The sequence below is a fragment of the Pseudomonas sp. GL-B-12 genome (genome assembly GCF_019955895.1).
Taxonomy (GTDB): Bacteria; Pseudomonadota; Gammaproteobacteria; order Pseudomonadales; family Pseudomonadaceae; genus Aquipseudomonas.
Window position 1 is genome coordinate 114,327 of the sequence record NZ_JAHBCX010000055.1, and the last position, 55,560, is coordinate 169,886.

Sequence of the window (55,560 nt, forward strand, 5' to 3'; positions counted from 1 at the left end):
CGCACTTGATAGAACACGGGACGGGCGTGGTGGATGTCGCATAGGTCGCGGAACTGCCAGATCATTTCCGCCCGTTGCTGGCCCGGGCCGATCGGGTCATATAGTGCCACCAGGCTGCGGCCGCGACGGGCGTACATCAGGAACGCTTCGTCATTGGGGTGAAACAGCAGCGCCTTGTCACCGGTCAGGGCCAGGCCGCCATCCGGTTGAGCCGAAGCCATGAGGATCTTGCTGGCGCGCTCCAGTTCGTCGGGCGTCGGCAGGTGAATGACCGGACGCGCGGTGCGCAGTAGCCAGGTCAGCGATACCACCACCAGCAGCACGGCAGCCCCGAGCAGCGAACGCAGGCCGCGAGGAGCATCGGCGTCGAGGGTGAACTGCCACCAGAGTTGGTGGCTGTACGGCACGTCCTGATAGGCGAACAGCAGCAACCAGATCGACGCCCCGAGCACACACAGGCTGGCCACCAGGTACAACGGCGAGAACGGTACTTCGGTCAGGCGGCTGGGGCGATAGAACGAGCGGCGGAATACCCCGAGCAGGCTCGCCGTCAGCACCATCAGGCTGGCTTCTTCCCAGTCGAAGCCTTTGAGCAGTGAGAGTAGGGCACCGACCAGCAACAGAATGGTGGTCAGCATCCACGCGGCCGACAGCCGGCGACGCAGCCCCTGGGCCAGCAGCAGGCAAAGAACGCCGACCAGGCTGGCACCGAAGTGCGAGGCATCGACCAGTCGATGAGGGATCAGAAAACCGATGTGTTCCAGGCGGGTATCGATTTCCGGAGTGGCGCCGGAGAACAGCAGGACAACGCCGGACAGGAATACCAGCACCGCCAGTATCGGAGCCGCCAGGCCTGAGGCCGCGCGCAACGTCTGGCGTGTCTGGAACAGGCGCTGGCCTTCGTTGATCAGCAACAGCAGGCAGGCCACCAGCAAGGGCAGGACGACGTAGATCAAGCGATAGAGCAGCAGGGCGGCCGCCAGTGGCGCAGCACCCAAGGTGTCGGAAAACGCCGCCAGCAAAATGGCCTCGAACACCCCGACACCGCCCGGCACATGGCTGAGCACGCCGGCGGCCAGAGCCAGCAGGTAAACCAGAAGGAACGCGCCGAAGGGTGGCGTCTCCGGCAGCAGTAGATAGAGCACGGTCGCGGCGGCCGCTACGTCCAGGGCGGTGATGATCAATTGCAGGAACGTCAGGCGACGTCCGGGTAGACGCAAGGTGCGGCGCCCGACCTTGACCAGCAGGTTGTCCGGGTAAGGCTGTTCCGGCAGCCGACGACGGTAGATGCCGATGGTCAGTACCGAAAACAGCACGAGCACGGCGCTCGCCACCACGCCCAGCAACGTCTCTGAGAGCCCCAGGGCGGTGGACGCGGCTGGCAGGTCGCTGAGCGTCGCCAGGGCGGCCAGCGGCGGCAGGGCGCAACCCAGCGAGAGGCTGGCGAACAGCGTCATGCGGGCGACCTCAGCCGCACCCAGGCCATGACGGGCATAGAGGCGATAGCGAACCGAGCCGCCCGACAACATTGAAAGACCGATGGCGTTGCCGATGGCAAAGGCCGTGAAACCACCCAGCGCCAACGTGCGCGGTGCCAGGCTCACCCCGGCATAGCGGCTAGCCGACCATTCATAGCCGAGCAGAATGATAAAGCCCACCACGGTTGCAGCCAGTGCGCCCATCAAAGCGGGTTTCGGAACGTCGAGGATCGAGTCGTGCAGCGCGTAAAGGTCGAGTTCGCTCAACAGGTGGCGACAGGCAATCAGCGCGATCGCGAACAACAGCAGGGTGACCGCCAGGCCAATGGGTTGACGGTATTTGCTCAATCGATCAAGCAGGCGCAGGCGCTCAGCATTGATCGGTTGTGTCGCTGTGACAGTGTCTTGTGAATCAGACGAGTTGGCGCGCATCAATCACCTCTTGGATTGTGCGCGACAGGATGGGGGTATCCAGCCAAGTTACCAATCCCTGCAGAAAAAAATAATCACAAATATTAACGCCAATCACCGGGCAATGGGGACGGCGCGTCATCAGTCGTGAAGGCTTCAGCCTGCAATAGAGCATAGTCTGAACCCGGCGCATGGGTGCCCCCCCAAACGGCTTGCTTCACAGTGACAGGTCATTGTTGCGAAAGGACTTTTTCAACAGATACAAAAAAGGCCACTCTTTCGAGTAGCCTTTTTTGATGTTTGGTTGCGGGAGCCGGATTTGAACCGACGACCTTCGGGTTATGAGCCCGACGAGCTACCAGACTGCTCCATCCCGCGTCTGTGTGGCGGCATTCTATAGAGTAATGCCGGGGTGTCAACCGTTAATCCTGAACCAGGTCAAATAAACGTTGAATTGCGGCAAGCGGTCGCAGGGATGGCCAAAGTTTCGGAATCAGAACGATTTCCGGTTTCGGAATCGTTGAGCGTCCAGGCCTTGTTTCGGTGTTCGGCCCTACAAAACGAGCGCGCACAAAAAAGGCCACTCTTTCGAGTAGCCTTTTTTGATGTTTGGTTGCGGGAGCCGGATTTGAACCGACGACCTTCGGGTTATGAGCCCGACGAGCTACCAGACTGCTCCATCCCGCGTCTGTGTGGCTCATTCTATAGAGATGCGCTCGGGTGTCAACCTCCAATTCCGACAAAACCTCTTCCCGTTCAATCGGTTAGCGTTCAAAAGGGGAGGTCGACCGGTCTGTGAGGCAGGCAGGACAAGGCCTGCGCGTCTATTGAAAGTAATTTTTCGATTGAAAAAATAAATTCACAATCGACTCTTCCTACGATTGGAAAAGAACATTCAGACTACTGGTGCTATATACAGGTGTCGGTGAGATACTGTTTGTCCGGCACGCCATGACGCCTTTTCTTTGCCATGAACACGGCTTTGCTATGACTCAACGCAAGATCATCCACGTCGATTGTGACTGCTTCTATGCAGCCATCGAAATGCGCGACGACCCACGCCTCGCCGGTAAACCACTGGCGGTAGGTGGGGCGGCGGATCGGCGCGGGGTGATCGCCACCTGCAATTATGAGGCGCGAGCGTACGGGGTGCGTTCGGCGATGTCCTCCGGGCATGCCTTGAAGCTGTGCCCGGACCTGACCATCGTCAAGCCACGCATGGATGCCTATAGAGAAGCGTCCAGGGAAATTCACACGATCTTTCGCGATTACACCGAGATCATCGAGCCGCTCTCGCTCGATGAGGCGTACCTCGATGTGTCGGACAGTGCGCATTTCGGTGGCAGTGCAACGCGAATTGCCCAGGACATCCGGCGCCGGGTCTCCAACCAGTTGCATATCACTGTGTCGGCGGGCGTGGCGCCGAACAAGTTTCTGGCCAAGATCGCCAGTGACTGGAAAAAGCCCAACGGCCTGTTCGTCATCACTCCGGACCAGGTCGAAGACTTTGTCAGTGGCTTGCCGGTGAGCAAATTGCACGGGGTTGGCAAAGTCACTGCCGACAAACTCGGCAAGCTGGGGATCATCGATTGCCTGCAATTGCGCGAGTGGGACAAGTTGGCGCTGGTGCGTGAATTCGGCAGCTTTGGCGAGCGACTCTGGAGCCTGGCCCGTGGGATCGATGAGCGTGAGGTGCACAACGACAGTCGTCGTCAGTCGATCAGTGTTGAAAATACCTACGACGTTGACCTGCCGGACCTGAAGAGCTGCCTGGATAAATTGCCCGAGCTGCTGGAGACCCTGGCGGGTCGTATGGCACGAATCGACAGCAGTTATCGTCCGGGCAAGCCATTCGTCAAAGTGAAATTCCATGACTTCACCCAGACTACATTGGAGCAGGCCGGGGCAGGGCGGGATCTGGGGAGTTATCAGTTGATGCTGGCCCAGGCTTTCAATCGCGGCGGAAAACCGGTGCGGTTATTGGGCGTCGGCGTGCGGCTGGAGGACTTGCGGGGCGGGTTCGAGCAGATGGAGTTGTTTGAGCGGTAGTCGGGTGATGAATGTGAGGGCGCCATCGCGAGCAAGCTCGCGATGCCTTTAGCCGTTAATTCAGTCCCGGATTCGCCACCAGTCGCTCGCCATTCTGAGCCAGCGACTTCAGAAACTCAGTCTGCAACTCGGGATCATTGCGTGTCAGTTCGATCAGGCTCTGTTCCAGTTCGCTGGCTTCTTCTTCAAGACCCAACTCCGACAGGCGTTTGACCCGGTGGACCCACTGATTGACTTCGTCACCTTCGAGATCGTCATAAATCAACCCGTGGGCCTCATAGAGCTTGCTGCGCAAGTTGCTGCTGATGACCAGGGTGGAATCGTTGTGCACGTTGCCCTGGACATCCTCTACACGGATCAGCAACCGGCTCAGATGATTGATGTCATGTTCGGCGAACGGGCTGTCCAACAGATTCAGGCGCAATATGCCGTTTTTGTCGGTGGTAAGTTCGAAGGTTTCCTTGCCGGCCTTGACCTCGACCGGACGCTCGCTCCAAGGCAGGCTTGAGTACTCCGTGCGTTTGTCGCGCTGGACTTCACCAATACCGGCCAGGTTTTGCTGCGCGCGGCCGTGGGACTGCACGTTCATGAACGGGTTGAGCCCGGCGAAACCGTAGCTCAGCCAGTCCTTGGTCACGCTGTCCGGTAGATTGCCGAGGGCGAGCACGTTGACCACATTGGCACCGATACCCGCCACCACGGCCACCGCGCCCAGCGGAATTTCGTAAATCTCCCGCCAGGGTTGGTACGGCGTATAGCGATCGTAATGACGCGTGACTTCGTACTCGGTGACTTCGAAAGTCTTCTGCTCGTGGATTTTCACCCGCCGTTGAGGCAGCTCAAGCACCTTGGGCTCACCTACATCGATCTGCAGGCTGTGATCGAGCAATTTGCGCTCGACCCGTTCCTCTTGCTCGCTGCGTTGCGACATGTGGTTGGCACAGCCGCTGACCAGTAGTGCGCCGCACAAGGCGGCACCACCGAGGCCTAAGGTGTTTCGCTTGAACATGACGTCTCTATATCTGCTATCAGCGGCGGATGCGGGCCTGAAGGAACGACAGCACGTCGGCGACCGGCAGCGCTTGGGCGTCGGCCTCGGTACGGCTCTTGTATTCCAGGTTACCTTCGGCCAGGCCGCGGTCGCTGACCACGATCCGGTGTGGAATGCCGATCAGCTCCATGTCCGCGAACTTGATGCCCGGGCTGGTTTTCTTGTCGCGGTCGTCCAGCAGCACTTCGAAGCCGGCAGCGGTGAGTTCCGCGTACAGCTTGTCGGTGGCTTCGCGAACCTGTTCGGTTTCGTAGCGCAGTGGCACCAGGGCAATCTGGAACGGCGCGAGGGTGTCGCTCCAGATGATCCCGTTTTCGTCGTTGTTCTGCTCAATGGCAGCCGCCACTACGCGGGACACGCCGATGCCGTAGCAACCCATTTCCAGGGTGACCGGCTTGCCGTTCTCGCCCAGCACTTCGCACTTCATCGCTTTGCTGTACTTGTTGCCCAGCTGGAAGATGTGCCCGACTTCGATGCCGCGCTTGATCTCCAGGGTGCCTTTGCCGTCCGGGCTCGGGTCGCCGGCCACGACGTTGCGCAGGTCGGCAACGGTCGGAACAGGCAGGTCGCGCTCCCAGTTCACACCGAAGTAGTGTTTGTCATCGATGTTGGCACCGATGCCGAAGTCGCTCATCAGCTCGACCGAACGGTCGATGATGATCGGCAGCGGCAGGTTCAACGGGCCGAGGGAACCGGCACCGGCGCCAATGGCCTCGCGCAGTTCGCTTTCCGAGGCCATGACCAGCGGGCTGGCAACGCCTGGCTGGTTGGCGGCCTTGATTTCGTTCAGCTCGTGGTCGCCACGGATGATCAGGGCGATCAGCTTGCCTTTCTCTTCTGCGTGCACCACGAGGGTCTTGATGGTTTTCTCGATCGGCAGGTTGAAGCCTTCAACCAGTTGCGCAATGGTCTTGGCGTTCGGCGTGTCGACCAGGCGCAGTTCTTCAGTCGCAGCGGCACGCGAGGTTTCGCGCGGCACGGCTTCGGCTTTTTCGATGTTGGCGGCGTAGTCGGAGCCGTTGCTGAAAACGATATCGTCTTCACCGGACTCGGCCAGCACGTGGAACTCGTGGGAACCGGCGCCGCCGATGGATCCGTTGTCGGCATCAACAGGGCGGAACTTCAGGCCCAGACGGGTGAATACGTTGCAGTAAGCCTGGTGCATGCGGTCGTAGGTGACCTGCAGCGAAGGCTGGTCAGCGTGGAACGAGTAGGCGTCCTTCATGATGAATTCGCGGCCGCGCATCAAGCCGAAACGTGGGCGGATTTCGTCACGGAATTTGGTCTGGATCTGGTACAGGTTGATTGGCAGCTGCTTGTAGCTGCTCAATTCGTTGCGCATCAGATCGGTGATGACTTCTTCGTGGGTCGGGCCTGCGCAGAAGTCGCGACCGTGGCGATCCTTGAAGCGCAGCAATTCAGGGCCGTACTCTTCCCAACGCCCGGATTCCTGCCACAGCTCAGCCGGTTGCGTGCTCGGCATCAACACTTCGAGAGAGCCGGCGGCGTTCATTTCTTCACGAACGACGGCTTCGACCTTGCGCATTACCCGCAAGCCCATCGGCAGCCAGGTGTACAGGCCCGAGGCGAGTTTGCGGATCATGCCGGCGCGCAGCATCAGCTGGTGGCTGATCACGACCGCGTCGGAAGGCGTTTCTTTTTGTGTGGCGAGCAAAAATTGACTGGTGCGCATGGTTGGCCGTTATCGATTGCTGATGACGAGAAATGACGGAGCATTGTACGGGCGAGTTCCGCTGGCGTACAGGCGTGCGGTCGGTAGTGTGGCAGGAGGGCGCGATTCACTCGGCCCTCCGCGATTCTTCCTGCGTAAAGAGCCTACGATTCTTCGGCTACCGGGGTCTGCACTGGTTCCGGTGTCGGTGTCGGGCCTGCGCGGCGGTTCTCCTGGAACCAGTGCAAGGCGATCAACAGCAGGGTCGGGATGCCCAGCAGGGCGGTAATCAGGAAGAAGTCGTGGTAACCGAATTTTTCCACCATGACCCCGGAGTAGCCGCCAATCAGGCGTGGCAGCAACAGCATGATCGAGCTGAGCAGGGCGTATTGGGTGGCGGAGAACTTGAGGTTGGTCAGGCTCGACAGGTAGGCCACGAAGGCCGAGGTCGCCAGGCCTGAGCTGAAGTTGTCCAGGGAGATGGTCAGCACCAGCATGTTCAGGTTGGGGCCCATGTCGGCGAGCATCAGGAACAGGATGTTGGTCGCCGCGGATGCGACACCGCCGATGAACAGGATCGGCAGGATGCCGAAACGCACGATCAGCAGGCCGCCCATGCCAGCGCCGACCAAGGTCATGATCAGGCCGAAGATTTTACTGACGCTGGCGATCTGGTCCTTGGTGAAGCCCTGGTCGATGTAGAACACGTTGGCCATCACGCCCATGACCGTATCGGACATCCGATAAGTGGCGATCAAGCCAAGCAGCAGCAGCGCTTGCCAGCGGTATCGCAGGATGAAGTCGTTGACCGGTGTCAGCACTGGCGCCAGGCCTCGACGGCCCATGGCCGAGAGGCACAGGGCGGTGAGGGTGGTGTAGAGAATCGCGCGCAGGAAGGCGCGGTCCTCCAGCAACAGGTCAAGCAGGCTCACGCCCTGGAACAGTACGCTGGCGAAGTCGGTGTTGTAGAGCTGGGTGAACATGGCCGGCACGGACACCAGCAATATGATCAGCACGAACACCGAGGCCAGTTGATGCACGAAGCTGTAGCGCCCGGCCTGCAGTTGCGTGCGCAACGGCACGGGTGGTTCGCGCATGAACATGGAGGTCAGCAGTGCCGGGACCATCAGCACTCCGAACAGGATGTAAGTGCCGGCCCAGGCCGAATGCTTGTAGTTGAAGCCGGTGGAGCCAAAGCCTTCGGCGAAGTACAGCGCGCCTGCAGTGGCCAGCAGCGCAGCGACCCGGTAACCGGACATGTAGCTGGCGGCCAGTGCGGCCTGACGATTGTCTTCGGCGATTTCAAGGCGGTAGGCGTCTACCGCAATGTCCTGCGTCGCTGATGCGAAAGCGACGACGACGGCAATGGCAATCAGCCAGGACAAATGCTTTTGCGGGTCGCAGAAACCCATCCCGATCAGGCCAAGGATGACCAGTGCCTGGGACAGCACGAGCCAGGATCGTCGTCGACCGAGTTTGCCGAGCAATGGCAGTCGCCATTGGTCGAGCAAGGGTGACCAGACCCATTTGAAGGCGTATGCCAGGCCAATCAGGCTTGCATAGCCAATGGTTTCACGCGCCACGCCGGCTTCACGCAGCCAGACCGAAAGCGTCGAAAACACCAGCATGTAGGGCAGGCCGGCGGCGAAACCAAGCAGCAACAGCACGAGTGTCGAAGGGCTGGCATAAGCGGCGAGCGCGGCGCGCCAGGTTTTACGGGGCATGGGCTGGAGTCTGCCTCAAGAAATACGGAAACAAAGCGCGCACTCTAACCGCTGTGCTCTACCGGACGCCAGCCATGGCGCTGAATATCAACACGATTATTCAGGATACTGATGCCCTCCATGCGTAATCGTGCGCGCTGCTCATCACCCGAAGGGCTGCCCACCGGCAGGCTGATACGCCCGTTTGCGCCCAGAACACGGTGCCAGGGCAATTTGCTGTCGCTCGGCAATTGGCTGAGGGTGCGGCCGACCCAGCGAGCGGCGCGACCCAGTCCTGCAAGCTCGGCCAGTTGGCCGTAGCTGACGACTTTGCCCTCCGGTACTTGGGCAAGTGTCAAATACAGCGCCGTGCGTCGGATTTGCGCTGCACTCTCGGATTCATCGGTTGGATCGGTCACGTCCGTCAGTCCTGAAGAAGTTTGCTTTACGTCTGTAGAGTAATTCCTGCACAGGAAGTTGAGAAATGAACTCAACAGAAATAGTCGGGTCAGTCCTTGTCAGGGCCTTGTTCCTACGGATAATGCCGACTTTTCTCGCAAGCCTGAGCCCGTATTTTGCTTATGTTGTCCAGATCCCTGCTGTGTCTCGCTGCCCTTGGTGCTTCCACTCCCTTGCTTGCCGATACCGTGTGGTTGAAGAACGGAGACAAGCTGAGCGGCAAAATCACGCTGTTCGATGGCGGCAAGCTGCTGATCCAGACCGAGTACGCCGGTGCGGTGACGATCGACTGGAAACAGGTCAAGACCCTGGACAGCGATCAGGAGTTGCTGGTCAAACAGGATGCCTACAGTGGCGAGAAAGCCAAGTCACTGAAAGCGGCGGACGCCGGCAAGGTCACGCTGGCCAACGGCGAGGCACCGAAGACGGTCGAGCTGGCAAGCATTCAGCAGATTCTCAAGCCAAAACCGGTGGTCGAGGATCTGGTGTGGAAAGGCAATGTCGATATCGCGCTGGATTATCAGCGGGCGGAAAACGACACCGATGACTACGACATCGATTTCAAGACCAGTGCGCGACACGGTCGCTGGCGGCACACCGCTGAAGGTGAATACAACCGTGAGTTCCAGGACGACGTGGTGACCACGGACAACTGGCGGGCGGAGTATTCCATCGACCGATTCCTGACCGAGCAATGGTTCTGGCAGGGGCGCCTGGTCTACAAGCGCGACAAGGTCGAAGACCTTTCCCGGCAACGCACGGTCGGTACCGGTCCCGGCTATCAGTTCTGGGATAACGAACTCGGGGCGTTCTCCCTGGGCTCGCTGATCAACCGCACGGACTATGAATTTTCCGATGGCAGCAAGGACAATTTCTACGCCCTGGCCATGAAGTGGGACTACAACCGCTACCTGGTCGGCAAGCGTGTCGAGTTCTTCACCAATGGTGAGGTCGGCAAGCCGCTGTCGGATGTGGCCGACTACGCGCTCGATGCCGAGATGGGGTTGCGCTACAAGGTGACTGACTGGGCTTCGCTGAACCTGAAGGCGGAGCGCGATATCATCAGCGGCACCGAAGATGCGGATCTGGACAAGACACGCTACACCGCAGGGTTTGGCGTGACCTGGTAAGCAAATCGGAAAATCGCCGCCTTCGACAGCTCCTGCAGGGGCAACCCGGGAGCTGTCGAAGGCGGCGATCTTTTTTTGCGTGGACAAAACACTCGCCCACAAAAAAGCCCCGCTGTTGAGGGCGGGGCTTTTTACTAAAGCAAGTACAAGTTAGATAACTTGAACTTCTTCAGCTTGCATGCCTTTCTGACCGCGGGTAGCGATGAAAGAAACCTGTTGGCCTTCTTTCAGGCTTTTGAAGCCGTCGGACTGGATAGCTTTGAAGTGAACGAACAGGTCGTCACCGGATTGTGGAGTGATGAAGCCGAAGCCTTTTTCATCGTTGAACCACTTAACGGTACCGGTTTGGCGATTAGACATGGTGTAACTCCTTGAACAAAGATAACTGCGACTCAGGAAGAACCCTGGCCGAGACTGAGTGCAAAGAGCAGGAAAAATTCTTGTAGATGGTTGGATCGAAATTCAACATATCGTGTAGAGATTCTCAGTGACACAAGCAGCACAGTGACGCCACCTTAACCCTTTTTCCGGAACGTGCCAATGCTTCTTGCACAGGTTTCTCTGTTTTAAGGATCGGCGGTGTGACGGTTCGTCGCCAGCGCAGGTAATTCCTGCCTGTTCGGCGAGAATTGCACCGCGGACTTTGAACCCGGCGGCGCGCCCGGTAAGATGCCGGACAGAATTTTTCGACCTCGCTATTCAGGACACCCGCCATGAGCATCAAATCGGACAAGTGGATTCGCCGCATGGCGCAGGAACACGGCATGATCGAGCCTTTCGTCGAGCGCCAGATGCGCGGCAGTGACGATAGCCGTGTGATCTCCTACGGGGTGTCGAGCTATGGCTACGATGTTCGTTGCACCAATCATTTCAAGGTGTTCACCAACATCAATTCGGCCATCGTCGATCCGAAGAACTTCGATGCCGGCAGCTTCGTCGACATCCACAGCGACGTGTGCATCATTCCGCCGAACTCCTTCGCCCTGGCCAGCACCGTCGAATACTTCCGCATTCCGCGCAATGTATTGACCATTTGCCTGGGTAAAAGCACCTACGCGCGCTGCGGCATCATCGTCAACGTCACGCCGCTCGAGCCTGAGTGGGAGGGTCACGTGACCCTGGAGTTCTCCAACACCACCAATCTGCCGGCGAAAATCTACGCGAACGAAGGCGTGGCGCAGATGCTGTTCCTTGAGTCTGACGAAGAATGTGAAGTGTCCTACAAGGACCGAGGCGGCAAGTATCAGGGCCAGCGTGGCGTGACCCTGCCTCGCACCTGAGTCAACCGTCCGACAAATGCCGGGAATTCCTGAGCGGGCGTACACTCTATGGGGTGTACTGTTCCGATCCGCGCAAGGCGGGTCGGGCCATCGCTCAGGAGTGCCGAATGAAGATCGATCCGCGAATCAGTGCCGAACTGGCAAGGCTTGAACCCAACCAGGTGGGTGTTCTGGCCTGGTCCTTGTTGGCACATCCGCCCGTCAGCATGGCAGGGGGTATCCCCGGCCAGCCTGATCCTGATACCCCGAATGAACAGCCTAACGAGCCAGGCGAGCCTACTCTGCCGGACGAGTCGCCTCCTGCGCCTGTTGCCTGATTTTCGATTTCCGCCATTCATGGCTGTTGAGCTGCGCTTGTTGTCTTCAGCAAGCAGGCCTGTGCCTGTTGTTGCTATAGACGAACGTAGCGTCTGAATCGGCCTGCACATATTCGGAAGTAACTATGTCTGTCGGGGAAACCAATCGATAGACATGGCCGTGGTTCTATCTGGGAGCTGCGTGCCCTGGGGCCTTTAACAGGGGCATCAGACAGTTAACTTCGAATATGAAAAGGAACATTCAGATGAGTGTGAGTGCAAATCGATCGGGGCATTTGAGTGCCGACGTAATCACGACAGTCGGCTCCATGCAGTTTCGCGTAACGGATGGGCTCGATTTCTATCAGCGGTCAGACATTCATTGCATTGAGGCGGATAACGGTCAGGGGACAGCGTTTTACGTGTACTTACCGATGGGCATCCAGAGTGGCAGTTTCAGCCTGGGACTCAACGAGGGATCTCCCATGGTCATCCATGTGATCGGCAACTCGGAGGCAGAGCTTTATCCAGGAACGCTCGAGTTGACGGTGGGAGGTGACGCGCAGTTTGCCGGGCGCTTCAGTGGGACGGACGCTAATGGTCTGCAAGTGAAAAATGGCAGTTTCAGGCTGGAAAACGAAGCGGGGGCATAACGGTTGACTGATGTTGGAAGCCGGCAACCCGGCTTCCACTTCTCCTCCCAGCGGTTATTTCAGGTTGCCACTCAGGAACTGCTTCAACCGCTCGCTTTTCGGATTGCCCAGCACGTCTTCCGGCGCGCCTTCTTCCTCAACCAGGCCCTGGTGCAGAAACAGCACCTGGCTCGACACTTTGCGGGCGAAGCTCATTTCGTGGGTCACCATGATCATGGTCCGGCCTTCTTCGGCCAGGCCATGGATCACCTTGAGCACTTCACCCACCAGTTCCGGGTCCAGCGCCGAGGTCGGTTCGTCGAACAACATGACTTCCGGCTCCATGGCCAGTGCACGGGCAATCGCTACCCGCTGTTGCTGACCGCCGGACAGAAATGCCGGGTATTGGTCCGCCACACGGGACGCCAGCCCCACCTTGTCGAGGTAGCGCCGGGCGCGGTCCTCGGCTTCTTTCCTGTCGCAGCCCAGCACCCGGCGCGGGGCCATGGTGATGTTTTCCAGCACCGTCATGTGGCTCCACAGGTTGAAGTGCTGGAACACCATGGCCAGGCGGGTGCGAATCCGCTGCAGTTCATCGGCGTCGGCCACGTGCATGCCGTGACGATCCTTGATCATGCGGATGTTTTGCCCGTCGAGGCTCATGGCGCCGTCGTTGGGTTGTTCCAGGAAGTTGATGCAGCGCAGAAAGGTACTTTTACCCGAGCCGCTGGCGCCGATCAGGCTGATAACGTCGCCGGTCTTGGCCTTGAGCGAAACACCTTTGAGGACTTCATGGTCGCCATAGCTTTTATGCAGGCCTTCGATGGTCAATTTGTACATGGGGCGTGCATCCTCAAGGCGAAAGTAGATAGCCGCTGCGATAGGCTTCGGTGCCCGCGACGTGGGCGATCACCATGCCGGCAGTGGCCATGCGACGCAGCGAACGGGCGTACATCAGCCCGGCGGCGGAGCAGTGAACAGGAGTGACGCGATCGTTGATCGGATCAATGATCTCGGCGATCAGTTGCCCGGCTTCCAGGTACTGGCCCGGCAGCGCGGTGAACACCAGCAGGCCGCCGACGGGCGTGGCCACTGGTTCTACACCGGCCAGCGGTGTCGCCGGATAGGGCAGGTCGGGCAAGGGCGCGGGTTCGCCGGCAATCGCGCCGAAATGGATCAGGTAGTCGATCAGCGCCTGGCAGTCGAGGCAAGCCAGCGGGTGATTGACGTCGCCCTGACCGCGCAATTCGACGGTCACCGAAAAACTGCCCGGCGGAATGTCGAAGTGCTCGCCGAAGCGCTCCTTCAACTGCCACCAGAGCAGGGTGAAGCATTCGTCGAACGACTGACCGCCGGAATCGGTTGCCAGCAGGCTGGCTTCGGCGCCGATGTAGCGGGCCAGCGGCTCGACCTGCGGCCAGGCATCCGGCGTGGTGTAGAGGTGAGCGACCGCTTCGAAATCGCAATGCAGGTCGAGCACCATATCGGCGTCGCAGGCCAATCGTTGCAGGGTCAGGCGCTGGGATTGCAATTGGGTGGCGGCGGTCTGCCGGGCCAGCGCATCGCGCAGGTTGCTGCGGATCAGTTGCAGGTTGTGCTGCGGATCGTCACCGAGCTTGTCTTCGATCGCGTTGCCGACTTCCTCACTGAGGTCGACGAACCAGCGGTTGAAGTTCTGGCCGCTTTCCAGCTCGTAGCGGCCCAGTGGCACATCCATCAGCACCTGTTCCAGGCCCACCGGGTTGGCGATGGGTACCAGCACGATTTCGCTGCGCAGGCGCCCGGCGGCTTCCAGCTCCGCCAGGCGTTGCTTGAGGTGCCAGGCCACCAGCATGCCGGGCATTTCGTCGGCGTGCAGGGAGGCCTGGATGTAGATCTTGCCGTTGGCCGGTTGGGGGCCGAAGTGAAAACTGTGGATCTGTCTCGCGGTCCCGGGCAGCGGGGCCAGCAGGTCATGTTTCTGGTGGCGCATCTGTTGTTTCCTGAAGCTGGTTGAGTCCTAGTGGGTCGGCCCAAGGAAGGCCAGCCATCGGCGTTCGGCAAGGCGGAACAGGCCGACCAGCGCAAAAGTGACGGTCAGGTAGATCAGCGCGGCGATGCCGAACGACTGGAAGGTCAGGAAGGTCGCCGAGTTGGCATCCCGAGCGACTTTCAGGATGTCCGGGATGGTCGCGGTGAAGGCCACGGTGGTCGAGTGCAGCATCAGAATCACTTCGTTGCTGTAATACGGCAACGAACGACGCAGGGCCGACGGCATGATCACGTAGGCGTACAGCTTCCAGCCTGTCAGGCCGTAAGCCTTGGCCGCTTCCACTTCACCGTGGGCCATGCTGCGGATTGCTCCGGCGAAAATCTCCGTGGTGTAGGCGCAGGTGTTCAGGGCGAAGGCCAGGATGGTGCAGTTCATCGCATCGCGAAAGAATGCGTCCAGTACTGGCTGAGCTCGAATGGCGGCCAGGCTGTAGATCCCGGTGTAACAGATCAATAACTGAATATAGAGCGGCGTGCCACGGAACAGGTAGGTATAGAACTGCACCGGCCAACGGATGTAGAAGTGCGGCGATACACGGGCGATGGACAGCGGGATCGACACGATAAAACCGAAGAAGATCGAAGCGCTGAGCAGCCACATGGTCATGGCCAGGCCGGTGATGTTGTTGCCGTCGCTATAGAGGAAGGGTTTCCAGTATTCCTGCAGAAGTTCGATCATCGTACGGCCTCCCGGGTACCGGCGGAGTAACGACGTTCAAGCCAGCGCAGAATGAAGTTGGACGCGCTGGTGATCATCAGGTAGATCAGCGCGGCAAGTACCAGGAAGTAAAACAGCTGATAGCTGCTTTTGCCGGCGTCCTGGGCAGCCTTGACCAGGTCGGCGAGGCCGATGATCGACACCAGGGCGGTGGCCTTGAGCATCACCATCCAGTTGTTACCGATACCCGGCAGGGCATAACGCATCATCTGCGGGAACACCACGATCCAGAAACGCTGGCCGCGCTTGAGGCCATAGGCAGTGGCCGCTTCGACCTGACCCCTTGGGACGGCGAGAATCGCGCCACGGAAGGTTTCAGTGAAATACGCACCGTAGATGAAGCCCAAGGTGATGACCCCGGCACTGAACGGGTTGATCTCGATGTATTCCCATTCCATGTAATCGGTAAAAGAGGTCAGCCAGGTTTGCAGGCTGTAGAAGATCAACAGCATCAGGACCAGGTCCGGAACGCCACGAATGAGTGTGGTGTAGAGCTGGGCAGGCACGCGCATCAGTTTGACTTTTGACAGCTTGGCACTGGCGCCGAGCAGCCCGAGCAACACGGCCACCAACAGCGACAACGCCGACAACTTGATCGTCATCCAGGTGCCTTGCATCAGCAGCGGACCGAAGCCCTTGAGGCTGAAGGCAGAGAGCCCCAGATTTTCCAGTAGGTTTTCGAACATAAATCAGCAACCTGATCGGATGAAAAAAGCGCCCATCGAGAGATGGGCGCCGGGCATTATTTGCCGCTGTACAGATTCAGATCGCCAAAGTGTTTCTTCTGAATGGTGGCGTAGGTGCCATCATCGTGTAACGCTTTGATACCTTTATCCAAAAGTGCTTTCAGCTCGGTGTTACCTTTCTTAATGCCGATGGCTGTTTTGGCTGGCAGCAAAGCATTGTCGACCGGCTTGCTGACATTGTACTCGGCACCCTGTGGCGACTTCAGGAAGCCCATTTCGGCTTGCAGCATGTCCTGAATCCCTGCATCGAGACGACCGGAAGTCAAGTCGGCGTAGACCTGATCCTGGTTGGCGTAGGCCTGGGTTTTCACGCCGGCCTTGTCCAGAACGGCTTTGGCATAAGCTTCCTGAATGGTGCCTTGTTCGTAGCCGACGGTCTTGCCCTTGAGCGAGGCGACGTCTTCAGTCACGCCAGAACCTTTCTTGGACACGTAGGCGGTTGGGCCGGAGAACAGTTCGCTGGAGAAATCGATGGCTTTTTCACGGGCTTCGGTAACGGTCATCGACGAGATCACACCGTCGAATTTATTGGCTTTGAGGCCGGGAATCATGCCATCGAAGTCACTTTCGACCCACTTGCACTTGACCTTCAGTTCGGCGCAGATCGCGTTCCCCAGATCGATGTCAAAGCCTACCAGGCTGCCATCGGCCGCTTTCGACTCGAACGGTGCGTAGGAAGGGTCAACGCCGAAACGCAGTTCTTTGTACTCCTTCGCCATGGCGGAGCCAGCAGCCATGCACAACGCCAGTGCAGAAAGGGTCAGCAATGCTTTTTTCATTATTCAATCCCTAAAAACCAATATGAGCGCCTGTGGCGCAGAATTATTGTTACTGGAAAGCGTAAGACCTGTTGAAAGTAGCAATTTCCGAACCAGAGTGCCGAACAAGCGTTTTAAAAGGTACTTGGAAATGGCCGGAAACAGATTTATGCACGAAAACGGGCGCAGGGAAATGGGTGCACCAAATCATCTCGCCACAAAAGAACGGTTTGACTGAGCCGGGTCACCAGGCTCCCTACCTCGTCGACACGACTTGTCCTTGCGTCAGCGCAACGGCGATGGTGATGGCGATTCAACATTCAACCTCTATTTTGAATGTTGAATCGCTATCGTCGGAACGCCGCCCGGAGCCGGCTCGCTCCCACAGGTAAAGGGCGGGGTTACTTTCCTGGGGTCAGCGTCAACCGCGCCTTGCCATAGGCGTTGTCGAAGTTCTGCGGCTGCATCGGCAGGCTCATGTACTGGCCTTTGAGCCACGGTTCGATGCTGTTGAGGTAGTTCGGGCTGGCCGGGTTGCCGGATTGGCCGGTGCCGTTTTGTGCCATCAGCGGTTCGGACTGGCCGAAGTCGACGATAAAGCGCATGGCTGGCGCCAGCGTGGTGTTGAAGTCCTGGCCCCAGGCGAAGGCAGCGGTGTTGAGTGTGGTGTGATCGCCACCGGCCGGCAGCGGTCCGCGTACGGTCTGGCCGCTGCTGTTTTTCCATTCATAGCGATGCAGTTTGCCCCACTGCCAGGCTTTGTGATCGCCGCCCAACTGGCTGTCGCCTGCGCTGATCGCGGCGGCGAGGCTGCGAGCGAGGATCGCCGGTTTGTCTTCTTTCTGCGCGGTGCGCACGTCATCCCAGAACGGGCTGTCCTCACGCCCGAGCAAGTGATCGGCCTGGGCCGCGTAGGACAGCTTGCCGTCGGCGACAAAAGCTTTCCACGCCGGGTTGCTTTCCGGGCCCAGTTCATCGAGGAAGATCTGTCGGGTGCTTTCCTGCAGGAACAATTCGTAGATGGCCGCATCGGTGGAGGTCGGGCCGAGCTTGCCGTCGAACGCCATCAAGCGGCTGTAGGCTTCGTGTGCCTTGGCGCGATCGGCCGCCGGCAAGGCGTCCATGGCTTGTTTGAGTGGCTGGGCCATGCCCGGCGCTTCGAACATTTTCTTCAGCTTGGCAGCGAAGGTGGTGGTCTGGTCGTATTGCATGGCGATCAGGCTGCGGCTGTCGTGTTTGCCTGCGCTGGCCAGTTCGGCCAGGCGCTCGCCACGTTCCGGTGCCGCCCACGAGTTGGACAACTGCATGCCATAGCCATGGGGAATGACCCGCTGGTTGGCGGTGCCGAGCCAGCCCTGGGCCGGGTCCTGGTCGTACGGGTGCAGCATCGGGTCGGCGTAACCGTCCCAATCGTATCGACCTTCCCAGCCCGGCGAGGGCAGCAAGCCTTCGCCTTCGCGGCGGTTGGGGTAACGACCGGTGACTTGCCAGCCGATGTGGCTGGCATCGGCGAACACCAGGTTCAGCGCAATGGCGCGGATTTCGCGGCTGGCATCCGAGGCTTTCTCGACGCTCTGGGCGCGGGACAGGTCGAAGAACGCGTCCAGGGTCTTGTCGTCGGTGAAGTTCGGCGTCTGCAAGGCCAGGCCGAAACCATTGGCCAGCGTGGTGCCCTGGGCGCTGTTGAGCAGCGGGCCATGGCGGGTTTCGTACACGGCTTCGCGAATCGGCCGCTGGCCTTTGACGAAGTAGGTTTCGTTACGCACGATCGCCGGCTGCCACTTCCCGGCATTTTCGTAGGTGAGCCCGTTGCCCTGGCGCTGGATCTTCTCCAGGAACAGGTCCTGGTTGTCGCCCATCACGGACGTCATGCTCCAGGCCACCTTGCCGTTGAAACCTCCAAGCACCATCGGCAGGCCCGCGATGGTCACGCCGGACGCCTGATACTTCGGCGCGCGAATCTGCACGTAACTGAACAACGAAGGCACGCCCAGCGGGCCGTGACTGTCACTGGCCAACAGGCTCTTGCCGCTGCGGCTGCGTTGCGGGGCGATGGCCCAGTTGTTCGACGAGGTGGCGCCCAGCAGGTTGAGGTCCGACAGCAGGCCCGTGGCTTTGCTGAGTTCAGCCAGCCCCGGCACTTGCCCGTTGAGTTTGATGCCTTGCAGTTTTTCGCTTTCGGCGGCCGGCAGTTTTTCGTCGGGAGCCGACGGCGTCAGCCACGCCAGTTTGTCAGTGGTGACGGTCTGGGCCAGTACCAGCGAGGAAATTTCTTCCGGCAGGTTGGTCGACTGGCTGAAGTTCAACAAGCAGAAAATCAACGCGGAATCTTCCGGCTGCCAGTATTCAGGCTGGTAACCAGTGGCCGCGAGGTCCGCCGGCAGTTTGTCGCGGTAGCGGAACAGGTAGGCGTTGACCCCGCGCGCATAGACTTCGAAGAAACGCTTGAGGCGTGGCGAAGAAGCCTTGTACAACTCGCCAGCACTTTTCTTCAGGTTGACCGCCCGCATGTAACGGTCGGCGTCCAACAGTTCGGCACCGTGCATCTCGGCCAAACGGCCCTGGGCCAGCAGGCGCAGGGTGACCATCTGGGTGATGCGGTCGCTGGCATGCACGTATCCGAGGGTGAACAGCGCGTCGTGGAAGCTGTTGCTTTCGATCAGCGGCATGCCCATGGCATTGCGACGCACCGAAACGCTCTGCGCCAGGCCCTTGAGTGGTTGTACGCCGGAGGTTGGCGGGAGGGTGTCCTGGGCGTTGAAGTTCTGACAACCGGTCAGGCTCAACACACCGGCCACTGCTGCGGCAACGCCGAACCGGGGTAGAAAATGAGTAAGGGCTGGCGAGGCCATGGCAAAGCTCCTGCGGGGGTAGAGGCGGCGGCGCGAAATAAAGGCGCTACGTTAGTGAGCGGGAGGTGGCCGCGCAAGCGGGGTACAAGGTTATTTCAGGATTTGTCTGATTATCCGAAAGATCGCAGCCTTGCCAGTCGCAATGGGGGATGTTGAAGTGCGACACGCTCAACAATCCTGGAGAAAAGTCGGCATGGAGCTCAAGGCAAACGCGGCACTGATCATCATCGATCAACAAAAAGGCATCCTGCATCCCAGGCTCGGCCGCAGGAATAACCCTCAGGCTGAAGAGCGCATGCTGGAATTGCTCGGCCATTGGCGGCGTACCGCTCGGCCGGTGATCCATGTGCAGCACCTGTCCCGCTCGGAGGACTCAGTGTTCTGGCCGCAGCAGTCGGGGGTGGAGTTTCAGGAACGGTTTCAGCCAATGGCCGGTGAACGCTTGATCCAGAAGCAGGTGCCGGATGCATTTTGCTCAACTGAACTGGAGGCTGCCTTGCGCGAGGCGGGGATCGGGCAGTTGATCATCGTGGGTGTCGCGACCCACAACTCGGTGGAATCCACGGCGCGTACCGCGGGCAACCTGGGGTTTGATACGTGGGTGGCCGAGGATTCGTGCTTTACCTTCGACAAGGCTGACTTTTTCGGCCATGCCCATAGCGCCGAAAAGGTGCATGCGATGTCGCTGGGGAATTTGCACGGCGAGTATGCGACGGTTGTAAGCAGCGCGCAGATCCTGTCAGCTGACTAAGCACCTGTGGGAGCGAGCTTGCTCCGGGCGGCGTTCCGACGATGGCAGTCTGACTGACACAGTCATAGTGAATGTGCCACCGTCATCGCGAGCAAGCTCGCTCCCACAGGAGAGGGCGGTGATTCAACAGGCGAAGCTAATCTTCGCCCGAAGCATCAAGCGCCGTGGCACTTCTTGAATTTTTTGCCGTTGCCGCATGGGCACGGATCGTTGCGGCCGACGTCTTTCAGGGCATTGCGCACCGGTTCCTGGTGAGCGTGGCCGCAGTTCGGACCGTGGACATGGCCGTGGTCGTGATCATGGTGGTGATGGTCATGGTCATGGTCATGGTCATGATCGTGGTTGCAGTCAGGGCCGTGGACATGGGGTTGCTGGGTCATCGGTGTTGCTCCGGAATTAAATCGGCGGCGATTATCACGCCATTGCGCGCCAGGTGCACGTAGTGGGCGATGAATATACCGGTTTCCAGTTCACCTTCCAGACGATAGGGAATGGGTTGATCGGATTTTTTCAGCAGTTTGGCCAGATCACGGACCTTGGACCACAGGTTGGTGCGGATCGGCACCTTGAAGTAAGCGCTGTGCCTGGGGCCGATGGTGAACCAGTGTTCGTACTCGCCGTCGGCCAGCAGTATGTCACCCAAGTGAACGCGGTACTCCAGACTGCGCACGGTCAGGTCACTGTCGTTGGGGTTGTCGATGCGAAAATGCAGGAGGAATTTCTGTTCCAGCAGTTTGGCGCTGACCACCTCGATCTTCAGCAGATGGACCTCGGGGTCCGGCAAGTCGTCGTCGAACCACGATGCGCAGCCGCCGAGTCCCAGTGTCAGGAACAACGTGAGCAGACAGAGTGCGCCGCGGCGGATGATCATCGTGGTGTTTCTCCCTTGAGCCCCAGTCTAGACCCAAAAGATCGCAGCCTTCGGCAGGTCCAGCGTGGTGGACAGTCATTCCATGTCCTAACTGCTGAAATACCCTGCACAACACTTCTTGAATTTCTGCCCGCTGGCGCACGGGCACGCGTCATTGCGTCCGAGTTTGAGCTGCACGGTGGGGTCGATGAAATACCAGCGCCCGGTGTTCTGTACGAACGATGAGCGCTCTCGATGACTGTGCTCGCCATTGCTGTCGTGCCAGCGCGCGGTGAAGGTCACGAAAGCGTGTTCAGGCTGGCCGCCCAGCACCTCGGAGCTTTCCACCTCAAGGCCCAGCCACGTGCTTTGCGCGCTCCAGTCGCTGATCGATTGACGGTCCAGGCCGGCCTGTTGGGCGGGCAGGGTGGTGGCCACCAGATAGTCGACCAACCCCAGCACATAGGCGCTGTAGCGTGAGCGCATCAAGGCTTCCGCGCAGGGCGCCGGGTGTCCGGCATGGTAGTGACCGCAGCAGGCGTCGAGCAGGGTGCCGCTGCCGCATGGGCAAATGGATGTACTCATTGCATTACCACCAGTATTTCCCGAAGTTTTCCGGATTGGCCCAGAAGCGCGAATTGAGCCAGTCGGGGACTTGTTTGTATTCAAACAGATCGTAGGTAAACAGGGTCAAGACCTGTTCGTCCCGTTGAAAGCGTTCGCTGGCTTGCAGGGCCAGGGAGAAAAAGTCGGTTTCCTGCCAGCCACAGGCCGGCAGGTCTGCCAGCACTGCGATACGGCTGGCGTTGAGGTTGCGAATGCCGCCCAGCAGGTTCAGGCCGTCGCGCTTGGGCAAATGCTCCAGGCAATCGACCACCAGGGCCAGGTCGAAACGGCGGGCCGCCAACTCGTCGGGCAACGGCCCGGGGGCAGCGAAAGCAACACAGCTGTCCGGGTGGGCGAGTTTGAAAGCTTCCAGTGCCGGGAACTCGCTGGCGCCGATCAACAACAGGCGCGCGGGGGCATATCGGTCAAGTAAAGCGGCCAGTGCCTGCTGCGGCGTGCGTGAAGAAATACCTGCAATCATCGAAGATCCTCAATCAGATCTGCCAAGACTAGCCTGCCCGAACGTTTGGGCCTAGAGCGCCCTGGCGACAAAAGCGCCAAGCTGCCGTTAATACGCGAATAAACAGCATGGCCTATTGCTGGCGGAGTTTAAAACTCGGGTCTTTACTACCTGAATCGGTTCTAAGCCGATCCCTCAGGAGAAAACTAGATGAGCATAGTTCGGACAGCATTACCCTTGGTTCTGCTAACCAGTGTCTTGACTGGTTGCGCAGGTTTGCAGAAAACCGACTGGCCGACCTGTGCGGCGGTTGGTGGTGTTGTGGGGGCGGGCCTCGGTGCGACCGAAAGCTCGGCATGGGCAGGGTATGGTGCTCTGCTCGTCGGCGGTACGGCAGCGGCTTATTGCTGGGTGCACGGTGATGGCGACGAAGACGGCGATGGTGTGCTGGATAGTCGCGACAAGTGCCCTGGCACGCCTAAAGGCGTTCGGGTCGATGCCAACGGTTGCCCACCACCACCACCTGTGGTCGAAGAGGCGGTTGTGGTCCAGGAAGAAACCATCGTCATCCGCGATGTTCACTTCCAGTTTGATAAAGCCACGCTTACCTCGTCCGACAAACAGGTACTCGACAAGATTGCCACTCGCCTGAAAGCCGAAGCCCCGACTGCTCAACTGACCGTAACCGGCCATACCGACAGTGTGGGCAGCGATACCTACAACCAGAAACTCTCGGATAAACGCGCGCACTCGGTGGTTGAATACCTCATCGAGCAAGGCGTACCTCGCAGCAACTTCGTGTCGGTTGTCGGTGCCGGTGAAAGCCAGCCGGTTGCGGACAACAAAACCGCTGACGGTCGTGCACAGAACCGTCGTACCGAAATCAAAATCCAGCGTTAAGCCCCCCTCGCATCCGCGCCTTGTGCAGTCGCGGATGCGGGTCTTTACTCCTGTGTAACCGGTATTGGCCGGTACACAGGAGCTTTCAATATGATCGTTCTCACAAGGACCGTCTTGCCGGTTCTGCTACTTGGCAGCCTGTTGACCGGTTGCGCGACCCACAGCGATGGTACTGCCCCCCTCAATCAACGAACCTGGCCAATTTGCAGCCTCATCGGCGGCCTGGTCGGTGGTGGCCTGGGCGCAATCGAAAGTGGCAGTTGGGCCGCGGGTGGGGCGGCGCTGGGTATCTTGTCCGGTGGGTTGATCTGCTATGCCCAGGATGGCGACGAAGACGGCGACGGCGTTTTCGACCGACGCGACCGTTGCCCTGACACCCCCGCCAATACCCCGGTCGACCATCGCGGTTGCCCGGCGCCGCAGTATCCGGACAGCGTCCAGGCCGAACCTGCGCAATCCGAAGTCATTACTCTGAGCGATGTACTGTTTGTCTTCAATCAATCCGACCTGACCCCGACGGCGAAGAGTCAACTGGACGCGTTGATGAGCAAGTTTGAGGATGCCGATGTGGTCAGCATCAAGGTGGTCGGCCATACCGACGGCGTCGGTTCGGATGCCTATAACCAGGCCTTGTCGGAGCGGCGTGCCAGCAGCGTGGCGGAGTACCTGTTGAGCCAGGGTGTCGCGCCGAACAAAGTCACCAGCGAAGGCAAGGGCGCGAGCCAACCGATTGCCGACAACGAAACAGAAGCAGGCCGTGCGAAAAACCGTCGCGTGGACCTGCATATAAATCGCTGAGCCAAGAGATAGAGCCGTCGGGCGACAGGTGTGAACGCGGCGACGGCCGTTCGGCGGCCCCCATGAAGATTTTTCCGTTGCCCTCTGGCTTAACCCGCGTGGAAGCCGTTACTGTGCGCGCAAACAATAATTCTCATCGGGGGCGCGTATGAAAGTCTTATGGGGGCTGGGGCGGGTACTGACCCTGCTGTTCTGGTCGGTGGTGCTGGTCAATCTGCTCACACCCTTCGTCTTTCCGCTGCACCCGTTGGTCAATCTGGCCGGTGGCCTGTTGGGGTTCATCCATCTTCTGGAAGCGTTGCTGTGCTATCGCAGCCTCCGGGGTCGCGCCCATCCCTGGCTTGACCGCCTGAAGATCGTCATTTTCGGTGTGTTCCACCTGCAAACCATTCCAGCCCCCACCGCTTCGAAGGCTTCCCATGCGTAAACTCTGTCTGCTCGCCGCACTCATCAGCCCATTGGCCAGCGCACAGGTGGTGAGTGTCGAACCCAACTCGCTGATGCGCTTGCCCAATACCGCCAGCACCCTGCAATTGGAACGCCTGGAAGTGGCCGATTACGGCACCTTGCTGATTCCCTCGAACGTGACCGAAGTCACGGTGGGTGAATTGCATCTGGGGCGTGAAGCGCGCATTGCCATCGTGCCGGGGGAACAGGCGCTGGCGCTGAAGGTCCGTCGCGCTGATTTGTCCGAAGGCAGCCAGATCACCGCGCGTGGCGCACCGGGGACCTATCAGAAGGCTGCCCGATCCGGACGTAACCTCGATTTGCAGATCAAGGCACTGAACGCTCCGCAATTGATCGTTGATGCTCGCGGTGGTGCGGGCGCACCGGGGTTTGTGGGTCTTGATGGGGCCAACGGCCAGGAACCGGGCTGTACCTGGGGGCAGGCCGGTCGTGGCGCGGATGGCAGTGATGGCAGCAATGGTCAGCCGGGCGCACCGGGGGCGCTGGTCAAACTGGCAGTGCCGCACGACTTCCCGGCAGACCGGATCAAAGTTCAGGTGGCCGGCGGTGCCGGTGGCCTGGCCGGCCCAGGCGGCAAACCGGGCGCGGGTGGCAAGGCCAAGGGCTGCCTGATTTACAAGGCTGATGGCGGCAAGAACGGTAAACCTGGCGCGGATGGGCAGCCGGGGTCTGAAGGCGCGGCGGGTTCGGTGACAGTGCAGCGGATGTAAGAAGCGCCGAGAGCCCTGTGGCGAGGGGGCTTGCCCCCGTTCGGCGGCGAAGCCGTCGCAAACCGGGCACCGCATGCCTTCAGAGAAATTGCGGATACCGAATCAGGGGTCGCTTCGCAACCCAACGGGGCGATGCGGCGTTCCGACAAGCCCCCTCGCCACAAAAGCCCCCTCCGGCTACATTTGCTTCAAAACATCGGCCGAGCCGCAGCGATCGCCACCAAAGCCAACCCCACCATCAGATTGATCCCCACCAACTTGCGGATCCGCCCCAGCACCGCTGCACCCGCGGGCCAATCCTGTTCTGCCACGGCGGTGCGCAGTTCCGGCAGCATCAGCGCCTGGATGCGGATAAACAGCGCGGTCATCACCACATACAGGCCCATCATCACCTGCACATAGCGCGGTGCGGTTTCAAAGCCGTTGAAGTGCATATGCAGCATGCCCACGCCGCTGACTGGCAACAGCACGACCGCCACCCAGACCCAGCGGAAAAAACCTTGAAACACTTCTATCCATAACTTCAGCCGGGCAGGGCCTTCAAGTGCCTTGATCGCGGCGGGGCGCAGGACCATCCAGGCGAAAAACATGCCGCCGACCCAGACCAGGGCCGCCAGTACATGCAGGCTATAAATGAGGCTAAAAGGTGTCATTGGGGTACTCCGTTCTGCGCGGGATTAATTAGCGGGGTATGATAGCGGCGATCCGAACCACTGAAAATTTATCCAGCGTTTTTTGCGCCCGACAATCCATGATCAGCACCGAACTCAAAACCACGATCCAGGGCGCCTACTCGCGTTTTCTCGAAGCCAAGAGCCTCAAGCCGCGCTACGGCCAACGCCTGATGATCGCCGAAGTCGCCAAGGTCCTGGGTGACATCGACACCGACGACGAAGGCCGGCGCAGTGGCGATCCCGCAATTGTCGCGGTGGAAGCCGGCACCGGTACCGGCAAGACCGTGGCCTACAGCCTGGCGGCGATTCCCACGGCGAAGGCCGCGGGCAAACGCCTGGTGATCGCCACGGCCACCGTGGCCCTGCAAGAGCAGATCGTTTACAAGGACTTGCCTGACCTGATGCGCAACAGCGGGCTGAATTTCAGCTTCGCCCTGGCCAAAGGGCGCGGGCGCTACATGTGCCTGTCCAAGCTCGACATGTTGCTTCAGGAAGGCCACGCGCAGACCGCCACGGCGCAGTTGTTCGAAGAAGAAGGTTTCAAGATCGAGGTCGACGAGGCCAGCCAGAAGCTGTTCACCAGCATGATCGAAAAACTCGCCGGCAATAAGTGGGACGGCGACCGCGACAGTTGGTCCACCGCCCTGGAAGACGCCGACTGGGCGCGGCTGACCACCGACCACAGCCAGTGCACCAACCGCCATTGCCCGAACTTTGGCCAGTGCGCCTTCTACAAGGCCCGCGAAGGCATGGGCAAGGTCGACGTGATCGTTACCAACCACGACATGGTCCTGGCCGACCTGGCCCTGGGCGGCGGCGCCGTGCTGCCGGATCCGCGCGACACCATCTACGTGTTCGACGAAGGCCACCACCTGCCGGACAAGGCCATCGGCCACTTCGCCCATTACACGCGCCTGCGCTCCACCGCCGACTGGCTGGAAACCACTGCCAAGAACCTCACCAAACTGCTGGCCCAGCACCCGCTGCCGGGGGACCTGGGCAAGTTGATCGAGCAGGTGCCGGAGCTGGCGCGGGAGATCAAGACCCAGCAGCAGTTCATGTTTACCGCGTGCGAGCAGATTGCCGATTTCAAACCCGGCGAAGACGTCGAAGGCCGCGAGCGCCCGCGTCATCGATTCGTCGGCGGGGTGATTCCCGAGCACATGCGTGAAATGGGCATCGAACTGAAGAAAGGCTTCGCGCGCCTGACCGATCTGTTTACCCGCCTGACCGACCTGCTCAAGGAAGGCATGGACGGCGAGGTCAACATTGGCATCGCCAGCAACCAGGCCGAAGAGTGGTATCCGCTGTTCGGCAGCCTGCTGTCGCGTTCTTCCGGCAACTGGGAGTTGTGGACCGCCTTCACCGTCGAAGACCTGGAAGACAACCCGCCGATGGCCCGCTGGCTGACCCTGGCCGAAAGCGGTTCGCTGTTCGACATCGAAGTCAACGCAAGCCCCATCCTCGCGGCGGAAATGCTTCGCCGCAACCTGTGGAACGTGGCGTATGGCTGTCTGGTGACTTCGGCGACCTTGACGGCCCTCGGCACTTTCGACCGCTTCCGCATGCGCGCCGGCTTGCCGAAAAAGGCCGTGACGGCGGTGGTGCCAAGCCCGTTCCATCACGCCGACGCCGGTGTGTTGCGGGTACCGAACCTGAACGCCGATCCGCGTGATGCAGCGGCGCATACCGCCGCGATCATTCGTGATCTGCCCGAGTTGGTCGAAGGCTCGCGGGGCACGCTGGTGCTGTTTTCCTCGCGTAAACAGATGCAGGACGTGTTCGACGGCCTCGACCGCGACTGGCGCAAGCAAGTGTTCATCCAGGGCAACCTGTCGAAACAGGAAACCCTCAACAAGCACAAGGCGCGAGTCGATGGCGGCGACTCCAGCGTGTTGTTCGGCTTGGCGAGCTTCGCCGAAGGGGTCGACTTGCCCGGTGCCTATTGCGAGCACGTGGTCATTGCCAAGATTCCTTTCTCGGTGCCCGATGATCCGGTCGAAGCGGCGCTGGCCGAGTGGATCGAAGCCCGGGGCGGCAATCCATTCATGGAAATCTCCGTGCCGGACGCCTCGCTGAAATTGGTCCAGGCCTGCGGTCGCTTGCTGCGCACCGAAGAAGATCGCGGCACCATCACCTTGCTCGACCGGCGCCTGGTGACCCAGCGCTATGGCAAAGCCATCCTCAACGCGTTGCCGCCGTTCCGTCGAGAAATTTCCTGAAGCACCGGTGGGCAGTTTTGCCCACCGCGTTGTCTATCTCTCTGCCACCGCTTTTTCACTGGCCCATTGAAGGTCGTTAGGGAGAATTTCGTTCTCATGATTTGCCGTTCGTTGCCTGCTGTTTTTGCCCTGCTGTTCGCAACACCGCTGTTGGCCGCCCCCGCCAGCCAGCAGATGCTGTTCAACTTTGTGCGCCCCGCCGACGTGGTCCAGGTGGCGACTCAGGACGCCAGCCTGCCGCAATCCAACGCCGAGCAAACCCCCGAGGGCGAAGTGCTGCGCCGGGTGACGTTCAACCCGGTCGCCCGGCCGACTTTGCGCCTGACCCCGCAAACCGGTGCCTGGGACTGGTCGCAGTCGGGCGTCATGAGCCTGCGGATCCAGAGCGCGATGAACTGGGCCTTGACCCTGTACGTGACCATCCAGAGCAACGACGGCAAGACACTGGTCAGCCGCGTCGATCTGCCGGCGGGGCCTGCGCAAACCCTGTTGGTGCCTTTGTACGCGACATCACCGCTGAGCCAGGGCATGAAGGCTGGCCCGCCGATGCCAATGACCGTCGAGGGTCAGCGAGTGTTGCTGGCCAGCAGCGCCGGTGAACTGGATCTCAGCCAGGTGGTGTCGGTGAGTTTGTCGATGGACCAGCCCAAAGCCGCGCAAAGCATCCTGCTGGAGCGTTTTGGTGTGCAGGACGGCGAGTCGGTCACCCAAGCCGTGTATGGCGGGTTGGTGGATGCTTACGGTCAGTCGACCCGGGACAAATGGCCGGAAAAAATCAGCAGCGACGAACAACTGAAAAGCGCCGCCGCCAAAGAGCAGCAGCAACTGAAAACCTGGCTGGCCGAACGTGAGAAGTCGTCCCTGGACAAGTTCGGTGGTCTGACCAAAGGCCCGTCCTTCAAGGCCAGCGGCTTTTTCCGCACCGAGAAACGCGACGGACGCTGGTATCTGGTGACGCCGGAAGGCCATCCGTTTTATTCGCTAGGGGTTAACACCGTCGCTGCAGACGTCAACCAGACCTACGTTGCCGGTCGCGAATGGATGTTCGAATCCCTGCCCAAGGCTGAAGAGGCCCTGGCCAGTCATTACGGCGAAGGCGACAACCGTGGTGGCAACGGAGCCGATCAGGGCCGCGGCTACAATGCCGGGCGCTGGTACGACTTCTACGGCGCCAATCTGCAACGTCTGAATGGCGATCCGTGCGCGAAGGGTAGCGATACCAAGGCCGGTGTCGCCGAAGCGGCCAAGACCGAAGCGACAGAAGCGACAGCCGTAGAGCCAAAACCTGCCGAACCGTGTAAGGCGCAGTTCGACGAGCAGCGCTGGGCCAGTCACACCCTTGATCGTTTGCAGGCCTGGGGTTTCAACACCATCGGCAACTGGAGCGCACCCGTACTGGGCGACGCGGATCGCGTGCCGTACACCTTGCCGCTGTCGATCGTCGGCGACTACGCCAGCATCAGCACCGGCACTGATTGGTGGGGCGGCATGCCCGACCCGTTCGACCCGCGTTTCGCCATGGCCACCGAGCGTGCAGTGGCGATTGCTGCCCGCGACCATCGTGACGATCCGTGGCTGATCGGTTACTACGCCGACAACGAACTGGCCTGGGCCGGTCCCGGCGACGACCCGAAAGCCCGTTATGCCCTGGCCTACGGCACCTTGAAAATGACCACCGACGTGCCGGCCAAGCGCGCATTTCTCAAGCAACTGCGTGACAAGTACCGCAATCAGGCTGGCCTGTCGAAAGCCTGGGGCATTGATCTGCCAGCCTGGGAGCTGATGGAAGATCCGGGGTTCGTACCACCGCTCCCGAGCGCCGAGCATCCGGAAATCGAAGCCGACTTCAAATACTTCCAGAAGGTCTTTGCCGACACTTACTTCAAGACCATCTCCGACTCGCTCAAGTGGCACGCGCCGAACCAGTTGCTGCTCGGCGGCCGTTTCGCGATCAGCACGCCGCAAGCCCTGGAGTCCTGCGCCCAGTACTGCGACGTGTTGAGCTTCAACATGTACACCCTGCAACCTCAGGATGGTTACGACTTCGCCAAGTTGCGCAGTCTCGACAAACCGGTGCTGATCACCGAGTTCAATTTCGGCTCGGCTGATCGTGGCCCGTTCTGGGGTGGCGTTACGCCGTTGGCGAAGGAAGAGGACCGCGGTCCGGCGTATGCCAACTTCCTCAAGCAGGCATTGAGCGAGCCGTCGATTGTCGGCGTGCATTGGTTCCAGTACCTCGATCAACCGGTTACCGGGCGCTTGCTTGACGGTGAAAACGGTCACTTCGGGTTGGTGGGCATCACTGATCTGCCGTTCCAGGGTTTTGTCGACAGCGTGCGCAAGAGCAACCTGGCGACAGTCGAGCAACTGGGCAAAGAGGCCGAGAAGGCTGCGGCCGCCGCCGACAAAGCCAGCCACGACGCCGAGGGCGGCCGCAAGGCCGAGGCCGGCAAGGGGCCGGGGAAGGGCGCTGGTGGGCATTCCGGCAAAGGCCATTAATCCCTGAAACCCCGTGGCGAGGGGGCTTGTCCCCTCGCCACAACCATCCAGCCCAACCCTGTTCCCAAAACCCTCAAGGGCTGGAACAATGCCGACCACTTTGTAGAGCGTTAATCCGGGGAGTTGCGGGTGCAGATTCAGGGTCATTACGAGCTTAAGTTCGAAGCGGTGCGAGAGGCGTTCGCGGCGTTGTTCGACGATCCCCAGGAGCGTGGCGCAGCGTTGTGCATTCAGGTCGGCGGCGAAACCGTCCTCGATCTGTGGGCCGGTACTGCCGACAAGGACGGGGCCGAGGCCTGGCACAGCGATACCATCGCCAACCTGTTCTCCTGCACCAAGACCTTTACTGCCGTCACCGCGCTGCAATTGGTGGCCGAAGGCAAGCTGCAACTGGATGCCCCGGTCGCGCGCTTCTGGCCCGAATTTGCCGCTGCCGGCAAAGAGTCCGTCACCCTGCGTCAACTGCTCTGTCATCAGGCCGGCCTTCCGGCATTGCGCGAGTTACTGGCCCCCGAAGCCCTTTACGACTGGCAAACCATGGTCGACGCCCTGGCCGCCGAAACGCCGTGGTGGACGCCGGGCGAAGGCCACGGTTACGCGGCGATCACCTATGGCTGGCTGGTCGGCGAATTGCTGCGCCGTGCCGACGGTCGCGGGCCGGGTGAATCCATCGTCGCGCGGGTTGCCAAACCGTTGGGCCTGGACTTCCATGTGGGCCTGGCCGACGCAGAGTTCCATCGCGTGGCCCACATTGCGCGGGGCAAGGGCAATGTCGGCGATGCCGCCGCCCAGCGCCTGCTGCAAGTAACCATGCGTGAGCCAACGGCCATGACGACCCGGGCGTTCACTAACCCGCCGTCGATCATGACCAGCACCAACAAACCCGAGTGGCGACGCATGCAACAGCCGGCCGCCAATGGTCATGGCAATGCCCGCAGCCTGGCCGGGTTCTACGCCGGCCTGCTCGACGGCAGCTTGCTGGAAAGCGAAATGCTCGATGAATTGACTCGTGAGCACAGCCTCGGCGAGGACAAGACTTTACTGACCCGGACCCGTTTCGGCCTGGGCTGCATGCTCGATCAACCGGACGTTGCCAATGCCACCTTCGGCCTTGGCCCGCGGGCGTTTGGTCATCCGGGTGCCGGCGGCTCCATCGGTTTTGCCGACCCGGAGCACGATGTGGCTTTCGGATTTGTGACAAATACCCTGGGGCCGTACGTCTTGATGGACCCGCGCGCGCAAAAGCTGGTGCGGGTTCTGGCCACTTGTCTGTAAAAGCGGCTATCGGGCTCCAGGGCTGGAACCCGATAACCTTTTCAGTTTCAAAGCGTCTGTTTATACCGGCCAATGTGGCCTGATTTTTTTGACTTCATTTTTGTGGATATCCAATGTCATCCAATAAAACCCTCGCCTTGGCCCTGTGCTTCGCTATTACCGGTTGCGCACAGACTCCACAGAAAGACGCGACGGCACCTGTCGCCAAGACTGAAAGCGGCAGCCACTGGTACTGGCCGTTCGGTTCCGACGACAGCGCCGGCAAGCCAGTGGTCAAGCCGGAGGTGAAACCTGCAGTCAAACCTGTTGCGCTGGCCAAGGCCGAAACCGATAGCGCCAGCAAGTGGTGGTGGCCGTTTGGCGGAAGCGAGCAAAGCGCCGCCAAGGCTGTGCCGATGCCAGACCCGAAAGTCACCCAGGCCTGGCTTGACGACTACGAACCGCGTCTGCGCGAGGCGGTCAAGGGCAGCAACATGCAACTCGAGCGCCGCGAAAACGTGCTGGTGGTGACTGCGCCGGTCGAAGGCTCGTTCAACCCTGATCGTCCAGCCATGCTGCTGCCGGTCACACTCGGCCCGTTTACCCGGGTTGCGAAGATCCTTGAAGCCGATCCAAAGACCGCTGTGTTGATCCTCGGCCACAGCGATACGTCCGGCGCTGCGCCTGCCAACGTCAAACTGAGCCAGGAGCGTGCCCAGGCCGTTGCGGCAATTTTCCGCCTCAGTGGTTTGCAGCGTGATCGCTTGATGTTGCGTGGCCTGGGCGGTGATGCACCGCGTGCCGCCAACGACAGCGTGCAAGGGCGTGCGTTGAACCGCCGCGTGGAACTGCTGGTGACCCCACAGAACACCATGGTCGCGCTGCTGAGCAAGTACAACATGCCGGCCCCGGCGCCTGTGAACATGGTCGCTGCCGCTGACGTCAAACCGGTCGCCAAGCCTGTGACACCAGCCCCGGCTGCAAAAAAAGCGGCCGTCCCGACCATGAAAAAGGCGCCAGCCAAAAAAGCACCGGCCAAGAAAACACCAGCGAAAACCGCAACGCCGGCAAAAAAGACCACGCCAGCCAAAGCCTCCGCGGCTGACAAGAAAGTCGTTGCCACCGATACTGCAAAACAGTGATTCGCTAACCAAAAGGAATGCGCCATGACCCAGGGCCTGGCTGATATGCGTCGTGACTACACCCGTGATGGCCTGACCGAGGCACAAGCCCCGGCCGAGCCGTTTGCGCTGTTCCACCAGTGGTTCGCCGACGCGGTGAAAACCGAACAGGCGCCGGTGGAAGCCAACGCCATGACCCTGGCTACCGTCGACCAGGACGGTCGGCCACATTGTCGCATTCTGTTGCTCAAGGGCCTGGACGAACAGGGCTTCACCTTTTTCACCAACTACGAAAGCGCCAAGGGTCAGCACCTGGCCGCGAATCCGTTCGCGGCCATGACGTTTTTCTGGCCGGCGCTGGAGCGCCAGGTGCGCATCGAAGGGCGGGTGGTGAAGGTCACGCCTGAAGAGTCCGACGCCTATTATCAAGTCCGTCCGCTGGGCAGTCGTCTGGGGGCCTGGGCATCGCCGCAGAGCCGCGTGATCGCCGGTCGTGGCGAGCTCGAAACGCTGCTCAAGGACACCGAGCAACGTTTCAGCGACACCCAGCCGCATTGCCCGGAACACTGGGGCGGTTATCGCCTGCTGCCGGAGCGCATCGAATTCTGGCAGGGCCGCCCAAGCCGCCTGCACGACCGCCTCAATTACCGCCAGCAGGGCGCCGACTGGATTCTTGAACGTCTGGCACCCTGAGCAGTCTACCGACCGGGATAGCCTGCTGCAGCGGCCTCCAGCCACTTCGGCAGGTCTCGACGCTTGATCTTCTGCGCCTGAGCACTCGCCAATTGTTCGAGCATGAAGGCTTTTTTCTGCTCGTCCTTGCCCGCCAGCGCTAGCGCCAGGTCGCGGTCCATCCAGCGTTTGATCCGCACATACAACCACCAATGGAAGTACAAACCGGCAACAGTCGTGACGACAATGATAAAGTAGTCCATTGAAATCCTTGGCCAGTGGGGCAGCTTTGCGAATTTGCCGCTACTGTGTGAGTTCGTGGCGGCGCCTTAACGGAGCCTGAATCAAACCAATTTTACCCGGGCGATACCGTGACAGGCGTCAAGCTGCGGAGTTTAATGAATATCTGTTTCTTTGGAGTTGATGCTATGCGTAAGTCTGTTCTGCTGGTTGCTTCCTTTTCCACGATGGCGATGTTGCTCACTGGTTGCCAATCGAGCCTGACCGGTGACTCCTATTCCCGTGACGAGGCGCGTCGTGTGCAGACCGTTCGCATGGGCACCATCGAAGCATTGCGTCCGGTGAAAATCGAAGGCACCAAAACCCCGATCGGCGGTGCTGCAGGTGCAGTGGTCGGCGGCGTTGGCGGCAGCTCCATTGGTGGCGGCAAAGGCAGCGTCGTTGCTGCCGTCATCGGTGCTGTGGCCGGCGGCCTGATCGGTTCGGCTGCTGAAGAAGGCCTGACCCGCACCCAAGGCGTGGAAATCACCGTACGCGAAGACGATGGCAGCATGCGCGCCTACGTTCAGGAAGTTCAGCCGAACGAAGTGTTCCGTGTTGGCGAGCGTGTGCGCATCGCAAGTGTGAATGGCACCAGCCGCGTTTCGCACTAAGCGCAAACACCGGATAAACAAAAAACCCGATCAGGTGACTGATCGGGTTTTTTGTTTTTAGCTGAGGTGAGTCTTGATTGGTGCCAGGCGTTATCGGTTTATCAGGATGCCAGGTTGGAGCTCTTGCGGCTCGCCATCGCTGTCACCCCATAACCGATCAGCGCGGCCAGAATCGAACCGGTCAAGATCCCCATGCGGTCCATCCCGGCGAAATCACTCACGCCTGGCTCAAAGGCCAGCGAGCCGACAAACAGACTCATCGTGAAACCAATGCCGCAGAGAATCGCCACGCCCAGTATCTGGCCCCAATTGGCGCCTTGGGGCAGGGCGGCGATACCGGTTTTCACGGCCAGCCAGGTCAGGCCGAAGACGCCGACGGTCTTGCCCAGCAGCAGCCCGATGGCGATGCCCATGGGAACGTGGTGAGTGAAGCTTTCGACGGTGACACCGCTCAGGGACAGGCCGGCATTGGCAAAAGCGAACAGCGGCAGGATGCCATAGGCCACCCACGGATGCAGGGCGTGTTCCAGGGCCAGCAATGGCGAAGGCTCGGCATTTTTCGTGCGCAGCGGAATGCAGAAAGCCAGGGTCACGCCGGCCAGGGTGGCGTGGACACCGCTCTTGAGCACGCAGACCCAGAGGATCAAGCCAATGATCATGTACGGTCCGAGCTTGACCACGCCGAGCCGGTTCATCCCGATCAGCGCCGCAATGCAGGTCGCGGCCAGCGCCAGGGACAGGGTCGACAGCGCGCCGGAATAGAAGATCGCAATGATGATGATCGCGCCGAGGTCGTCGATGATAGCCAGGGTCATCAGGAACAGTTTCAGCGATACCGGAACCCGCTTGCCCAGCAGCGCCAGCACGCCAAGGGCGAAGGCGATGTCGGTGGCGGTCGGAATTGCCCAGCCGTTCAGGGCGGCTGGCGTGTCGCGATTGAGGTACCAGTAGATCAGCGCCGGCACCACCATGCCACCAATGGCGGCGGCACCGGGCAGGACGATTTGCGACGGATTGGACAACTGGCCGTCGAGGACTTCGCGCTTCACTTCCAGACCGATCAGCAGGAAAAACAGTGCCATCAGGCCGTCGTTGATCCATAGCAACGCCGGTTTGGCGATTTTCAGCGCGCCGATCTGGGCCACCACGGGGGTGTCCAGCAGGCCGTTGTACAGCCACGACAGCGGCGAGTTGTTGATAATCAGAGCCAGAACGGCAGCGGCGATCAGTAACAGACCGCTGGCAGCTTCCAACTGAAAGAAACGCGTGAAAGTGCTACGCAGAGGCAAGGTCGCTCTCCATCTGTGAGTTCAAAAGGTGTTACACCCTAACAAGTACTGTTAGTTGTTAAAACAAAAGTTATATTCTTTTTTGTTATATGTCGTTACAGACTGATCCCTCAGCACCGACCAGAGCCTAGCAGTTGCCGGGCGTATTGGATTTCATCTGTACCTGTGCTGGACGCAGGTTTTTTCCTAAGCTTGTCGGATGAGCCTTGTTAAAAGGCCGACTCCTGCCCGATACAACGAGAAAACCATCATGAGCGACAACCGACAGTGGTCCCGCGAAGCGATCCGGATCATCGAAGCCGATTTCCAGCGCAGCGCCGACACCCACTTGATCCCCTTGCCGCTGCCGGGTTTTCCGGGCATCGAGTTGTACTTCAAGGATGAATCCAGCCACCCCACGGGTAGCCTCAAGCACCGCTTGGCCCGTTCGCTGTTCCTGTATGCGCTGTGTAATGGCTGGCTCAAACCCGGTGCGCCGGTCATTGAAGCTTCCAGCGGTTCCACGGCGATTTCCGAAGCGTACTTCGCTCGCATGCTGGGCTTGCCGTTCATTGCGGTGATGCCGGCGACCACGTCCAAGGAGAAGATTGCGCAGATCGCCTTCTACGGTGGCCGAAGCCACCTGGTGGACGATCCGACCCAGATCTACGCCGAGTCCGAGCGCCTGGCTCGTGAACACGATGGACACTTCATCGACCAGTTCACCTACGCCGAGCGCGCCACCGACTGGCGGGCGAACAACAACATTGCCGAGTCGATCTTTCAGCAGATGCGTTTCGAGCAGCATCCCGAGCCGAGCTGGCTGATTTCCAGTCCCGGCACTGGTGGCACCACGGCCACCCTGGGCCGATACGTGCGTTATCGCCAGCATTGCACCCGTGTGCTGTGTGCCGATGCCGAGCGTTCGGTGTTCTTCGATTACTACCAGACCGGCGATGCCAGCCTGCGGCTGGACCACGGCTCGCGTATCGAAGGCATTGGCCGGCCGCGCGTGGAAGCGTCGTTTCTGCCCAAGGTGATCGACGCGATGGTCAAGGTGCCGGATGCCCTGTCACTGGCGGCCATGCACTACCTGGCGGAGCGTCTGGGGCGGCATGTGGGTGGGTCGAGCGGGACCAACCTCATTGGCGCACTGATGGCCGCCCAGCATATGAAGGCGGCGGGGGAGACGGGGTCGATGGTGGCGATTCTGTGTGACAGCGGCGAGCGCTATGCCACGACCTATTACGATCAGGATTGGCTCAAGGCTCAAGGGTATGAGCTGAGTGGTTTGATGGCTGCGGTGGCAGCGACGGTGGAGCGGGGTGAGGCGCTGCCGGCGTCGGTACTGCGCGCCAATATCTGACACACAGAAGATCAAATGTGGGAGCGGCGGTGCGGCGATCCGACTTGCTCGCGAAAGCGGTGGATCAGCCAACACATATGTTGGATGTGAAACCGTCTTCGCGAGCAAGCCCGCTCCCACATTAGACTGGTATCAGGCTTCCAGGCCGAGGATATCCCGGGCCACTGCCTCGGCAATGCGAATCCCGTCAACACCCGCCGACAGAATCCCGCCCGCATAACCCGCGCCCTCACCGGCCGGGAACAAGCCCTTCACGTTCAGGCTCTGCAAAGACTCGTTACGGGTAATGCGCAGCGGTGAGGAGGTGCGGGTCTCGATGCCGGTCAACACCGCGTCGTGCAGCGAGTAACCACGAATCTGCTTCTCGAACGCTGGCAAGGCTTCGCGAATCGCTTCGATGGCGAAAGCCGGCAGTGCCAGCGCCAGATCACCCAGGGCAACACCGGGCTTGTAGGACGGCTCGACGCTGCCCAGTTCGGTGGACGGTTTGCCCGCGATAAAATCGCCGACCAGTTGCGCCGGGGCTTCGTAGTTGCTGCCGCCCAGCACGAAGGCGTGGGATTCCAGGCGTTCCTGCAGCTCGATACCGGCCAGCGGGCCGCCCGGATAATCGACTTCGGGGGTGATGCCGACGACGATGCCGGAGTTGGCATTGCGCTCGTTACGCGAGTACTGGCTCATGCCGTTGGTGACCACGCGGTTCGGCTCGGACGTCGCCGCCACCACGGTGCCGCCCGGGCACATGCAGAAGCTGTAGACCGAACGGCCGTTCTTGGCGTGATGCACCAGTTTGTAGTCGGCGGCGCCCAGTTTCGGGTGGCCGGCGTATTTGCCCAGGCGCGCACGGTCGATCAGCGACTGCGGGTGCTCGATGCGGAAACCCACCGAGAACGGCTTGGCTTCCATGAACACGCCACGGCCGTGGAGCATGCGGAAGGTGTCACGGGCGCTGTGGCCGAGGGCCAGGATCACGTGCTTGGAGTGGATCTGCTCGCCACCGTTGAGTTCGACGCCGACCAGTTGGCCATCGTCGATCAACACGTCGGTGACACGCTGCTGGAAGCGCACTTCGCCGCCGAGGGCGCGAATCTGCTCACGCATGTTTTCCACGACGCCGGTCAGACGGAACGTACCGATGTGCGGTTTGCTGACGTAGAGGATTTCTTCCGGGGCACCGGCCTTGACGAATTCGTGCAGGACTTTGCGACCAAGGAATTTCGGGTCCTTGATCTGGCTGTAGAGCTTGCCGTCGGAGAATGTCCCCGCGCCACCTTCGCCGAACTGCACGTTGGATTCCGGGTTGAGCACGCTTTTACGCCACAGGCCCCAGGTGTCCTTGGTGCGCTGGCGTACTTCGGTGCCGCGTTCGAGGATGATCGGCTTGAAGCCCATTTGCGCCAGCAGCAGCCCGGCGAAAATACCGCACGGACCGAAGCCGATGACGATCGGCCGCGCACTCAGGTCGGCCGGTGCCTGGCCTACCGCTTTGTAGCTGACATCCGGCGCCACGCTGACGTTACGGTCATCGACAAACTTGTGCAGTACCGCCGCCTCATCGCGAACTTCAAGGTCGATGGTGTAGATGAAGCACAGTTCGGAGGACTTTTTACGCGCATCGTAGCTGCGCTTGAACAAGGTGAAATCGAGCAGGTCATCGCTGGCAAGCCCTAAGCGCTGCACGATGGCAGGGCGCAGGTCTTCTTCGGGATGGTCGATCGGCAACTTGAGTTCGGTGATTCGTAACATGGCGGGATCCGGTTCGCGGGGCGCACAACTGCGCCAGGGCGTTTGAAGCCCGCGATTATAAGCCTCAAAGGCGCAGGCCCGTGAGGCTTAAACGATCAGTCGTCGCGCGATCCGCCGAAATACCCGCAGCCGCGCTGTACCTGACCGTCGATGCGCAGTTCGGCGCTCATGTGCTGGATGCTGCCGGTGCTGCTGTTGACGCAACGTTGCGGTGCAACCCACAGTTCGATGTGCTGGTTGTTGGCTTCGGTGCTGAGGTTGAAACGGCCATCGCCCAGTTGCTCCTCGACGTAAGGCACGGCCAACGGCGGCTGGCCGGCCCGGTCGAGGACCATGCCTTTGCCGCTGACTTTCACGCTCCACTCCGGGGTGTGGCCGGCGGCGCGCAGGATCATCAGCTTGAAATTCGGATCATCGCACGCGTTGCTCGAGCGCTCGACGCGGTACAACTGCTCCAGATCGAGCTGGCCGTCACCACCGCTGCCGGCCACAACCCGCCCGCGCACGTCGGCAAACAGCTTGCCCTGCTTATCCGCCAGGTTTGCGGCCTGCTGCAGGACGCTGGTACCGCCCGTGTCGTTGACCACGTAGCGGTTTGCCTGGTTACACGGCTGGAACAGCAGTTTGCCCTCTGCCGCGGTCAACTGGCCTTGCATGCGTGTCTGGCCGACATGGGAGTCGCTCTGCCGTTCACCGTCGAACAACTGGCAAGCGGCGAACAGCGGAAGCAGGGCAACGAGGACTAAGGAACGGGCAACACGCATCTTGGGGTCTCCTGACAAGTGCCGCCACGTTACTCAGGCAAGCCTGTGATCACAAGGCTTGTGTGTCAGGGATTGAGTTGCCGGGGGGGCGTCGCAGCATAGTGGCGCAGTTGTCCAGGATCGGGCCCACTTCGGCGTGCACCAACACCTGTCCGTTTTCCCCAAACGGCTGTACGCATTGGGTGTACTGCGCGGAATCGCGGCATTGGCGGTGGTGTTCTGGCACTGGCAGCACTTCTTTTTTCAAGGGGCAGTGCCGGGTCTGCTGCAAACCGAACAGCAACCTTTCTACAGTGTGTTCTCATTGTTTTATCGGCAGGGTGGCGATGCGGTTGCGTTGTTCTTCAGCTTGTCCGGATTCATCTTTTTCTGGTTGTTCGGTCATGCCGTGGCGCGCAGAGAGCTGACCGCAAAACAGTTTTTCATCGAGCGTTTCAGCCGTATCTATCCGCTGCATCTGGCAACCTTCGGCGCTGTTGCACTGCTACAGATGGTCTACACAGGGGATACGGGAAACGCTTTTGTTTATCTGTTCAATGATGTCTATCACGGTGTGTTGAACATTTTTCTCGCCCCAGCGTGGGGATTGGAACAAGGCTGGTCTTTCAATGGCCCGGCCTGGTCGATCTCTGTTGACGTGCTGCTCTACGCGGCGTTCTTCTTGCTGTGGCGCTATTCACCTTTTCCAGCGCTGATCAGCTTTTTGTTGATCGCCGTGGCGGCCTGGATCTTTCCTGCACAGTACAAAATCACCCTTGGCGTGTTCAGTTTTTCTGCGGTGGCGTTGGTTATGTGTGGCTAGCGTGGCTGCTGCAACGGGCGCCAACACGTTGGGTGGGAGTTTGTTTGACGACAGGTTGTGCGGCGGGATGGTGGCTGTTTGGCGCTGATCAGCCGTTGATCAAGTTTGCGCTGTTGTTTCCTCTGACGATCATGACCATTGTGGCGTGTCATCAGTTGCTGGAACCGGTCGCCCGGCGTTTGGCGTGGCTGGGTGATATCAGCTACGCCTCCTATTTGCTGCACTTCCCGCTGCAAATTATCGCCGCGCTGCTGGCGGATAAATTCTTCCCGGGGCGTAGCGTCTTTTATCAACCGTGGACGTTGCTGCTGTTTTTTTTCGGTACTGATGGGTGCCAGCCTGATCTGTCATCGATGGTTCGAACGGCCGATGCAACAGTGGCTGCGACAGTTCGGGCGCGAGCGTCTGGCGAACGGTGTGATCGCTCGCCAGTAACGCGTCTGTCAGAAAGGACGGTCAGCCGACGTGAAAGGTCTGACCTGTTTGCAGGCCTTCCACGCTCTTTGCGTAGGCCAAGGCCACATCTACCGCAGGAACCGGCTTGTAGCCGCGGAAGTACGGGGCATAGCTGCCCATGGCTTCGACGAGGACAGTCGGGCTGATGGAGTTCACCCGCAGGCCGCGTGGCAGCTCGATGGCGGCGGCGCGGACAAAACTGTCCAGTGCACCGTTGACCAGCGAGGCCGAAACGCCGCTACGGATCGGATCGTGGCTGAGTACACCAGTGGTGAAGGTGAACGAAGCGCCGTCGTTGGCGAACTCGCGGCCAATCAGCAGCAAATTGACCTGGCCCATGAGCTTGTCTTTCAGGCCCAGGGCAAAGCTCTCTTCGGTCATCTCGTTGAGCGGTGCGAAGGTCACGTTGCCGGCGGCACACACCAGTGCATCGAATTTGCCGGTCTGCTCGAACAGTTTGCGTATCGAGGTGCTGTCGCTGATGTCCACCTGAAAGTCGCCGCTGGTGCGACCGATGCGGATGATTTCGTGGCGTTGCGACAGTTCCTTGTCGACGGCTGAACCGATGGTGCCGCCTGCGCCGATCAAAAGAATTTTCATGGGGACTGATCCTCGTGTGGGTTGAACGAGGTATCAGTTTAGGGTGGTTTTTTCTTCAGATAAGCGCACTAATAGGCAACCTTTGGTTTTCAAATGGAAACAATCCATGAGCGAGATGGATGACCTGGCCGCGTTCGCGGTGTTGATCGAGGCGGGGAGTTTTACCCTGGCGGCGCAGCAACTCGGTTGCAGCAAAGGCCAGCTGTCCAAGCGAATCAGCCAGTTGGAAGCGCAGTTTTCCGTGGTGTTGTTGCAACGTACCACCCGCCGCTTGAGCCTGACCGCAGCTGGCGCTGCGTTGTTGCCGCAGGCCCAGGCGCTGGTGGTGCAAGTCGAGCGGGCGCGCCAGGCCCTGGCGCGCCTGAAGGACGACATGGCCGGCCCGGTGCGGATGACAGTGCCGGTGTCGCTCGGGGAAACCTTCTTCGATGGCCTGTTGCTGGAGTTCTCCGCCAAGTATCCCCAGGTGCAGATCGAGCTGGAGCTCAACAACAGCTACCGCGAACTGTCTCGCGACGGCTTCGATCTGGCGATTCGTTCCGACGTGGCCATTGACCAGCGACTGGTGGCGCGTCCGCTGCTGGCGTGGCAAGAACTGACCTGTGCCAGCCCGGCTTACTTGGAGCAATACGGTGAACCGCAAACCCCCCAGGCGTTGGCCGAACATCGCTGCTTGCTCAACAGCCATTACAGCGGCCGCGAAGAATGGCTGTATCACCAGCAGCACGAGTTATTGCGGGTGCGGGTGTCGGGGCCGTTCGCCAGCAACCACTACAACCTGTTGAAGAAAGCCGCACTGGTCGGCGCCGGTATTGCACGCCTGCCGTCCTACTGCTTGCCAACAGAGCTGGCGGACGGGCGTTTGCGATGGCTGCTGCGCGACTATCAGACTCGCAGCATGCCGATGTACCTGGTGCATCCGTATCAGGGCGGTTTGCCCAAGCGCACGCAGGTACTGGCGGATTATTTGATTGGGTGGTTCAAGCGCAGTGGGGAGGCGCTGGATCGGCTGTGACAAAAACATCTGACACCGTATAGACCCTGTGGGAGCGAGCCTGCTCGCGAATGCGGTTCATCATTCAACATCTTTGTTGGCAGACACACCGCTTTCGCGAGCAAGCCCGCTCCCACAATGGATCTTCATTGTTAGTGAGGTTGTGGCAGGCATAAAAAACGGCCCGAAGGCCGTTTTTTGTTTACCGCAATGGCTCAACCACCGAGGTACGCTTCGCGCACTTTCGGGTCAGTCAGCAGTGCTTCACCGGTGCCTTGCATTACCACCCGGCCGTTCTCCAGCACGTAGGCACGGTCAGCGATTTTCAGCGCCTGGTTGGCGTTCTGCTCGACCAGGAACACCGTCACACCGTCCTTGCGCAGTTGTTCGATGATGTCGAAGATCTGCTGGATGATGATCGGTGCCAGGCCCAGCGACGGCTCGTCGAGCAGCAACAGCTTGGGCTTGCTCATCAGCGCACGGCCGATGGCGAGCATTTGCTGTTCACCGCCGGACATGGTGCCGCCGCGCTGGGCGAAGCGCTCTTTCAGGCGTGGGAAAAGTCCGAGAACCTTGTCCAGCTGTTCCTGATAATCGCCCTTGTCGGTGAAGAAACCACCCATGGAGAGGTTTTCTTCCACGGTCAGGCGGGAAAACACCCGGCGACCTTCCGGCACCACGGCAATGCTCTTGCGCATGATCTGCGAGGAGTCCTGGCCGATCAGTTCCTCACCCATGTAGCGGATGCTGCCGCTGTGGGCCTGCGGTGAACCGCAGAGCGTCATCAGCAGGGTCGACTTGCCGGCACCGTTGGCGCCGATCAGGGTCACGATCTCGCCCTGACGGACTTCGACGTTGACGCTGTGCAGGGCCTGGATCTTGCCGTAGAAGGTGGAAACGTTTTCGAACTGCAGCATTTACGCTTCCCCCAGGTAGGCTTTGATCACTTCAGGATTGTCGCGGATCTGTTCCGGCGTACCGTTGGCCAGGGGCGTGCCCTGGTTGATCACGACGATGTGGTCGGAAATGCTCATGACCAGTTTCATGTCGTGTTCGATCAGCAGCACGGTGACGTTGTGCTCTTCACGCAGCATGCTGATCAGCGCCTTGAGGTCCTCGGTTTCCTTCGGGTTCAGGCCGGCGGCCGGTTCGTCGAGCATGAGGATCCGAGGGCGGGTCATCATGCAGCGGGCGATTTCCAGGCGACGTTGCTGACCGTAGGCCAGGGTGCCGGCCGGACGGTTGGCGAACTCCTTGAGGTGAACCTTTTCCAGCCAATACTCGGCGTACTCCATGGCCTCGCGTTCGCTTTTGCGAAATGACGGGGTCTTGAACAGGCCGGACAAGAAGTTGGTGTTCAAGTGACGGTGCTGGGCTATCAAGAGGTTCTCGACCGCGGTCATGTCCTTGAACAGCCGCACGTTCTGGAAAGTACGCACCACGCCTTTGAGGGCGATCTTGTGGCCGGGCAGGCCCTCGATGGCCTCGCCGTCCAGCAGGATGCTGCCGCCGCTCGGCTTGTAGAAGCCGGTCAGGCAGTTGAACACGGTGGTCTTGCCGGCGCCGTTGGGCCCGATCAGTGCCACGACCTGCTTTTCCTTCACGCTCAGGGCTACGCCGTTGACCGCCAGCAAACCGCCGAAGCGCATGCTCAGATTTTCTACTTTAAGGATCTCGCGGCTCATTTACGCAGCTCCATGTGAGGACGTTGCATGGGCAGCAGACCTTGAGGACGCCAGATCATCATCAGCACCATCAAGGCACCGAACATCAACATGCGGTATTCGCTGAAGTCACGCATCAGCTCGGGCAACAGAATCATTACGACGGCCGCGAGGACCACGCCTAATTGCGAGCCCATGCCGCCCAGCACCACGATGGCGAGGATGGTGGCCGATTCGATGAAGGTGAATGACTCCGGCGTCACCAGACCCTGACGTGCGGCGAAGAAGCTACCGGCAAATCCGGCGAAGCAGGCGCCCAGGGTGAAGGCCGACAGCTTGATCACGGTCGGGTTCAGGCCCAAGGCACGGCAGGCGATTTCGTCTTCACGCAAGGCTTCCCAGGCACGGCCGATCGGCATGCGCAGCAGGCGGTTGATCACGAATAGCGCGAACAGCGCCAGCAACAGAGCCACCAGGTAGAGGAATACCACCTTGCTGACGGGGTTGTAGGTCAGGCCGAAGTACTCGTGGAAGGTCTGCATGCCTTCGGCGGCCGTTCTATCGAAGCTCAGGCCGAACAGCGACGGTTTGGGGATGTTGCTGATGCCGTTCGGTCCGCCCGTGAGGTCCGTCAGGTTACGCAGGAACAGACGGATGATCTCACCGAAGCCCAGGGTCACGATCGCCAGATAGTCACCGCGCAGACGCAGTACTGGGAAGCCCAGCAGGAAGCCGAACGTCGCAGACATCAGTCCGGCGATGGGCAGGCAGATCCAGAAGCTCAGGCCGTAGTAGTGCGACAGCAGCGCATAGCTGTAGGCGCCCACCGCGTAGAAACCGACGTAGCCCAGGTCGAGCAACCCCGCCAGACCGACCACGATGTTCAGGCCCAGACCGAGCAGTACATAGATCAGAATCAGCGTGGCGATATCCACCGCACCGCGCGAGCCGAAGAACGGCCACACCAGAGCGACCACGATCAACCCCATGATGACCCAGCGTTGGGTGCTGGGCAGGGTCATGAAGTGGCTGACCTTCGGCGAAACCAGCGAGCCTTTCGGCGCTGACTTCATCATGGTGCTCCACTGCTTGTCGAACAGCACCCGCAGGAACATCAGCACCGAACTGGCGGTGATGATGAACAGCGTGGAGGTACTGGCACCCAGTACTTCGAGGTTGATGCCGGCGATGGACAGTTTCAGACCGAGTACCGGATAGGCCACGGCCCAGACCAGCAGGGCGCTGAACAGCGCTTGTTTAAGATTCCTAGTCATACTTTCTCAATCTCCGGACGCCCCAACAGGCCGGTTGGCCGGAATAACAACACCAGAACCAGAAGGCCGAAAGCCACCACGTCCTTGTACTGGTCACCGAATATATCGGCACCGAATGCTTCCGCTACCCCCAGCACCAGACCACCGAGCATGGCGCCCGGAATGCTGCCGATGCCACCCAGTACCGCCGCGGTAAAGGCCTTGAGGCCCACCAGGAACCCGGCGTTCGGGTTGATCACGCCATACTGCATGCTGAGCAATACAGCCGCCACGGCCGCCAGGGCGGCACCGATAACGAAGGTCAGGGCGATGATGTTGTTGGTGTTGATGCCCAACAGGTTGGCCATCTTGATGTCCTCGGCACAGGCCCGGCAGGCACGTCCCAAGCGTGAACGCGAGATGAACTGGGTGAGGCAGAGCATCACCACCAGGGTCACCACGAACACCAGGATCTGCATGTAGGAAATCAGCACTTCCTGTGCTCCGCCCGGACCGAAACTGAAGCTGCCCGGAATCAGGTTGGGGATCGATTTGTCCTTGGAGTCCTGCGAGAGCAGTACGGAGTTTTGCAGGAAGATCGACATGCCGATGGCCGAGATCAGCGGGATCAGGCGGTTACTGCCCCGCAGAGGGCGGTAGGCGATCCGTTCGATGCTGTAGCCGTAGGCACTGGTTACAACGATGGTCGCCAGGAATGCGGCGGTCATCAAAAGTGGCAGAGAATGGATACCCAGCATGGCCAGTCCGGCAAGGACGATGAAGGCCACGTAGGAGCCGATCATGTAGACCTCGCCATGGGCGAAGTTGATCATTCCAATAATGCCGTAAACCATTGTGTAGCCAATGGCAATCAGGGCATAGGTGCTGCCAATGGTCAGACCATTAACCAGCTGTTGGAAGAAGTGATAGATCTCAGGCATTACAACGCTCCTAAAAACCTGATACGCATTTCACTGGTGGAGTCATGTTCCGGCCCGGGCTGTGTGGTCTGTAGCCACCTTCGCACGAGCGTTTGCCAGCGAACCGCTGGTGACGGTTTTAAGATTTTCAGGTAAGTCAGTTCCCGGATCGCGGGACTCTGACCCATTAACCTCGTAAAACAAAGCCCACTGCTTGCGCAGTGGGCTCTATTACTCACGGAGCCAGTTTACTGAGGCGAAACTTCGGTCTTTGGTTTACCGAAATGCCACTGATAAACCACGAACTTGAAGTCCTTCAGGTCGCCCTTTTCGTCGAACGACAGGTCGCCGGTCGGAGTCTTGAAGGTGCCTTTGTGAATGGCTTCAGCCACCTTGGCAGTGTCTTCGCTCTTGGCGGTCTTGATGCCTTCGGCGATCACTTCGACGGCCGAGTAGGCCGGGAACACGAACGGGCCGGTCGGGTCCTGTTTCTTGGCGGCGAACGCCTCAACCAGCGCCTTGTTGGACGGGTCCTGGTCGAAAGACTTCGGCAGGGTCACCAACAGGCCTTCGGAAGCGTCCTGGGCGATTTGCGAGATGGAGTCGTTGCCCACACCTTCAGGCCCCATGAACTTGGCGTTCAGGCCCTTTTCCTTGGATTGACGCAGGATCAGGCCCAGTTCCGGGTGGTAGCCGCCGTAGTAGACGAAGTCGACGTTGGCTTGCTTGAGCTTCTGGATGATCGAGGAGAAGTCCTTGTCACCCGCGTTGAGGCCTTCGAACACGGCAACCTTGACGCCTTTGCCTTCGAGGGTTTTCTTCACGGAAGTGGCGATGCCTTCACCGTATTGCTGTTTGTCGTGCAGCACAGCAACGATTTTCGGTTTTACGTGGTTGGCGATGTAGTTACCGGCGGCAGGGCCCTGGGCGCTGTCCAGACCGATGGTGCGAAACACCATTTTGTAACCCCGGGTGGTGATGTCCGGGCTGGTGGCAGCCGGGGTGATCATGATCACGCCTTCGTCTTCGTAGATGTCCGAAGCCGGTTGAGTGGAGCTGGAGCACAGGTGACCGACAACGAATTTCACACCATCGTTGACCACTTTGTTGGCGACGGCCACGGCTTGTTTAGGGTCGCACGCGTCGTCGTATTCCTTGACTTCGAGCATCTTGCCGTCGACACCGCCCTTGGCGTTGATCTGCTCGATGGCCATCTTGGCGCCGATGAACTGCATGTCGCCGTATTGAGTGACCGGGCCGGTTTTAGGGCCGGCGATGCCGATCTTGATGGTGTCAGCTGCGAACGAATGGCTGGCAACCCCGGCCAGAACCATAGCGGCAAACAGTTTGGAAATCTGCTTAGTAGCCTTAGTCATAGTGCTCCACTCTTACTGTTGTAGTTTTTATAGTCCTGGCGCCGTTGGCAGCAGAACCGGGTCAGATATCCACGACATCCCCCGGAAATGCCCCCCGGCAACTGTACCGGTACAGTGTAGAGCGCCGATTGTCAGCCTGGGAAGGCGGCGCCGGGGGACAAAACCTGCGAGTGTCGCTTTATTGAAAGAAAAAGACAGAATTGCGGCGGGGTGTTGAGGGGCTTATAGCCGGATTCAGTGCATTCCCTGGCTTTCCTGCGCTTTTCATTTCGGTCACTCAATTGCATCCGGGTTTTTCTGCCAGGCCACCGACGTTATCATTCGCGTCGATTTCTTTTCCGGACAGTCCCATGAATCAAGAACCTAGCACCCTCTATGCCAAGCTGCTTGGTGAAACCGCATCTATTACCTGGAAAGAGCTGGAGCCGTTCTTCGCCAAGGGTGCCCTATTGTGGGTCGATCCCGGCCTGGATTTGATCGCCGCCGCCGAGGCTGTGGCCCAGGATGAAGGGGAGAAAGTGGCTGCCTGGCTGGCCGCTGACAAGCTCGCCAAACTGTCTGAAACGCGGGCGCTGGATCTTTTTGAACGTGATCCGCAGTTGTGGGCCGTGGTTGTTTCGCCGTGGATTCTGGTCCAGGAAAGGGTGCAGGCTTAAAAGGTTGCACCTGATTGGTGCGGTCCTTTCAAGGAAAAAGTGTGTAGCCGAGTAGCGTGATGGCATGTTGCCGTAGAGAAAGGCCACAGCTTCACGGTGACGTAAACGTAACGGGAACAGTTGGGAGGGCAACTGAACGTTTGCTCAATTGTTTCTGGATGTTGAATTGCGGTGATTGTGAGGCCGCCTTCGCGAGCAGGCTCGCTCCCACAGGGATCGCATTCTTCCAGAGGGAACACGGTCAACTGTGGGAGTGAGCCTGCTCGCGATAGGGGCGACGAGTTTTCGCGTCTTATTAAGCCGTCTTGCCCGTATGGTTATTCAGCGAAATGACCTTGGTCTTGCCAATGCGGTGACGGTAGATCTCGCGCAGGTACTTGATCGATTTTTTCACGCAATCCCGGGACAGGCGGATGTCGTTGATCGAGACAAATTTTTCCTTGTCGTTGATCAGCTCACGGTACTTCTTCTCGTACATCGGCTTGATCGCGTACCAGTTGGTATCGAGGATCTTCGCCGGGTTCTCGAATTCGTTGAGCAGTTCGTCGATCCGGTCTTCGTCGAACTGTTCGTTGATGATGAAGTCCAGGATCGCGTTGTCCAGGGTCTCGTCGAAGCGGTACGGGTTTTTCGCGAAGCAACGCTTGATGAAGGCCACGATCAGCGTCAGAAAATCATCCGACAGGCACGGGCTCTTGGCGATCAGTGTGGTCAGCGACAGGTTGGCCGAGGCACCGATCACCAGCGCGTAGCGCTTGAGCGTGGTGTTGGGGAACAGACTGTTGAGGTGCGTCTTCAGCCGGTTCAAATCCATGTAGGACAGCTTGTAGTCCTTCGGCAAGGAAACGATCGACACCACCGACGAGCAATTCTTGAAGAAGTGCAGGTCGTGCAGGGCCGCCGCGTCGTAACCCGAGTTCTTGTACTGCTCCAGCGACGCGCGATAGCGCTTGGATTCGATCGGCAACAGGCTGATGCCTTCGATGGCCTGGGTGACCTTGTTGAAGTGCGGCAGGTCGATCGAACGGAAGAACAGGTCATCAATATTCAGGCGCTGCGGCTCTTTCTCGAACACCTTGAACTTGTCGCTGCTCGGCGGCGGGGTTTCCGGCACCACGGACTCGGCGTAGGCAATCGCCACCGGGCCGGCCAGGCTCATGAACAGGTCGTTGGCGTCCAGGCGGATGGTTTCGCCGATGTCGATGCCGGCGCGACGGAAATAGTTCTGGTCGTAGTCGGTGGTCACCGCCTGGGCCGTCAGAATGTTGAAGATCTGCTGCGAGATGTATTGGTTGGCGTGCTTTTCCATGGCATTGACATCGATGTTCTGGATATTGCCGTCATCGTTCTCTTCGGCGTAACGCATGATGTCGTTGGAGATCAGCATCATCGCGTTCCATGGGCGGATGCGGCCCATGACGCTGGCTTCGCTGCTGTCTTCGTTGGCAAAGTTGTAGGAGAAGTCCCACTCTTCCGACAGGTATTTGCACAGCAGGCGGCCGGCGTTGATGTGCAGCGCCTCGGACATTTCACTGCGGTGATCGGAAATGTTCGGCAGTACACAGATGCCACTGGTGAAAATCGGTTCGAAGACGAAGGAGTGGCCGCTCTTGCTGTCGTGCTCGTCCATCGGTTTGGTGTCGAACGTCTTGTTCATGTACGAATGCTGCTGGGCCAGGCCGAATTCCGAGGCCATGCCCGAGCCGGTACCGCCGCCGGCACTGAAGATCGAGAAGTACAGGCGCGACTGGTTGGCCTTGATGCCGCAGCTGTCGATCAGGTACGAGTGAATCATTTTCCAGTCAGGGCTGGAGAAACGCTGGGTGTCCTTGTTCAGGATGATCTTGGCCAGGTACTGGCCGAGGATCGGTGCGTTACCGGCACCACCGGCGTGGACTTCCGACAGGTCCATGATTTTCATCTTGCTGTAGTCGCGCAGGAAGCCGCTTTTTTCGCCCTTGCGCGAGAAGCGGATGCGTCCGGCGATGTCTTTGTCCAGGTCGCCGAGCATCACCAGCGGCTCGACCAGAAACACCGGTTTGGTGTTTTTGTTCTGGCCCAGGCGCAGGTTGTTGCGGATCCACTGGGCCGGGCTGTAGCCCTTTTCGGCAAAACGCTTGTCCGGCGACAGGCGATCTTCGTTGTTGAATTCGTTGAGGTAGAACTTGCGGGCGTTGTACACCAGCTCCGCCACGTCCAGCGCAATGTTCGAGCCGCAGCGGCCCAGGCCGATCAGGCACACCGACGGGAATTCCTGATCGTTGTGCTGTTCGCTGTCGCCTTCCAGATGCGGTGCGCGCGGGAACACCACGTCGCGCAGGCCGTCGAGGTTGTCGAGGATGCGGTCGGTGTTGGTTTCGGTAAAGTACAGGTATTGCTGGGTCGCCAACGGGCGGGATTGAATCAATGGCTTCGGTGATGACGGGCCGTTGGCCGCGGGGCTCAACGTCAGATCGGTTACTGCAGTGGCCGGGTTGTTTTTAGAAGTCATGGTTCGCCATCTACCTGGGCTGATTGGTTGGCCGACTCGCTGTCGTCGAACCGTCACGGAATAGAATCGCGTCTTTTTTCAGCGCGTACCTGGACCATGCCTTGGTCTTTAGCCTGAGCTTCACTCGGGGTGAATCCTTTCCTAAGTCATGATGAATCGGCCAATATTCGGTGATCTTTAATCAAGAAGAGGCAAAATGATGTCAACGCTACCTTCGCTAGGGTTTGCCGGGATCGGCCTGATGGGGCTGCCAATGTGCCGGCACCTGCTGGCCGCGGGTTATCCGCTGGCGGTATGGAATCGCAATCCGGAGAAGTGCAAGCCGCTGGTAGAGGCAGGCGCCCGCCAGGTCGCCAGCCCGGCCGAACTGTGCCAGCACGCTGACGTGGTGATGCTGTGCCTGGCGGATACGTCGGTGGTACGCGAGGTAGTGTTTGGTCCGGCAGGCATTATCGAGGGGGCGAAAAAAGGCCAGTTACTGGTGGACTTTTCCAGCCTGGAGCCCAACGCCACGCGGGAAATGGCCGCAGAACTCGCCGCTAAAACCGACATGGGCTGGCTCGACACGCCGGTATCCGGTGGCGTGGTTGGGGCTGAAGCCGGGAGCCTCGCAATCATGGTGGGTGGTGATGTGCAGGATCTGGAGCGGGTCCGGCCCGTGCTGTTGAACCTGGGGCAACGTGTGACACACATGGGCGGCGTCGGGGCAGGGCAGGTGACCAAGGCGTGCAACCAGATGATCGTCGCCTGCAATGCCTTGGTGATTGCCGAAGTGGTCGCGCTGGCGGAGCGTTCCGGGGTTGATGCCAGCCTGATCGCCGAAGCGCTGGCCGGCGGCTTTGCCGATTCGAAACCCTTGCAGATCCTCGCCCCGCAGATGGCGGAAAACCGTTTCGAGCCGGTTAAGTGGCACGTGCGCACTTTACTCAAGGATCTGGATACAGCAGTGAAGTTTTCCCGTGAGCAAGGCTCGGCGACACCGATCAGTGGTCTGGCCGCGCAATTGATGCGCCTGCATGGGAGTCAGGGTTTTTTGGAGAAAGACCCGTCTACATTAGTGCAGATGTACCGTGAGCCAGGCTCAGCGTCGTGACGGTGTAGGCGTGCTTGCGCTGGTTGATTTCGTTCAGTACCGGATGCAACTCGGCCAGTGGCACTGGCCGGCTCAGCAGGGATGAGTAGCCGGGCCGAAGTCATCGATTGGCGCTATTACTCAGGCGATTTGCTTCTGAGGCGTCTCGAATGCGGGTTGCAGGGCCGGCAAGCCGAAAGCGGCACGAGCCGCGTCGCAATCGGGATTGGCCAGGCCATCGCCCCAGGAAGCCTCGAACTCCCGACAGGTGCTGGAGCGTTTTTCGTAAATCGAGCATTGCACTGTACTGCCCACGTCTCCCACCAGACTGGTGCAGCGTACGGGTTTGCAGCCGGTGCCGAGCATCGCGACCCGACTGGGGCTGATCTGTTCGACAAGCTCATCGGGTACCGTCCCTCCGGACGAGGCGCATTCACCCCAGAAAAATGACACGCGAAAATGAGAACAGCAGGCACCGCAATTCAGACACGGACTGGCTTCGGACATGGGCGATTATCGTAAGGAGGAGTGGAGACACAGGGGGAAACAAGGTCGCTATTCTAGGCTTCGCTAACGGCTTGGGAAGGGGGAGTGAAAGGTATTTTTCATCGGCCGGACGGACTGCGAAATACCCGCCCGGCGAAAGCTCCTACAGGGTGCGCCCCATGGGTTGGTATCAGCCTGGCGAATAATGAAAGACAGTCGTGGTCGGCCTGTCTAGATTGCAAAGTCCGGGGGCAGTGACGCCCCAATAACAATAAAAGAGACGGACCCATGCAGAACTCGACCCAAGCGGCCAATGCCTGGCGCATTCTGTTCCTGTTGTTCCTCGCCAACCTGTTCAATTTTTTCGACCGCACCATCCCGGCCATCATCATCGAGCCCATTCGCATGGAATGGCACCTCAGTGATTTCCAGTTGGGGATCATCGGGACGGCATTCACCATCGTCTACGCCATTGCCGGCTTGCCGCTGGGGCGCATGGCCGATACCGGTTCGCGGAGCAAACTGATGGGCTGGGGGCTGGCGGTGTGGAGCGGGTTGACCGCCGTCAACGGCATGGTGGGCAGTTTCTGGAGCTTCCTGATCGTGCGCATGGGCATCGGCATCGGCGAAGCCAGTTACGCGCCAGCCGCCAACTCGCTGATCGGCGACTTGTTTCCGGCTCACCGCCGGGCGCGGGCCATGGGGATCTTCATGCTGGGGCTGCCATTGGGGCTGTTGCTGGCGTTCTTCACCATCGGCGCGATGGTCAAGGCCTTCGATAGCTGGCGCGCGCCGTTCTTTATCGCGGCGGTGCCCGGGCTGATCCTGGCGATCTTCATGTTTTTCATCAAGGAACCGAAGCGCGGCGCCGCCGAGAGCGTTCAGGTTTCGCAGGAAAAGATCGATCGGCCGATCCGTCGGGTATTGGCTGTGCCAACCTTCCTGTGGTTGGTGATGGCCGGCCTGTGTTTCAACTTCGCCACCTATGCCTGCAACTCGTTTCTGGTGCCGATGCTGCAACGCTATTTCCTCATGCCGTTGCAGGATGCCGCGGTCGCCACCGGGGTTATTGTCGGTGTGACCGGGCTGTTCGGCCTGACCCTGGGTGGCTGGATCGCGGACAAGATTCACCAGCGGGTCGCCAACGGGCGACTGTTGTTTGCCGCCTTCAGCCTGGTGATTTCGACGGTTTGCACCGCGTGGGCGCTGCATTCCGGGCGAATCGAGATCGGTGTGTTCGTCGCCGTGTTCAGTCTCGGTTGGCTGTTCGCCTACAACTTCTATACTTGCGTGTACACGGCGATTCAGGATGTGGTCGAGCCGCGGTTGCGGGCAACGGCGATGGCGCTGTTCTTCGCCGGGCTGTACCTGTTGGGCGGTGGCCTGGGACCGGTGGTGGTCGGAGCCTTGTCGGATCACTTCGCCCACACGGCGATGCTCGCGGCGGGTGCGCAACAGATGACTGAGGCGTTTAAAGCGGTCGGCCTGCATGACGCGATGTATCTGATTCCGGTGGCGCTGTTGTTCACCGTGCTGTTTCTGTTCCTGGCTTCGCGGTGTTTCGTGCGCGATGCCAAGCGGATGAAGGAAGGGTTGGTGGCGGTGAGTGAGCCTGAAGGTTCTGCGGTGACTGCTTAACTGCTATCGCGAGCCTGCTCGCGAAGGGGCCATGAGCATCACAACAAAAACCAGATAAACAAAAAGGCCCGCATCGCTGCGGGCCTTCTTTTTATACCGGTGGAGGAGCGGTATTAACCCGCCACCAACACCCGAATCGCTTCCAGTCGCAGCGCAGCCTTGTCGAGCATGGCCAGGCCTTGCTCGCGTTGTTTGCGCAGGGCCACCAGTTCGCTATCGCGCACGGTCGGGTTGACCGCTTGCAACGCGGTCAAGCGCGCAAGTTCTTCCTCGGTATCGGCGGCCAGGCGACGCTGCGCCTCGGCGACACGCTCAGTGTGGCGCGGCAGGATCTTCGCCTCACCGGCATTGATCCGCGGCGTCAGTTGGTCACGCTGGGCCTGGATGAACTTGTTGGCGCTGGCACGTGGCACGCTTTCGAGCTGATCGTTCAAGGTTTCGAATGACACGCGGGCCGACAGGTCGTTGCCATTGGTATCGAGCAGGCAGCGCAGGGCGGCCGGTGGCAGGTAGCGGCCCAGTTGCAGTGAGCGTGGGGCAACCACTTCGCTGACATACAACAGTTCCAGCAACACGGTGCCCGGCTTCAGCGCCTTGTTCTTGATCAGCGCCACGGCGGTGTTGCCCATGGAGCCGGACAGCACCAGGTCCATGCCGCCCTGAACCATCGGGTGCTCCCAGGTGATGAACTGCATGTCTTCGCGAGACAGCGCCTGGTTACGGTCGTAGGTGATGGTCACGCCTTCGTCGTCGCCCAGCGGGAAGCTGGCGTCGAGCATTTTTTCGCTCGGCTTGAGGATCAGCGCGTTCTCCGAATGGTCTTCGCTGTCGATGCCGAAGGCGTCGAACAGGGTTTCCATGTAGATCGGCAGCGCGAACTGATCGTCTTGCTCAAGGATATCTTCCACCAGCGCATCGCCTTCGCCCGCGCCACCGGAGTTCAGCTCCAGCAAACGGTCACGACCAGTGTGCAATTCGACTTCCAGACGCTCACGCTCGGTGCGGGCTTCGTCGATCAGCGCTTGCCACTCGCCATCGTCGGCTTCTTCGAGCAGCGGCAGCAGGCGCGGGCCGAACTGGTGCTGCAAGGCGTTGCCGGTCGGGCAGGTGTTGAGGAATGCGTTCAGTGCTTCGTGGTACCACTGGAACAGGCGCTCTTGCGGGCTGGTTTCCAGGTACGGCACGTGCAGTTCGATGATGTGCTTCTGGCCGATCCGGTCCAGACGACCGATGCGTTGTTCCAGTAGGTCCGGGTGGGACGGCAGGTCGAACAGCACCAGGTGATGGGAGAACTGGAAGTTGCGACCTTCACTGCCGATTTCCGAGCAAATCAGCACTTGCGCACCAAACTCTTCGTCGGCGAAGTAGGCGGCGGCGCGGTCACGCTCGAGGATGTTCATGCCCTCATGGAACACCGTGGCCGGGATGCCGGAACGCACGCGCAGGGCGTCTTCCAGGTCCATGGCGGTTTCGGCGTGGGCGCAGATCACCAGTACTTTGGTGCGCTTGAGCATCTTCAGTTGATCGATCAGCCACTCGACACGCGGGTCGAACTTCCACCAGCGTTCTTCTTCGCTGGCGTCCGGTTGGGCCTGGAAGCTGACTTCCGGGTACAGCTCGGCGTGATCGCCCAGCGGCAGTTCGAGGTATTCGTCCGGGCACGGCAGCGGGTACGGATGCAGCTTGCGCTCCGGGAACCCCTGCACGGCAGCGCGGGTATTGCGGAACAGCACGCGGCCGGTGCCGTGGCGGTCGAGCAATTCACGCACCAGGCGCGCGCTGGCTTCGGTGTCGCCATCGTTGACGGCGGCCAGCAGGGCTTCGCCTTCGTTGCCGAGGAAACCGTGGATGGTCTTGTGGGCTT

At 60.0% G+C, this 55,560-nt stretch carries 52 protein-coding genes and 2 tRNA genes (2 of these 54 running past the window's edge); 22 read left to right on the forward strand and 32 right to left on the reverse strand.

The genetic code is table 11. The annotated features are described in order from the left end of the window. From mprF to KGA85_RS25930, 3 genes are all read right to left on the reverse strand, one after another. Positions 1-1,910 carry the 5' portion of a bifunctional lysylphosphatidylglycerol flippase/synthetase MprF gene (mprF, locus tag KGA85_RS25920; RefSeq protein ID WP_223458897.1) on the reverse strand. 733 nt of this gene lie to the left of the window's left edge, so 1,910 of the gene's 2,643 nt are visible here — the first part of the coding sequence; it begins with the start codon at positions 1,908-1,910; its stop codon lies off the left edge, out of view. A gap of 280 nt (positions 1,911-2,190) precedes the next feature. Further along, positions 2,191-2,267: transfer RNA gene (locus tag KGA85_RS25925), tRNA-Met, on the reverse strand. 232 nt (positions 2,268-2,499) lie between these two features. Next, a tRNA-Met gene (locus KGA85_RS25930) sits at positions 2,500-2,576 on the reverse strand. Between the two features lie 300 nt (positions 2,577-2,876). Between KGA85_RS25930 and dinB the strand changes: the two genes are divergently transcribed. Beyond that, complete coding sequence (gene dinB / locus KGA85_RS25935) at positions 2,877-3,938, forward strand: DNA polymerase IV (RefSeq protein ID WP_223534234.1); 1,062 nt, start codon at positions 2,877-2,879, stop codon at positions 3,936-3,938. A 55-nt stretch (positions 3,939-3,993) separates the two neighbouring features. On the opposite strand, the gene KGA85_RS25940 is transcribed toward dinB, so the two are convergent. The 4 genes from KGA85_RS25940 to KGA85_RS25955 form a co-directional block, all read right to left on the reverse strand. Beyond that, positions 3,994-4,947: a hypothetical protein gene (locus KGA85_RS25940; protein WP_223458901.1), complete on the reverse strand. Its 954-nt coding sequence runs from the start codon at positions 4,945-4,947 to the stop codon at positions 3,994-3,996. Between the two features lie 19 nt (positions 4,948-4,966). Then, positions 4,967-6,682, reverse strand: coding sequence for a proline--tRNA ligase (locus KGA85_RS25945; RefSeq protein WP_223458903.1), 1,716 nt, complete (start codon positions 6,680-6,682; stop codon positions 4,967-4,969). Between the two features lie 143 nt (positions 6,683-6,825). Then, entirely contained in the window at positions 6,826-8,385 is a 1,560-nt protein-coding gene (locus KGA85_RS25950; protein ID WP_223458905.1) for an AmpG family muropeptide MFS transporter, read from the reverse strand. Between the two features lie 44 nt (positions 8,386-8,429). Further along, positions 8,430-8,783: an MGMT family protein gene (locus KGA85_RS25955; protein WP_150727643.1), complete on the reverse strand. Its 354-nt coding sequence runs from the start codon at positions 8,781-8,783 to the stop codon at positions 8,430-8,432. Positions 8,784-8,945: 162 nt separating this feature from the next. Here KGA85_RS25955 and KGA85_RS25960 point away from each other — a divergent pair, with 162 nt between their 5' ends. Beyond that, the gene (locus KGA85_RS25960; protein WP_223458907.1) at positions 8,946-9,953 is read left to right on the forward strand and encodes a DUF481 domain-containing protein; all 1,008 of its coding nucleotides are present in this window, start codon (positions 8,946-8,948) and stop codon (positions 9,951-9,953) included. A gap of 150 nt (positions 9,954-10,103) precedes the next feature. Here KGA85_RS25960 and KGA85_RS25965 read toward each other — a convergent pair whose 3' ends face one another. Then, a complete protein-coding gene (locus tag KGA85_RS25965) occupies positions 10,104-10,313 on the reverse strand; it encodes a cold-shock protein (RefSeq protein WP_002554837.1) in 210 nt (69 codons plus the stop codon). Positions 10,314-10,666: 353 nt separating this feature from the next. Here KGA85_RS25965 and dcd point away from each other — a divergent pair, with 353 nt between their 5' ends. The 3 genes from dcd to KGA85_RS25980 all read left to right on the forward strand — a co-directional run bounded on the left by dcd (position 10,667) and on the right by KGA85_RS25980 (position 12,182). Then, the gene (gene dcd, locus KGA85_RS25970) at positions 10,667-11,233 is read left to right on the forward strand and encodes a dCTP deaminase (protein ID WP_007940589.1); all 567 of its coding nucleotides are present in this window, start codon (positions 10,667-10,669) and stop codon (positions 11,231-11,233) included. A 107-nt stretch (positions 11,234-11,340) separates the two neighbouring features. After that, positions 11,341-11,550, forward strand: a complete 210-nt coding sequence (locus tag KGA85_RS25975) for a hypothetical protein (RefSeq protein ID WP_223458909.1) — start codon at positions 11,341-11,343, stop codon at positions 11,548-11,550. A 245-nt stretch (positions 11,551-11,795) separates the two neighbouring features. Further along, the gene (locus KGA85_RS25980; RefSeq protein ID WP_223458910.1) at positions 11,796-12,182 is read left to right on the forward strand and encodes a hypothetical protein; all 387 of its coding nucleotides are present in this window, start codon (positions 11,796-11,798) and stop codon (positions 12,180-12,182) included. A gap of 54 nt (positions 12,183-12,236) precedes the next feature. Here the strand turns inward: KGA85_RS25980 and KGA85_RS25985 are convergent, their stop codons facing one another. The 6 genes from KGA85_RS25985 to KGA85_RS26010 all read right to left on the reverse strand — a co-directional run bounded on the left by KGA85_RS25985 (position 12,237) and on the right by KGA85_RS26010 (position 19,266). Next, positions 12,237-13,001: an ABC transporter ATP-binding protein gene (locus KGA85_RS25985; RefSeq protein WP_223458912.1), complete on the reverse strand. Its 765-nt coding sequence runs from the start codon at positions 12,999-13,001 to the stop codon at positions 12,237-12,239. Positions 13,002-13,014: 13 nt separating this feature from the next. Continuing rightward, positions 13,015-14,133 carry a succinylglutamate desuccinylase/aspartoacylase family protein gene (locus tag KGA85_RS25990; protein ID WP_223458914.1) on the reverse strand — a complete coding sequence of 373 codons (1,119 nt, stop codon included), beginning with the start codon at positions 14,131-14,133 and terminating at the stop codon, positions 13,015-13,017. A gap of 27 nt (positions 14,134-14,160) precedes the next feature. Then, complete coding sequence (locus KGA85_RS25995) at positions 14,161-14,871, reverse strand: ABC transporter permease (RefSeq protein ID WP_223458916.1); 711 nt, start codon at positions 14,869-14,871, stop codon at positions 14,161-14,163. Further along, positions 14,868-15,596: an ABC transporter permease gene (locus tag KGA85_RS26000; RefSeq protein WP_223458918.1), complete on the reverse strand. Its 729-nt coding sequence runs from the start codon at positions 15,594-15,596 to the stop codon at positions 14,868-14,870. Before KGA85_RS26000 ends, KGA85_RS25995 begins: the two co-directional genes overlap by 4 nt. Positions 15,597-15,652: 56 nt before the next feature. Beyond that, positions 15,653-16,435, reverse strand: coding sequence for a transporter substrate-binding domain-containing protein (locus tag KGA85_RS26005; protein WP_223458920.1), 783 nt, complete (start codon positions 16,433-16,435; stop codon positions 15,653-15,655). A gap of 380 nt (positions 16,436-16,815) precedes the next feature. After that, positions 16,816-19,266 carry a penicillin acylase family protein gene (locus KGA85_RS26010; protein ID WP_223458921.1) on the reverse strand — a complete coding sequence of 817 codons (2,451 nt, stop codon included), beginning with the start codon at positions 19,264-19,266 and terminating at the stop codon, positions 16,816-16,818. Positions 19,267-19,459: 193 nt separating this feature from the next. Here KGA85_RS26010 and KGA85_RS26015 point away from each other — a divergent pair, with 193 nt between their 5' ends. Beyond that, the gene (locus KGA85_RS26015) at positions 19,460-20,017 is read left to right on the forward strand and encodes a cysteine hydrolase family protein (RefSeq protein WP_223458923.1); all 558 of its coding nucleotides are present in this window, start codon (positions 19,460-19,462) and stop codon (positions 20,015-20,017) included. A gap of 155 nt (positions 20,018-20,172) precedes the next feature. Here the strand turns inward: KGA85_RS26015 and KGA85_RS26020 are convergent, their stop codons facing one another. From KGA85_RS26020 to KGA85_RS26035, 4 genes are all read right to left on the reverse strand, one after another. Then, complete coding sequence (locus tag KGA85_RS26020; RefSeq protein ID WP_223458925.1) at positions 20,173-20,397, reverse strand: SEC-C metal-binding domain-containing protein; 225 nt, start codon at positions 20,395-20,397, stop codon at positions 20,173-20,175. Beyond that, positions 20,394-20,888: an LEA type 2 family protein gene (locus KGA85_RS26025; RefSeq protein ID WP_223532519.1), complete on the reverse strand. Its 495-nt coding sequence runs from the start codon at positions 20,886-20,888 to the stop codon at positions 20,394-20,396. Before KGA85_RS26025 ends, KGA85_RS26020 begins: the two co-directional genes overlap by 4 nt. Positions 20,889-20,975: 87 nt before the next feature. Beyond that, on the reverse strand, positions 20,976-21,452 hold the full coding sequence (locus tag KGA85_RS26030) for a YchJ family protein (protein WP_223458928.1): 477 nt from the start codon (positions 21,450-21,452) through the stop codon (positions 20,976-20,978). Positions 21,453-21,456: 4 nt separating this feature from the next. Continuing rightward, on the reverse strand, positions 21,457-21,954 hold the full coding sequence (locus KGA85_RS26035) for a DUF6231 family protein (protein ID WP_223458930.1): 498 nt from the start codon (positions 21,952-21,954) through the stop codon (positions 21,457-21,459). A 189-nt stretch (positions 21,955-22,143) separates the two neighbouring features. Between KGA85_RS26035 and KGA85_RS26040 the strand changes: the two genes are divergently transcribed. The 4 genes from KGA85_RS26040 (at position 22,144) to KGA85_RS26055 (ending at position 24,809) form a co-directional block, all read left to right on the forward strand. Next, the gene (locus KGA85_RS26040; protein WP_223458932.1) at positions 22,144-22,833 is read left to right on the forward strand and encodes an OmpA family protein; all 690 of its coding nucleotides are present in this window, start codon (positions 22,144-22,146) and stop codon (positions 22,831-22,833) included. Positions 22,834-22,923: 90 nt separating this feature from the next. After that, positions 22,924-23,631, forward strand: coding sequence for an OmpA family protein (locus KGA85_RS26045; RefSeq protein WP_223458934.1), 708 nt, complete (start codon positions 22,924-22,926; stop codon positions 23,629-23,631). A 148-nt stretch (positions 23,632-23,779) separates the two neighbouring features. Next, positions 23,780-24,058, forward strand: a complete 279-nt coding sequence (locus tag KGA85_RS26050) for a DUF1145 domain-containing protein (RefSeq protein WP_223458936.1) — start codon at positions 23,780-23,782, stop codon at positions 24,056-24,058. Next, entirely contained in the window at positions 24,051-24,809 is a 759-nt protein-coding gene (locus KGA85_RS26055) for a collagen-like protein (RefSeq protein ID WP_223458938.1), read from the forward strand. Before KGA85_RS26050 ends, KGA85_RS26055 begins: the two co-directional genes overlap by 8 nt. A 188-nt stretch (positions 24,810-24,997) precedes the next feature. Here the strand turns inward: KGA85_RS26055 and KGA85_RS26060 are convergent, their stop codons facing one another. After that, on the reverse strand, positions 24,998-25,462 hold the full coding sequence (locus KGA85_RS26060; protein WP_223458940.1) for a CopD family protein: 465 nt from the start codon (positions 25,460-25,462) through the stop codon (positions 24,998-25,000). Between the two features lie 98 nt (positions 25,463-25,560). On the opposite strand from KGA85_RS26060, the gene dinG reads away from it, so the two are divergent. The 5 genes from dinG (at position 25,561) to pdxH (ending at position 33,272) form a co-directional block, all read left to right on the forward strand. Then, positions 25,561-27,705 (forward strand): ATP-dependent DNA helicase DinG, encoded by a 2,145-nt coding sequence (gene dinG / locus KGA85_RS26065; RefSeq protein ID WP_223543473.1) that lies wholly within the window; start codon positions 25,561-25,563, stop codon positions 27,703-27,705. A 96-nt stretch (positions 27,706-27,801) separates the two neighbouring features. Continuing rightward, the gene (locus tag KGA85_RS26070; protein WP_223458944.1) at positions 27,802-30,204 is read left to right on the forward strand and encodes a beta-galactosidase; all 2,403 of its coding nucleotides are present in this window, start codon (positions 27,802-27,804) and stop codon (positions 30,202-30,204) included. 129 nt (positions 30,205-30,333) lie between these two features. After that, positions 30,334-31,479 carry a serine hydrolase domain-containing protein gene (locus tag KGA85_RS26075; RefSeq protein WP_223458946.1) on the forward strand — a complete coding sequence of 382 codons (1,146 nt, stop codon included), beginning with the start codon at positions 30,334-30,336 and terminating at the stop codon, positions 31,477-31,479. Positions 31,480-31,592: 113 nt separating this feature from the next. Next, a complete protein-coding gene (locus KGA85_RS26080) occupies positions 31,593-32,600 on the forward strand; it encodes an OmpA family protein (protein ID WP_223458948.1) in 1,008 nt (335 codons plus the stop codon). Between the two features lie 24 nt (positions 32,601-32,624). Beyond that, a complete protein-coding gene (pdxH, locus tag KGA85_RS26085) occupies positions 32,625-33,272 on the forward strand; it encodes a pyridoxamine 5'-phosphate oxidase (RefSeq protein WP_223458950.1) in 648 nt (215 codons plus the stop codon). A gap of 5 nt (positions 33,273-33,277) precedes the next feature. On the opposite strand, the gene KGA85_RS26090 is transcribed toward pdxH, so the two are convergent. Beyond that, complete coding sequence (locus tag KGA85_RS26090) at positions 33,278-33,514, reverse strand: hypothetical protein (RefSeq protein ID WP_116262154.1); 237 nt, start codon at positions 33,512-33,514, stop codon at positions 33,278-33,280. A 165-nt stretch (positions 33,515-33,679) separates the two neighbouring features. Between KGA85_RS26090 and KGA85_RS26095 the strand changes: the two genes are divergently transcribed. Then, positions 33,680-34,144 carry a glycine zipper 2TM domain-containing protein gene (locus tag KGA85_RS26095; protein ID WP_007996795.1) on the forward strand — a complete coding sequence of 155 codons (465 nt, stop codon included), beginning with the start codon at positions 33,680-33,682 and terminating at the stop codon, positions 34,142-34,144. 101 nt (positions 34,145-34,245) lie between these two features. Here KGA85_RS26095 and nhaA read toward each other — a convergent pair whose 3' ends face one another. Beyond that, positions 34,246-35,433 carry a Na+/H+ antiporter NhaA gene (gene nhaA / locus KGA85_RS26100; protein WP_223458952.1) on the reverse strand — a complete coding sequence of 396 codons (1,188 nt, stop codon included), beginning with the start codon at positions 35,431-35,433 and terminating at the stop codon, positions 34,246-34,248. Between the two features lie 247 nt (positions 35,434-35,680). Between nhaA and KGA85_RS26105 the strand changes: the two genes are divergently transcribed. Next, positions 35,681-36,778 carry a PLP-dependent cysteine synthase family protein gene (locus KGA85_RS26105; RefSeq protein ID WP_223543494.1) on the forward strand — a complete coding sequence of 366 codons (1,098 nt, stop codon included), beginning with the start codon at positions 35,681-35,683 and terminating at the stop codon, positions 36,776-36,778. 132 nt (positions 36,779-36,910) lie between these two features. On the opposite strand, the gene KGA85_RS26110 is transcribed toward KGA85_RS26105, so the two are convergent. Continuing rightward, positions 36,911-38,524, reverse strand: coding sequence for an NAD(P)/FAD-dependent oxidoreductase (locus KGA85_RS26110; RefSeq protein ID WP_223460737.1), 1,614 nt, complete (start codon positions 38,522-38,524; stop codon positions 36,911-36,913). A gap of 95 nt (positions 38,525-38,619) precedes the next feature. Then, positions 38,620-39,288 carry a COG3650 family protein gene (locus KGA85_RS26115; protein WP_223543474.1) on the reverse strand — a complete coding sequence of 223 codons (669 nt, stop codon included), beginning with the start codon at positions 39,286-39,288 and terminating at the stop codon, positions 38,620-38,622. Between the two features lie 136 nt (positions 39,289-39,424). Between KGA85_RS26115 and KGA85_RS26120 the strand changes: the two genes are divergently transcribed. Continuing rightward, a complete protein-coding gene (locus KGA85_RS26120; protein WP_223460741.1) occupies positions 39,425-40,090 on the forward strand; it encodes an acyltransferase family protein in 666 nt (221 codons plus the stop codon). A 456-nt stretch (positions 40,091-40,546) separates the two neighbouring features. Here KGA85_RS26120 and KGA85_RS26125 read toward each other — a convergent pair whose 3' ends face one another. Beyond that, positions 40,547-41,146, reverse strand: coding sequence for a short chain dehydrogenase (locus KGA85_RS26125; RefSeq protein WP_223460743.1), 600 nt, complete (start codon positions 41,144-41,146; stop codon positions 40,547-40,549). 106 nt (positions 41,147-41,252) lie between these two features. Between KGA85_RS26125 and KGA85_RS26130 the strand changes: the two genes are divergently transcribed. Further along, a complete protein-coding gene (locus tag KGA85_RS26130) occupies positions 41,253-42,161 on the forward strand; it encodes a LysR family transcriptional regulator (protein ID WP_150754151.1) in 909 nt (302 codons plus the stop codon). A gap of 194 nt (positions 42,162-42,355) precedes the next feature. Here the strand turns inward: KGA85_RS26130 and KGA85_RS26135 are convergent, their stop codons facing one another. The 5 genes from KGA85_RS26135 to KGA85_RS26155 form a co-directional block, all read right to left on the reverse strand. Then, positions 42,356-43,057, reverse strand: coding sequence for an ABC transporter ATP-binding protein (locus KGA85_RS26135; protein WP_223460747.1), 702 nt, complete (start codon positions 43,055-43,057; stop codon positions 42,356-42,358). Continuing rightward, positions 43,058-43,825, reverse strand: a complete 768-nt coding sequence (gene livG / locus KGA85_RS26140) for a high-affinity branched-chain amino acid ABC transporter ATP-binding protein LivG (RefSeq protein ID WP_223460749.1) — start codon at positions 43,823-43,825, stop codon at positions 43,058-43,060. Beyond that, positions 43,822-45,078: a high-affinity branched-chain amino acid ABC transporter permease LivM gene (locus tag KGA85_RS26145; protein WP_046043981.1), complete on the reverse strand. Its 1,257-nt coding sequence runs from the start codon at positions 45,076-45,078 to the stop codon at positions 43,822-43,824. Before KGA85_RS26145 ends, livG begins: the two co-directional genes overlap by 4 nt. Then, positions 45,075-45,998 carry a high-affinity branched-chain amino acid ABC transporter permease LivH gene (gene livH, locus KGA85_RS26150; RefSeq protein ID WP_046043982.1) on the reverse strand — a complete coding sequence of 308 codons (924 nt, stop codon included), beginning with the start codon at positions 45,996-45,998 and terminating at the stop codon, positions 45,075-45,077. The genes KGA85_RS26145 and livH overlap by 4 nt, the downstream gene beginning before the upstream one ends. A gap of 227 nt (positions 45,999-46,225) precedes the next feature. Beyond that, a complete protein-coding gene (locus tag KGA85_RS26155; RefSeq protein ID WP_223460751.1) occupies positions 46,226-47,353 on the reverse strand; it encodes a branched-chain amino acid ABC transporter substrate-binding protein in 1,128 nt (375 codons plus the stop codon). A 350-nt stretch (positions 47,354-47,703) separates the two neighbouring features. Between KGA85_RS26155 and KGA85_RS26160 the strand changes: the two genes are divergently transcribed. Continuing rightward, positions 47,704-48,009 carry a DUF2288 domain-containing protein gene (locus KGA85_RS26160; protein WP_223460753.1) on the forward strand — a complete coding sequence of 102 codons (306 nt, stop codon included), beginning with the start codon at positions 47,704-47,706 and terminating at the stop codon, positions 48,007-48,009. A gap of 295 nt (positions 48,010-48,304) precedes the next feature. On the opposite strand, the gene KGA85_RS26165 is transcribed toward KGA85_RS26160, so the two are convergent. Continuing rightward, entirely contained in the window at positions 48,305-50,500 is a 2,196-nt protein-coding gene (locus tag KGA85_RS26165) for a hypothetical protein (protein ID WP_223460755.1), read from the reverse strand. A 196-nt stretch (positions 50,501-50,696) separates the two neighbouring features. Here KGA85_RS26165 and KGA85_RS26170 point away from each other — a divergent pair, with 196 nt between their 5' ends. Continuing rightward, entirely contained in the window at positions 50,697-51,593 is an 897-nt protein-coding gene (locus KGA85_RS26170; RefSeq protein WP_223460757.1) for an NAD(P)-dependent oxidoreductase, read from the forward strand. Positions 51,594-51,713: 120 nt separating this feature from the next. On the opposite strand, the gene KGA85_RS26175 is transcribed toward KGA85_RS26170, so the two are convergent. Continuing rightward, complete coding sequence (locus tag KGA85_RS26175) at positions 51,714-52,079, reverse strand: YkgJ family cysteine cluster protein (protein ID WP_223460759.1); 366 nt, start codon at positions 52,077-52,079, stop codon at positions 51,714-51,716. Between the two features lie 267 nt (positions 52,080-52,346). On the opposite strand from KGA85_RS26175, the gene KGA85_RS26180 reads away from it, so the two are divergent. Next, positions 52,347-53,696: a spinster family MFS transporter gene (locus KGA85_RS26180; RefSeq protein WP_223460761.1), complete on the forward strand. Its 1,350-nt coding sequence runs from the start codon at positions 52,347-52,349 to the stop codon at positions 53,694-53,696. Between the two features lie 113 nt (positions 53,697-53,809). Here KGA85_RS26180 and rapA read toward each other — a convergent pair whose 3' ends face one another. Continuing rightward, a protein-coding gene (rapA, locus tag KGA85_RS26185; RefSeq protein WP_046043996.1) for an RNA polymerase-associated protein RapA crosses the window boundary here: on the reverse strand, positions 53,810-55,560 show its 3' portion. It continues 1,096 nt past the right edge of the window; only the last 1,751 of its 2,847 coding nucleotides appear in the window; its start codon lies beyond the right edge, outside the window; its stop codon occupies positions 53,810-53,812.

What these genes read in the sequence shown, in the direction of transcription:
- KGA85_RS26095 (WP_007996795.1), top strand. Translation starts at nt 33,680, where the DNA reads ATGCGTAAGTCTGTTCTGCTGGTTGCTTCCTTTTCCACGATGGCGATG.
- KGA85_RS26155 (WP_223460751.1), bottom strand. Translation starts at nt 47,353, where the DNA reads ATGACTAAGGCTACTAAGCAGATTTCCAAACTGTTTGCCGCTATGGTT.
- KGA85_RS26180 (WP_223460761.1), top strand. Translation starts at nt 52,347, where the DNA reads ATGCAGAACTCGACCCAAGCGGCCAATGCCTGGCGCATTCTGTTCCTG.
- KGA85_RS25965 (WP_002554837.1), bottom strand. Translation starts at nt 10,313, where the DNA reads ATGTCTAATCGCCAAACCGGTACCGTTAAGTGGTTCAACGATGAAAAA.
- dcd (WP_007940589.1), top strand. Translation starts at nt 10,667, where the DNA reads ATGAGCATCAAATCGGACAAGTGGATTCGCCGCATGGCGCAGGAACAC.
- KGA85_RS26170 (WP_223460757.1), top strand. Translation starts at nt 50,697, where the DNA reads ATGATGTCAACGCTACCTTCGCTAGGGTTTGCCGGGATCGGCCTGATG.
- KGA85_RS26165 (WP_223460755.1), bottom strand. Translation starts at nt 50,500, where the DNA reads ATGACTTCTAAAAACAACCCGGCCACTGCAGTAACCGATCTGACGTTG.
- KGA85_RS26135 (WP_223460747.1), bottom strand. Translation starts at nt 43,057, where the DNA reads ATGCTGCAGTTCGAAAACGTTTCCACCTTCTACGGCAAGATCCAGGCC.
- pdxH (WP_223458950.1), top strand. Translation starts at nt 32,625, where the DNA reads ATGACCCAGGGCCTGGCTGATATGCGTCGTGACTACACCCGTGATGGC.
- KGA85_RS26030 (WP_223458928.1), bottom strand. Translation starts at nt 21,452, where the DNA reads ATGAGTACATCCATTTGCCCATGCGGCAGCGGCACCCTGCTCGACGCC.
- dinB (WP_223534234.1), top strand. Translation starts at nt 2,877, where the DNA reads ATGACTCAACGCAAGATCATCCACGTCGATTGTGACTGCTTCTATGCA.
- KGA85_RS25950 (WP_223458905.1), bottom strand. Translation starts at nt 8,385, where the DNA reads ATGCCCCGTAAAACCTGGCGCGCCGCGCTCGCCGCTTATGCCAGCCCT.
- KGA85_RS26175 (WP_223460759.1), bottom strand. Translation starts at nt 52,079, where the DNA reads ATGTCCGAAGCCAGTCCGTGTCTGAATTGCGGTGCCTGCTGTTCTCAT.
- KGA85_RS25940 (WP_223458901.1), bottom strand. Translation starts at nt 4,947, where the DNA reads ATGTTCAAGCGAAACACCTTAGGCCTCGGTGGTGCCGCCTTGTGCGGC.
- KGA85_RS26025 (WP_223532519.1), bottom strand. Translation starts at nt 20,888, where the DNA reads ATGATCATCCGCCGCGGCGCACTCTGTCTGCTCACGTTGTTCCTGACA.
- KGA85_RS26045 (WP_223458934.1), top strand. Translation starts at nt 22,924, where the DNA reads ATGATCGTTCTCACAAGGACCGTCTTGCCGGTTCTGCTACTTGGCAGC.
- KGA85_RS25945 (WP_223458903.1), bottom strand. Translation starts at nt 6,682, where the DNA reads ATGCGCACCAGTCAATTTTTGCTCGCCACACAAAAAGAAACGCCTTCC.
- KGA85_RS26115 (WP_223543474.1), bottom strand. Translation starts at nt 39,288, where the DNA reads ATGCGTGTTGCCCGTTCCTTAGTCCTCGTTGCCCTGCTTCCGCTGTTC.
- KGA85_RS26110 (WP_223460737.1), bottom strand. Translation starts at nt 38,524, where the DNA reads ATGTTACGAATCACCGAACTCAAGTTGCCGATCGACCATCCCGAAGAA.
- KGA85_RS25995 (WP_223458916.1), bottom strand. Translation starts at nt 14,871, where the DNA reads ATGATCGAACTTCTGCAGGAATACTGGAAACCCTTCCTCTATAGCGAC.
- KGA85_RS26035 (WP_223458930.1), bottom strand. Translation starts at nt 21,954, where the DNA reads ATGATTGCAGGTATTTCTTCACGCACGCCGCAGCAGGCACTGGCCGCT.
- KGA85_RS26145 (WP_046043981.1), bottom strand. Translation starts at nt 45,078, where the DNA reads ATGACTAGGAATCTTAAACAAGCGCTGTTCAGCGCCCTGCTGGTCTGG.
- KGA85_RS26160 (WP_223460753.1), top strand. Translation starts at nt 47,704, where the DNA reads ATGAATCAAGAACCTAGCACCCTCTATGCCAAGCTGCTTGGTGAAACC.
- KGA85_RS25990 (WP_223458914.1), bottom strand. Translation starts at nt 14,133, where the DNA reads ATGCGCCACCAGAAACATGACCTGCTGGCCCCGCTGCCCGGGACCGCG.
- KGA85_RS26070 (WP_223458944.1), top strand. Translation starts at nt 27,802, where the DNA reads ATGATTTGCCGTTCGTTGCCTGCTGTTTTTGCCCTGCTGTTCGCAACA.
- dinG (WP_223543473.1), top strand. Translation starts at nt 25,561, where the DNA reads ATGATCAGCACCGAACTCAAAACCACGATCCAGGGCGCCTACTCGCGT.
- KGA85_RS26125 (WP_223460743.1), bottom strand. Translation starts at nt 41,146, where the DNA reads ATGAAAATTCTTTTGATCGGCGCAGGCGGCACCATCGGTTCAGCCGTC.
- KGA85_RS26005 (WP_223458920.1), bottom strand. Translation starts at nt 16,435, where the DNA reads ATGAAAAAAGCATTGCTGACCCTTTCTGCACTGGCGTTGTGCATGGCT.
- KGA85_RS25975 (WP_223458909.1), top strand. Translation starts at nt 11,341, where the DNA reads ATGAAGATCGATCCGCGAATCAGTGCCGAACTGGCAAGGCTTGAACCC.
- KGA85_RS26130 (WP_150754151.1), top strand. Translation starts at nt 41,253, where the DNA reads ATGAGCGAGATGGATGACCTGGCCGCGTTCGCGGTGTTGATCGAGGCG.
- KGA85_RS26015 (WP_223458923.1), top strand. Translation starts at nt 19,460, where the DNA reads ATGGAGCTCAAGGCAAACGCGGCACTGATCATCATCGATCAACAAAAA.
- KGA85_RS26050 (WP_223458936.1), top strand. Translation starts at nt 23,780, where the DNA reads ATGAAAGTCTTATGGGGGCTGGGGCGGGTACTGACCCTGCTGTTCTGG.
- KGA85_RS25985 (WP_223458912.1), bottom strand. Translation starts at nt 13,001, where the DNA reads ATGTACAAATTGACCATCGAAGGCCTGCATAAAAGCTATGGCGACCAT.
- livH (WP_046043982.1), bottom strand. Translation starts at nt 45,998, where the DNA reads ATGCCTGAGATCTATCACTTCTTCCAACAGCTGGTTAATGGTCTGACC.
- KGA85_RS26020 (WP_223458925.1), bottom strand. Translation starts at nt 20,397, where the DNA reads ATGACCCAGCAACCCCATGTCCACGGCCCTGACTGCAACCACGATCAT.
- KGA85_RS26010 (WP_223458921.1), bottom strand. Translation starts at nt 19,266, where the DNA reads ATGGCCTCGCCAGCCCTTACTCATTTTCTACCCCGGTTCGGCGTTGCC.
- KGA85_RS26090 (WP_116262154.1), bottom strand. Translation starts at nt 33,514, where the DNA reads ATGGACTACTTTATCATTGTCGTCACGACTGTTGCCGGTTTGTACTTC.
- KGA85_RS26000 (WP_223458918.1), bottom strand. Translation starts at nt 15,596, where the DNA reads ATGTTCGAAAACCTACTGGAAAATCTGGGGCTCTCTGCCTTCAGCCTC.
- KGA85_RS25980 (WP_223458910.1), top strand. Translation starts at nt 11,796, where the DNA reads ATGAGTGTGAGTGCAAATCGATCGGGGCATTTGAGTGCCGACGTAATC.
- KGA85_RS25960 (WP_223458907.1), top strand. Translation starts at nt 8,946, where the DNA reads ATGTTGTCCAGATCCCTGCTGTGTCTCGCTGCCCTTGGTGCTTCCACT.
- KGA85_RS26055 (WP_223458938.1), top strand. Translation starts at nt 24,051, where the DNA reads ATGCGTAAACTCTGTCTGCTCGCCGCACTCATCAGCCCATTGGCCAGC.
- livG (WP_223460749.1), bottom strand. Translation starts at nt 43,825, where the DNA reads ATGAGCCGCGAGATCCTTAAAGTAGAAAATCTGAGCATGCGCTTCGGC.
- KGA85_RS26060 (WP_223458940.1), bottom strand. Translation starts at nt 25,462, where the DNA reads ATGACACCTTTTAGCCTCATTTATAGCCTGCATGTACTGGCGGCCCTG.
- KGA85_RS26080 (WP_223458948.1), top strand. Translation starts at nt 31,593, where the DNA reads ATGTCATCCAATAAAACCCTCGCCTTGGCCCTGTGCTTCGCTATTACC.
- KGA85_RS26040 (WP_223458932.1), top strand. Translation starts at nt 22,144, where the DNA reads ATGAGCATAGTTCGGACAGCATTACCCTTGGTTCTGCTAACCAGTGTC.